Genomic DNA, 56985 nt, shown 5'->3' with positions numbered 1-56985 from the left:
GTGTTCGCGTCGTTGTCGACCATCACCGGGACGGCGAGCCGGGAGGAGATCGAGTCGCGCAGGGGTTCGTCGCGCCACGCGAGGTGCGGGGCGAAGAGGATCTTCGCGCGGTCCGCGTCCACCCAGCCGGCGGCGCCGATGCCGACGGCGTGCACGTCGTGGCGGTCGGAGAGGTCCAGCACCAGCTCGACGATGGTGTCCTCGACGACCCGGGGGCTCTTGGACTTGTCCGGCGTCTCGGTGCGGATCTTCTCCAGGATGTTGCCGTCCGGGTCGACGACCCCGGCCATCACCTTCGTACCGCCGATGTCGATCCCGACGGTGGGGACGCGGGGCGCCGAGGCGTGCGAGCGGCGCTCGCGGGTGCCGACGGTCCGCAGGACGGTGGCGCGCGCGGAGCCGCGGTGGGTGAAGTCCCGGTACGTACTCATCGGACCGGCCCCCTCACGCGGGCCTGGCGGACGGCGCTGCTACCGGAACGCGGCCTGGGTACTCGCACGTGTCGTGTCGTCCCTGCGGATCGGGGGCTCGTCGCGCCGGGTGCCCGGGGCGGCGGCGGTGGACGGTTGTCCACCGCCGCCGATTCTGCCATCCGGAAGGTGCGGAGGTCGGTCAGGGCTTGACACTGCCGCCGGACGGCCTCCCGTTCCCTTCCTCGTCCCCCTGGCGTGCGCTGTCGTCCACCGGACGGCCACCGAGGTGGGCCGGGGTGGGGGCCTTCGCCAGCTCGTGGCTCAGCTCTTCGAGCTCCGATCCGCCCGCCATCTGGCGGGTCAGCTCGTCCAGGGTGATCGATTCCTTGGTGTGGCTGCCCGCCATGACACCGCGCTTGAGCAGCACGAACCGGTTGCCGACGAGATACGCGTGGTGCGGGTTGTGGGTGATCAGCACCACGCCGAGACCCGCGTCACGCGCGGCGGCGACGTACTTCAGTACGACGCCGGACTGCTTCACGCCGAGCGCGGCCGTCGGTTCGTCCAGGACGAGGACCTTCGCGCCGAAGTGGACGGCGCGGGCGATGGCCACGCACTGGCGTTCGCCGCCGGACAGGGTCCCGATGGGCTGGTCGACGTCGCGCAGGTCGATGCCCATCCGCAGCAGTTCCTCGCGGGTGGTGCGGCGCATCTGTTCGACGTCGAGGCGCCTGAAGGGGCCCGTGCCCTTCGTCGGCTCGGAGCCGAGGAAGAAGTTACGCCAGACCGGCATGAGCGGTACGACGGCGAGGTCCTGGTAGACGGTGGCGATACCCAGGTCCAGCGCCTCGCGCGGCGAGCCGAGCGTCGCCTTCCTGCCCTCGATCAGGAATTCGCCCGAGTCGTGCTGGTGCAGCCCCGCGATGATCTTGATGAGGGTGGACTTGCCCGCGCCGTTGTCGCCGAGGACGCAGGTGATCTCACCGGCGTGCACCTCCAGCGAGACGCCTTCGAGGGCTCGGATGTTGCCGTAGTACTTACTGACGTCTTCCAGCTCGACCAGGGGCGTCGTGGTCGCCGTGCCGCTGGTGGCCGTGCCGGTCGTGGTCGTGCCGGGCGTGCTGGTCATCGGGTCGCCTCCGCGCGCTTGCGGACCCATGCGTTGAGCAGGGTGGCCAGAAGGAGCATCGCTCCGAGGAAGAACTTGAACCAGTCCGGGTTCCACTCCGCGTACACGATGCCCTTGCTGGTCATGCCGAAGATGAACGCACCGACCGCGGAGCCGATCGCGGAGCCGTAGCCGCCGGTGATCAGACACCCGCCGATGACCGCGGCGATGATGTAGATCAGCTCGTTGCCGACGCCCTCGCCGGACTGCACGACGTCGAACGAGAAGAGCAGATGCTGGCCGGAGACCCAGGCGCAGAAGCCGACGCCCAGGTAGAGGCCGATCTTCGTCAGCCGGACCGGCACGCCGACGGCGCGGGCGGCCTCGGCGTTGCCGCCGACCGCGAAGATCCAGTTGCCGAAGCGGGTACGGAGCAGGATCCAGGTCGCCAGCGCGACCAGGCCCGCCCACCAGAGGATGGTGACCTTCAACTCGACTCCGCCGACGGTCAGTTCGGAGGCGAAGATCTTACGGGCCGACTCGAAGCCCTGCATGTCGCTGATGCTCTTGGTGGAGACGGTGCGGCTGATCAGCTTGGTCAGACCGAGATTGAGACCGGTGAGCATCAGGAACGTGCCGAGGGTGATGATGAAGCTCGGCAGTTTCGTCCGCGTCAGCATGAAGCCGTTGAACACCCCGATGGCGAGGGTGACCAGCAGGGACACGAACACGCCCACCCAGATGTTGGCCGTCATCTGGTAGCTGAACATCGAGGAGATCAGCGCCGAACTGGTCACCAGCACACCGGCGGACAGATCGAACTCGCCGCCGATCATCAGCAGCGCCACCGGCACCGCCATGATCCCGATCGTCGACGCCGCGTACAGGACGGTGCCGAAGCTGGATGTCTTCAGGAACGAGTCGGCGACGACCGAGAAGAACAGGAACACCGCCAAGGCGCCGACGACCGCGCCCAGTTCGGGCCTGCCGAGCAGCTTGCGCAGCGCCGAGTTCCCCAGCAGTCGCTCGTCCCCGGCCGGGCCGGCGTCCCCGCCGTCGCCCGGCCGGTCCTTCACGGGTGGTGCGGTTGTGGTCATCGGGTCCCTCGCTCCGCGAATTTCTCCAGCTCGGCGGCGTCCTGCTTGTTGATGATCTGCGGCCCGGTGAGGACCGGACGCCCGCCGCCGAGTACATCGGCGTTGTACCGGTAGAGCCAGAGCAGATCGACGGCCTCGTACCCCTGCAAGTAGGGCTGCTGGTCGACGGCGAAGCCGAGCCGGCCCGCCTTGAGCGAGCCCGCGACCGCCTCGTTGAGGTCGAAGGTGTCGATCTCGGCCTTGCTGCCCGCCGTCTCCTTCGCCTTGACGGCGGTGTCGGCGAAGGGCGCGCCGAGCGTCACGACGGCGTCGATGCTCTTGTCGGTCTGGAGCTTCGCCTCGATGGACGCCTGCACGTCGGGCATGTTGGTGCCGTCGACGTAGAGGTTCTGCATCGTGCCGCCGAAGGTCTTCTTCGCCCCGGCGCAGCGCTGCTCGTGGCCGACGTTGCCCTGCTCGTGCAGGACGCACACGGCCTTCTTCTTGCCCCTTTTGTCCAGTTCGTCGCCGACGGCCTCACCGGCGATGGACTCGTCCTGGCCGATGTGGGTGAGCGCGCCGTACTGCTCGGACTGCTCGGAGCCCGAGTTGACGGTGATCACCGGGATGCCGGCCTTGACGGCCTTGGCGACGACGGCCTTCATCGCGTCGGGCTTGGCGAGGGTGACGATCAGCCCGTCGACGTCCTTGTCGATGTACGACTGGACGAGCTGCGCCTGCTGCTGGCCCTCGTCGCTGTGCGCGTAGAGGAAGTTGATGTTGTCCTTGACGGCGGCCTGCTTCGCGCCCTTCTGGACGATGTCCCAGAAGGTGTCGCCGTCTCCCGAGTGGGTGACCATGGCGACCGTCCACTTGGGCGTGCTCACCGCGGCCCGCCCCTGTGCCTGGGCCTCGGCGGCCGCGGCCCGTTCCTCGGCGCGCTTGCCGCCGGTGCTGCTGCATCCCGCCAGGGACGCCGCCCCGACAACCGCCGCCAGCACCGCGCCCATCGCGCGTATCCCTGTCCGAACCCCACCGACCCTAGCCACGACGCCGTGCCTCTCTCGCTGTGCTTCCCCGTACCGATACCGATACCGCCGGGCACGGTATGTCCCGGCCCGGCGGCCCAAGTATCGGTCATGGCTGTTCGGGGCCCGGTCAGCGGGTGCGGACACGTGCATGTCATCGGGAGGTGACGCCTGTCTGTCATCGGGTGCCGCGGGCGGTGAACTTCTCCAGCGCGGGGACGTCCTCCTCGGTCACGAGCGCGGGTCCGGTGAGTACGGGCTTTCCGCCGCCGATGACGTTGCCGTTGTTCTTGTTGAGCCACAGCTCGTCCACCGCGAGGTAGCCCTGGAGATAGGGCTGCTGGTCCACGGCGAAGCCGATCTCCTTGGCCTTGAGCTGCTTGACCACGTCCTCGTTGAGGTCGAAGGTGTTGATCTCGGCGCTGGAGCCGGCGCTCTCCTTGGCCTTGACGGAGGCGGCGGCGAAGGGCGCGCCGAGCGTCACGACCGTGTCGATGTCCTTGGCGCTCTGGAGCTTGGCCTCGATCGACGACGTGGACGCGGGCATGTTGGTGCCCTCGATGTTCAGATTCTCGACGGTGCCCTCGAAGGTCTTCTTGACACCGGCGCAGCGCGCTTCGAGCGAGACGTTGCCCTGCTCGTGGATGACGCAGAGCGCCTTCTTCCTGCCGCGCTCGTTCAGCTCCTCTCCGACGGCCTCACCGGCGATGGCCTCGTCCTGGCCGATGTGGCCGAGGGCCCCGAAGGGCTCGGAGAACTCGGCGCCGGAGTTGATCGTGACGACCGGGATTCCGGCGGCGGTGGCCTTGGCGAGGACGGCCTTGACCGCCTCGGGCTTGGCGAGGCTGACCACGAGCCCGTCGACGTCCTGGTCGATATAGCTCTGGATCAGCTGGGCCTGCTCCTTGCCCTCCTTGTTGGCCGCGTAGAGGAACTGGACGTTGTCCTTGCCCGCCGCGACCTTGGCGCCGCTCTGGACGATGTCCCAGAAGGTGTCGCCCTCGCCGGAGTGCGTGACCATGGCGATCTTCATGCGCGGGGTCTTGGCGGTCGTACCGCCGCCGCCGTCGTCGGCCTTGTCCTCGGAGTCCTTCCCGCCGGAGCCGCTGCATCCGGCGACGAGGGCGAGCGCGCATGCGGTGAGCAGCGCCGCCGCCGTGCGGGCCGCCGCCTTTCGGTTGGTACGCATGGTGGATCCGCCTTCTCTCCCGGCCGCCCCGTTGCGGCTGGGGGGAGTTCTAGCGGCGCACGCGCGGCCTCGTCAATACTTTGTCCGAACATTCTTACGAAGAATTGGACGTACGGGAGGCGCCCGGGGAAGCGCTACGGCCGGACGAGGAGCTGGAACTCGAAGACGTAACGCGAGGCCCGGTAGATGTGGTCGCCGAACTCGACGGCGCGGCCGGTGTCGTCGAACGTGGTGCGCTCCATCGCGAGCAGCGGCCCGCCCGTCGGCTCGCCGAGCAGCAGCGCCTCCTCGGCGTCGGCGGCGCGCGCGCCGACCGACTGGCGCGCGCTGTGCAGCGTGATGCCGACGGCGCGCATCATCCGGTAGAGGCCGGTGGATTCGAGCTGTGCGGTGTCGCAGTCGAGCAGTTCGACGGGGAGATGGTTGCGCAGCCGGGCAATCGGTTCGTCGTGGGCGTACCGGAGCCGTTCGACGAGCCGTACGTCCGCCCCTTCCGCGACCCCGAGCGCGGCGGCGATCCGCGCCGTGGCCGGTTCGACCGTGTTGCGCAGCACGCGGGTGGCGGGGCGCCGGCCGGCCGCCTCCAGGTCGTCGTAGAGGCTGCTCAGCTCCAGGGGGCGTCTGACCTTGCTGTGCAGGACCTGGGTGCCGACGCCCCGGCGGCGTACCAGCAGGCCCTTGTCGACGAGCGACTGGATGGCCTGGCGGACGGTGGGCCGGGAGAGTCCGAGGCGGCCCGCCAGCTCGATCTCGTTGCCGAGGAGGCTGCCCGGCGCGAGTCCGCCCTGCTCGATGGCGGCTTCGAGCTGCTGCGACAGCTGGAAGTAGAGCGGGACCGGGCTGGTGCGGTCGACACCGAGCTGGAGCGCGGCGGCCCGGGGGGCCGCTCCGCTCGGCTGCTCTGGTTCCGGCTGCTTGGACACGGGGGCGAGCGTAGCCCCGTGAGATGTTGACGGAAAGTCCTGTAGTTCGGTTGTCAGGACAAGCGCCACGACAGGCACCGGGACAACTACCGGACGGGCAGAGGCCGACACCGTCCGGGCAAAGATCATCAGCAGGTCTAAATGTCAGGACAAACGCTTGACATGACGACGGGGCGAGGCCACCTTAAGGGCCATGCGCATCGGACTCATCGGCACCGGCCGTATCGGCACCTTCCACGCGGAGGCGCTGAGCCGCCATCGCGAGGTCGGCTCCCTCGTCGTCGCCGACACGGACGCGGCCCGGGCCGCACACGTCGCCGACCGTACGGGCTCCACGGCGGCCCCCTCGGTCGACGAGATCTTCTCCTGGGGCGTGGACGCGGTCGTCATCGCCTCGGCCACCTCGGCCCACGCCGATCTGATCAGCCGCGCCGCGCGGGCCGGGCTGCCCGCGTTCTGTGAGAAGCCGATCGCGCTGGACCTCAAGGGGACGCTGAACGCCCTGGCGGAGGTCGACTCCGCCGGCACCGTCCTGCAGCTGGGCTTCATGCGCCGCTTCGACGCCGGTTACGCCGCGGCCCGCGATCTCGTACGGTCCGGGGCCCTGGGCAGGCTGCACACCGTACGCGCCATCACCTCCGACCCCGCGCCTCCGGTCCCGGAGTATCTGCCGCTGTCCGGCGGGCTCTACCGGGACTGTCTGGTCCACGACTTCGACATCATGCGCTGGGTCACCGGGCGCGAGGTGGTGGAGGTGTACGCGACCGGCTCGGACGCCGGGCCCCCGATGTTCCGCGACGCCGGGGACATCGACACGGCCGCAGCCGTCCTCACCCTGGACGACGGGACGCTCGCCACCGCCACCGCCACCCGCTGCAACGGCGCGGGATACGACGTACGGATGGAACTGGCGGGCGAACGGGACCAGTTCGCGGTCGGACTCGACGACCGTACGCCGATCACCTCGACCGAGCCGAAGGGTCCGCCGCGCTGCGACAACCCGTGGCCGGGGTTCCTGGAGCGGTTCGCGCCGGCGTACGAGGCGGAACTGGACGCCTTCATCCGTGTCGTGGGCGGCGAGCTGGAGAACCCGTGCGACGGGCACGAGGCGCTGCACGCGCTGCGGATCGCGGAGGCGTGCGAGCTGTCACGGCTGGAACACCGGCCGGTGCGGCTGGAGGAGATCCCGGGCGGGCTGTAGGCGGACCGTCCGGGCGACCGGTCTCCCTCAGTCGGGCTTCGGCACCGGCAGCACCGTGCCCTGTGCCACCGCGCACAGTGTCTGCGTGCCGTCCGCCGCCACCGTGAACAGGTCGCAGCGCACCGTGGCCTGCCGGCGGCCCGCGTGGACGACGGAGGCGCGGGCGACCAGCGTGCGGCCGGTGCCGGGACGCATGTACTGGATGGAGAAGCCCGCCGTCAGCACGGCGGGGCCGAGTACCGAGCCGGCGGCGAAGGTCATGCTGTTGTCGGCCGCGTAGGCCAGCACTCCCCCGTGCAGATAGCCGTTCTGCTGCTGAAGGTCCGCACGGATGTCCAGCTCCAGCTCCGCCTCGCCGTCCCCGAAGACCATGAGCCTGGTACCGAGCAGGCCGCTGAAGGGCTGGCTGTCCAGCACCTCGCGTGCCAGGACGATGTCGAACTCCCGCATGGTCGGACTCCTCCGGAACGTATCGCGCGGTACCCCGCGCCTCAGGGCCTGATCCACACGACAGGCCGTATGCCTACCACCGCACCGGCAGACCCCGCACCCCACGGATCAGCATTCCGGGCAGCCAGTCCAGCGGCCCCGTGTCCGGGTCGAGGGTCAGGTCGGGGCAGCGTTCGAGGAGGGTACGGACCGCGATCCGGGCCTCCAGGCGCGCGAGGGGCGCGCCGAGGCAGTGGTGGATTCCGTGCCCGAAGGCGAGATGTCCGTGGTTCCGGCCCTTGGCGCCGGTCGCCGTGGCCGTCGCCGTACGCCGGATGTCGAAGCGGTCCGGCTCCGGGTAGCGCGCGGGGTCGCGGCCCGCCGCGCCGAGGCCGACCAGCACCGCCTCGTACGCGGGGATGACCGTGTCGCCGACGGTCACGGGCTCGCTGGTGAAGCGGGCGGTGCCGTTCATGACCGGGCCCTCGTAGCGCAGCATCTCTTCGATCGCGCCGTCGAGCAGCCCGAAGTCGTCCCGCAGGTCGGCCAGTTGATCGGGGTGGGAGAGCAGGGCACGCATGCCGTTGGTGATGAGGTTGACCGTCGTCTCATGACCGGCGATCAACAACAGATAGGCCATGGAGCGCAGTTCGGCGGCGGAGAGCCGGTCGCCGTCCTCGGCGCGGGTGCGCAGCAGCGCGGAGAGCAGGTCGCCGGAGGGGCCGGCGCAGCGCTTGTCCTCGATCAACTCGTCGAAGTAGGAGCCGAGTTCGTGCACGGCCGTGTATTCGGAGGCGGGGCCGCTGGGTGCCACGATCTCCGTCGACCAGGCGCGGAAGACCTCGCGGTCGGCCGCGGGCACACCGAGCAGTTCGCAGATGACGGTGATGGGGAGCGGGTACGACAGCGAGTCGACCAGGTCACCGTGGCCGGCCGGGAGCATGGCGTCGATCAGCCCGTCGGTGAGCGACTGGATCCGCTCGCGCAGTCCGGCCACCCTGCGGGCGGTGAACTCGCGGGCGACGAGCTTGCGCAGCCGGGTGTGGTCCGGCGGGTCCAGGACCAGCAGATTCGGTCCGATGACCCGTTCGTCCAGCATGCTGCCGCCCACCGTGGCCGGTGACTTGGAGAGCCGGGGGTCGGCCAGCGCGGCGCGCGCCTCCCGGTGCCCGACGATCAGCCAGAACCGGTCGCCGTGCGGCACACGGACCTGGTGCACCGGTCCCGCCTCGCGCAGTTTCGCGTAGTACGGGTACGGATCGGCGGTGAAATCGGGCCCGTACGCGCCCAGATCGACGACTGTCATCGCGTCAGATTACGTCGCTCCGGCGTACGCCGCCGAACCTGGCGGCCGACGGATCCGCCGGGCAGGGCCTAGGCCTGGTCGCCGTCCGTCACCAGATCCGCGTCGTGGACCAACAGGGCGATCTGTACCCGGTTGTTGAGACCGAGCTTGGCCAGGACGCGGGACACGTGCGCCTTGACCGTGGGGACGCTCATGAACAGTTCCGCCGCGATCTCCGCGTTGGAGCTGCCGCGCCCCACGGCGAGCGCCACCTCCCGCTCGCGATCCCCGAGCCGGGTCAGCCGGTCCGTCGCCGTGTCCTTGCGTACGCCGGTCGGCGTCCCCGCGACATGGCGCATCAACTGGCGGGTGACGGCCGGGGAGAGCACGGGCTCGCCCGCCGCCACCTGCCGTACCGCCGCGACGATCTCCGCCGGGGGCGTGTCCTTCAGGACGAACCCGGCGGCGCCCGCGCGCAGCGCCCGCAGCACCTGCTCGTCGGCGTGGAACGTGGTCAGGACGAGGACTTCGGGCGCCCCGGCGCGCGCCCGCAGCAGTTCGGTGGCGGCGAGGCCGTCCATGATGGGCATCCGGATGTCCATGAGCACGACGTCGGGCGCGCGTTCGCGGACGAGCGTCTCCACCTCGGAGCCGTCGGACGCCTCCCCCACGATCTCGACACCGTCCGCACCGCCCAGCATGAAGGTCAGTCCGGCGCGCACGAGGGGGTCGTCGTCGACGATGAGGAGCCGGATGGGCGTGGTGGTCATGGGGACCACGGTAGCCAGGCCTTGACGGCGAATCCGCCGTCGAGCGTCGGGCCGTGCTCGAAGCGGCCACCGGCGAGGGTGGCGCGTTCGGTCAGCCCGATCAGCCCCTGGCCGGATCCCGGCACGTTGGGGACCGGCCCGAGCGGCGCCTCGTTGCGCACCTCGACGGTGAGTCCGTCCCCCGGGCCGCCGCTCACCAGGACGGTGGTGCCGGTGCCGGGCGCGTGCTTGCGCGCGTTGGTCAGGCCCTCCTGCGCGATGCGGTAGGCGGTACGGCCGGTGGCGGACGGTACGGCCTCCGGGTCGTCGACGCCGCTGTCGAGGGTGACCTTCATCCCGGCCTCGCGGGACTCGGCGACCAGGGCGTCGAGGGTGACGAGGGTGGGCTGCGGGCGCTCGCCGTCGTCGCCGGGCGCGCGCAGCACGCCGATGATCATGCGCAGGTCCTGGAGCGCCTCGTGGGCGCTGTCGCGGATCACACCGGCGGCTCTGGCCACCTCGGGAGGCGGCGCGTCGGGTCTGAACTCCAGCGCGCCCGCGTGGACGCTGAGCAGCGTCAGCCGGTGCGCCAGTACGTCGTGCATCTCGCGCGCGATGGCCTCGCGGGCCAGCCGCTGGGCCTGCTCGGCCCGGAGCGCGGCCTCGTTCTCGGCGCGCACCGCGCGTTCGCGCAGTGCGACGAAAAGCTGCCGCCGGGCCCGTACGAGCATGCCCCAGGCGAGCGCGAGCAGGATGAGGAGCGCGCCGAGGATGACCGCGAAGAGATGGGAGATGGTCGGGTCGGGACGCAGATACGCCTGGCCGGTCATGCCGATCAGGGCGAGGACCGCGACGTAGGCCACGGGCTTGAACGGCCGGTGGATGGCCAGGCTGAAGAGTGCCACCAGGGCGGCCCCGACCGCCGTCGGCGCGACCGTCTCCACCACAACGAGACAGATGGCCAGCCCCAACGGCCAGCGCCGGCGCACCCAGAGCCCGCCGCAGGCCGCGAGGCCGATCAGCAGGTCGGCCATGATGAGCGGCTCGCTGTTGCCCGCCCGCTCGGCCGTGTCCAGCGCGAGCATGCCGACGAAGACGGCGAAGAAGAAGACGATCAGGTCCACCACCCAGTCCCGCACGGTCCGCCGCTGCCGCGGCCCGCCCCGCTTCCCGGCGGCATCGGGGCCGGTGGGCCCCGCCATGGCCGAAGGCAGCAGCCAGGGGTACTCCGTACGCGTCATACGACCAATCTATGCAGGTGGGGCGTGGCGCGCTGCCCGGTGGAAGGCGTCGGCTACCAAAGTCGCGAGGTCATCGACTTAGGGCGCGGCGTCGGGCTCCGGCGGGAGCCGCCAGCCGGGCGCCGCCGCCGGGCGCCGCCGCCGGACGGTGCGGTACGGGAACGGTGCGGTACGGGAGCGGTGCTCCGTCCCGCGGGCGCAACGCCGCGGGGCCGCGCGGACGGGGCGGCCCGACGGCGCAGCAGTACGGGCCTGCACCCCGTGGCCGGAGCGGATGCCACACGGTGCGGTAAGGAAACGGTGCTCGTTCCGGCGGCCGCAACGCCCCGAACGCCGCGCGGTCGCGCGGTCGCGCGGACGGGCGGCCCGACGGCGCAGCGGTACGGGCCCGCACCGCGTGGCCGGAGCGGATGCCACACGGTGCGGTACGGGAGCGGTGCTCCGTCCCGCGGGCGCACGGTGCCGGACGCGACGAGGTCCAGCTACTCCCCCTGCGGGCGGACGGCGCTCGTCGCGGATACACCACGGGCCCGGACGCTGCGCGCCACCCCGCACGGGGCGGGGCGGGCGCGTACCGGCGCCGTACGGGGCCGGTCGGCGACAGCGCCGTCCACGTCCGATTCCCGCCGGTGGCACCCGCGGTCGGCGGGTTTGATCGAGGTCATCCGCAGCACCCATTCGTCGCCCGCCGTCGCGGGCGACCGATCGAAGGACGCACCACATGTCTGTATCGAAGTCCGCGCAGGCCGGCCGGACCGCGCTGGTCACCGGTGGCAGCCGGGGTATCGGGGCCGCCATCGCCCTGCGGCTCGCCCAGGAGGGCGTGGATGTCGCGATCACGTTCGTCGCGGACGAGGCCGCCGCACGGGAGGTCGTGCGAAAGATCGAGGCGGCCGGGCGGCGCGGGCTCGCGCTGCGCGCCGACTCGGCCGACCCCGCGCAGGCCGTGAGCGTGGTGGAGCGGGCCGTCGACGGTCTCGGCGGGCGGCTCGACGTGCTCGTGAACAACGTCGGAATCGGGCTGCTCGGCCCCCTGGACTCCTTCCCGGCGGCCGACGTCGGCCGACTGCTGGCCGTGAATGTCCAGGGTGTCTTCCTCACCACGCAGGCCGCGGCCACGAAGCTCGTACGCGGCGGCCGGATCGTCACCGTCGGCAGCTGTATGACCCAGCGGGTGCCCGGCCCCGGCGGCACGCTCTACGCGACGAGCAAGTCCGCGCTGATCGGCCTGACGAAGGCACTGGCACGGGAGTTGGGCGAGCGGGGGATCACCGCGAACATCGTCCACCCGGGTCCGACCGACACGGACATGAACCCGGCCGACGGCCCGTACGCGGCGGGTCAGAGCGCGATGACGGCGCTCGGCCGGTACGGGTCCGCCGACGAGGTGGCGTCGATGGTGGCGTTCCTGGCGAGTGACGAGGCGGCGTACGTCACCGGCGCCGAGTTCGCGGTGGACGGCGGGCACGCAGCGTAGCTCCGCCGGACGCGGTCAGCCGCCCAACTCGCGGTGGCGTACGGCCAGTCGGGCCGCCCCCTCCTCGGTGAGCGAACCGAAGAGGCGCAGTCGGGAGATGCCGCCGTCCGGGAAGATGTCGATCCGGACCTGACGGCCGGTCACGGGACGGTCGAGGACGAAGCGGTGGTTGGTGTCGGGCTGGAGGCGGGTACGGGGCAGGACCTCGGCCCAGTCCCCGTCGTCCGCTCCCGACGCCCCGTCGCGTACGGAAAGTGCCGCCCAGCCCGCCGAGTTGCCCTTCAGATACGCCGTGTCGATCTCGACGGCGCGGATCTCGGACCGCTCGGCCAGCTCGTAGCGGATCCAGTCGTTGCCCTTGTCGCGGCGCCGGCGCGTCTCCCAGCCGTCGTCCATCTGACGCGAGCGGCCCGGCTGGATGGTGTTGGTGGCGGGTGAGTAGAAGCGGTCGGACGCGTCCTCGACCCGGCCGCCGTTCTCCAGCGCGACGAGGTCGAACGTACCGAGCGCGGCCAGCCACTCCGGGTCGGGCATGACGTCGCCGTACACCCGCAGGCGCGCGATGCCTCCGTCGGGATGCTGGTTGACCCGCAGATGGGTGAAGCGCCGCCCGGCGCCGACGGTGAATCCGTTGGCCGCGTGACCGCCGACGGCCGTACGGGGTACGAGAGTTGTCCACGTAACCCCGTCGGCGAGCAGGTCCTCCGGGGACGGGGAGCCGGGCACGGACGTCGCCTCGACGGATACGGCCCGCGGGTAGTTGCCGCGGAAGTGGGCGGTGTCGACCACGATGCCGCGTACGACGCCGGGGGCGCCGAGCCGTACGAGGGCCCAGTCGTGGTCGTCGTCGGTGGGATGCGGGCGCGCGGCGGAGGCGCCGCGCCTGCGGCGGGTCTCCCAGCCGTCCATGATCTTGCCCTTGTGCCCGAAGCGCTCCGGGTCGAACTCGGCGGGACCCGGCTTGAGCAGATTCTCGCGCTCGGCGAAGAACTCGTCGTTGGCGGCGACGACACCGGCGCCGAGCCTGCGGTCGGCCAGGTCGACGAGATGGGTGAAGGGGAGGTCGGCGGAGCGGTGGTCGGCGTACGGGTCGCCGCCGGCGTACGGCTCGGCGTCCCCCGTGAAGCGGGGGACCTCGGGCGTCCCGGCAGCGGGCCCGGCGGTCAAGGGGCTTGTGGCCACGGTCAGTTGTTCCTTTCGAGCAGTCGGCCCGAGGGCTCGGCGATGGCTCCGTCGGCGACGATGCGCCGGCCGCGCAGCCAGGTCGACCTGACGACGCCGTACAACGTCCTGCCCGCGTACGCGGTGACGCGGTTGCGGTGCTGGAGCGTGGCGGGATCGACGGTGAACGATTCGTCGGGCGCCAGGACCGCGAAGTCGGCGTCGCGGCCCGCCTCGACGGCACCCTTCCTGTCGAGCCCGGCCAGCGCGGCGGGCCCGGTCGACATCCAGCGGGCCACGTCGTCCAGCGAGTGACCGCGCCGGCGGGCCTCGGTCCAGATGGCGGGCAGACCCAGTTGGAGGGAGGAGATGCCACCCCACGCGGTCGCGAAGTCCGAGGTCTTGAGGTCGGTGGTGGAGGGCGAGTGGTCGGAGACGACGCAGTCGATCGTCCCGTCGGCGAGCCCCTGCCACAGGGCGTCCTGGTTCGCGGCCTCGCGGATGGGCGGACAGCACTTGAACTCCGTCGCACCGTCCGGGACTTCCTCGGCCGTGAGGGTGAGGTAGTGCGGGCAGGACTCGACGGTCAGCCGCACGCCCTCCCGCTTGGCCGCGGCGATCAGTGGGAGCGCGTCGGCCGACGACAGATGCAGGATGTGGACGCGGGCGTCCAGCCGGCGGGCCGCCGCGATCAGGCCCTCGATCGCGGCGTTCTCGGCGTCGCGGGGCCGGGAGGCGAGGAAGTCGGCGTACTTCGCGCCGGCCCGCCGCGGCGCCGCGGCCAGTTCGCGCGGGTCCTCGGCGTGCACGATGAGCAGCCCGCCGAAGCCGGCGATCTCCGCGAGCGAACGGCCGAGCTGTGCGGCGTCCAGCTCGGGGAACTCCTCGACACCGGAGGGTGACAGGAACGCCTTGAAGCCGAACACCCCGGCATCGTGCAGGGACTTGAGGTCGGAGACGTTGTCGGGGAGCGCGCCGCCCCAGAATCCGACGTCGATGTGCGCCTTGGGGCCCGCGACCTCCCGTTTGATCCGGAGGTGGGCCGTCGTGGTCGTCGGCGGGAGGGAGTTGAGGGGCATGTCGACGAGGGTGGTGATGCCGCCGGACGCCGCCGCGCGGGTGGCGGTCCAGAAGCCCTCCCACTCCGTGCGGCCGGGGTCGTTCACATGCACATGGGTGTCGACGAGGCCGGGGAGGACGACGTCGTCGCCGACGTCCTCCAGACGGGCGCCGGGCGGCGGTTCGGAGCCGTATCCGCTCTCGTACGGGAGCACGGCCGCGATCGTGTCGCCGGCGACGGCGATCGACGCGGGGCGGGTGCCCTCGGGGGTCACGACGCGTGTCGAGCGCAGCACCAGGTCCACGTTCCGGTCCAGGTCGGTCACCGGCCACCCTCACTTCCGTACGTCCGTCATGCCCACGCGAACGAATCATCGAATTCAACGAACTGTTGAAGGAGTCTTCATGCCGGACCAGGGTCCGTCAAGGCCACTCCGCCCGGAACGCGCCCGCTGCACTACACTGAAATCCTTTCCACGAAGCGAAACTAGACTTTCATCAGACAGAACCCCGCACCATCACCAACCGTACGAACCGATCACGCCGGGTGACGGTCGACACCCGGAGAGACACCCCCTGACCGGCGCATACGTGGCGCGGCCGACCGGCCCGGGGACCCGGTCGCCCACCGGGCCGCCCGGTAAACTGCTGACTCGCCCAGCCTGTCCCGACGCCCCGAGAGGACCGTTGTTGTGCCGACGTCCAGCGCCGCCAGTGCCAGCGCCACCGACGCCACCAAGCCCGCATCCGCGAGCGGCGGCGTCCAGTCCCTCGAGCGTGCCTTCGATCTGTTGGAGCGGATGGCGGACGCGGGCGGCGAGGTCGGCCTGAGCGAGCTCTCGGCGAGCAGCGGACTGCCCCTGCCGACCATCCACCGGCTGATGCGTACGCTCGTCGCCTGCGGTTATGTACGACAGCAGTCGAACCGCCGGTACGCGCTCGGCCCGCGCCTCATCCGGCTCGGCGAGTCTGCGTCGCGACTGCTCGGCACCTGGGCGCGGCCGTATCTGGCTCGGCTGGTCGAGGAGACCGGCGAGACGGCGAACATGGCGCTGCTCGACGGCGACGAGATCGTGTATGTCGCGCAGGTGCCGTCCAAGCACTCGATGCGGATGTTCACCGAGGTCGGCCGGCGGGTGCTCCCCCACTCCACGGGCGTGGGCAAGGCGCTCCTCGCGCACGCGTCGGCCGACGAGGTGCGGGCGCTGCTCGGGCGTACGGGTATGCCGGCGGCCACGGAGAAGACGATCACGACGCCGGACGGCTTCCTCGCGGCGCTCGACGTGGTGCGCGCCACCGGTTACGCGGTGGACGACAACGAGCAGGAGATGGGGGTCCGCTGCCTGGCGGTGCCGGTGCCCAACTCCCCCACGCCTGCGGCGATTTCGATCTCGGGGCCGGCCGGCCGGGTCACGGAGACGGCCACCGAGAGGATCGTGCCGATCCTCCAGGAAGTGGCGCGGGAGCTGTCCGAGGCGCTGGCGAGTACGGCCGCGGCGGCCCATCAGCAGCCGTAAGTCCCGTGCGCGCCGGACCACTTGGCCCTTCGAGACGTGAGGACCGAGACGTGAGGCCCGGGGCCGACGCCCTGGGCCAACGCCCGGGACCACTACATGAGGCCCGCGACGTGAGCGCCGTACGCCCCAATCCCCTGGGGCGTACGGCGCTCTGGCACCTCGAAGCCGGTACCCGATACCTGAAAGACCGGGTGAGCGGCAACAAGCCCTGGTGCCTTCCTGCTTCAGCGCGCTAATTCTCCGAAGAGGTCGACCGCCTTCCTGACATCCATCAGGGTGGGCGCCAGCGCGCTCACCGAGCCGATCGAGCCGACGATCAGCAGCAGCGAGCGACGCATCCGCAGAATCTCCGGATCGCCTCCCGCCACCATCGCGGCCATCGCGGCCAGTTCTTCCTCCGCGATCCCTCTGTCCCTGAACTCGTTCGGATACACGGCGAGTTCCCGCCTGAGACGCGCCACGGCGTACCGCAGCCCGGTCAGTCTCGGATCCTCGCCCCGCTCTGTCACTCGCGTATGCCCCACGCTCCGCAACAAAGTTCTTCCCCCTCGCACGCCATGGTGCATGTGCCTTCGGCATGGTGCTCGCCCCTCCGGCGCCTCCCTTGAAACACGCCCGGCGCCGCGAGACGCGGGACAGTAAACGCCACACGGGCGGCCGTGCGCCACCTGATGGACAATATTCAACTTGTTCATCCGGCGTATCGCCAGGTGGGAGCCGCGCAACGATCTGACGCACCGTCCGACAGCGCCGGGCGCGGTGGCGCAAAAGGGCGCTTGAGGGCCCGGGTGAGGTATGCAGAACGCATGAACGACAACGATCACGGAGAGTCGCCGGTCGCCGGGCTGCTGCTCGCGGCGGGCGGCGGGCGGCGGCTGGGCGGGCGGCCGAAGGCGCTGCTGCCGTACCGGGGGCGCCCGCTGGTGGAGCTCGCCGCGCGGTCGCTGCGCGACGGCGGCTGCGAGCGGGTGCATGTGGTGCTCGGGGCCGCCGCCGCCGAGGTGCGGGCCCGCGCCGTACTGCCGGGCTGCGTACTGGTCGACAACCCGGAGTGGACCGGGGGCATGGGCTCGTCGCTACGGGCCGGGCTGGCCTCGCTGGCGGCGGCCTCCGCCCACTCGGCGGCGCTGGTGATGCTGGTGGACCAGCCGGGGATCGGCCCGGTGGCGGTGGCCCGGGTACGGGCCGCGTACCGCTCCCCCGGGACACTCGCCGCGGCCTCCTACGGAGGCGAGCGCGGCCATCCGGTGCTGTTCGGCGCGGACCACTGGGCGGGGATCGCGGCGGATGCGACGGGCGATCAGGGGGCACGCGGCTATCTGAGGTCCCACGCGCGCGACATCGTTCTCGTCGAGTGCGGGGATGTCGCGGAGGCGTACGACATCGACACGGAGGAGGATCTGTCGCACCTTGAGTAACGACGGTGGCACTGAGCGCCGCGTTCTGTCGTGCCAGAGAATCTCGACGTCAACAAACCATTGAACTTCCACAATGAGGAAACTATTATCCACAGGTCAGAAGCGCCCGACCCCCCGGAAGGCGCCCGCGACCACAGCACGGCGTCCCGGCACCCAGTGCCTCCCACGGTGACCCGGCGGTCGCCGAGGGCCGCCCGTCGAAGGAGTGACAGCCCATGTCCGCACCAGCGCCGTCCCCGCTGGCCGTCGTCGATGCCGACACCCTGCCCCGGCAGGACGAGGCCCTCACCGACGCGGCTCTCGCCTTCGTGGCCGAACTGCACCGCCGGTTCACCCCCCGGCGTGACGAGCTCCTGGTCCGCAGGGGCGAGCGGCGTACGGAGATCGCCCGTACGTCGAGGCTGGACTTCCTGCCCGAGACCGCGGCCGTACGCGAGGACGACTCCTGGCGCGTCGCGCCGTCCCCGGCAGCGCTGAACGACCGCCGGGTGGAGATCACCGGGCCCACCGACCGGAAGATGACGATCAACGCGCTCAACTCCGGCGCGAAGATCTGGTTGGCGGACTTCGAGGACGCTTCGGCTCCCACCTGGGAGAACGTCATCACCGGCCAGCTCAATCTGATGGACGCCTACGCGCGCGAGGTCGACTTCACCGACCCGGCGTCCGGCAAGTCGTACGCGCTCAAGGCCGCCGGCGAACTCGCGACGGTCGTCATGCGCCCGCGCGGCTGGCATCTGGACGAGCGCCACCTCCGCTCCGAGGCCGGTGCGGTCCCGGGCGCACTGGTCGACTTCGGGCTGTACTTCTTCCACAACGCCGAGCGGCTCATCGAGCTGGGCAAGGGCCCGTACTTCTACCTGCCGAAGACCGAGTCGCACCTGGAAGCGCGGCTCTGGAACGACGTGTTCGTCTTCGCCCAGGAGTACGTGGGCATCCCGCAGGGCACGGTCCGCGCGACCGTACTGATCGAGACGATCACAGCGGCGTACGAGATGGACGAGATCCTGTACGAACTCCGCGACCACGCCTCCGGGTTGAACGCCGGCCGCTGGGACTATCTCTTCTCGATCGTCAAGAACTTCCGGGACGGCGGCCCCAAGTTCGTCCTGCCTGACCGCAACGCGGTCACGATGACGGCCCCGTTCATGCGCGCGTACACCGAACTCCTCGTCCGCACCTGCCACAAGCGCGGCGCGCACGCCATCGGCGGCATGGCGGCCTTCATCCCCTCGCGACGCGACCCCGAGGTCAACAAGGTCGCCTTCGCGAAGGTCAAGGACGACAAGGACCGCGAGGCGGCGGACGGCTTCGACGGCTCCTGGGTCGCCCACCCCGATCTGGTCCCGATCGCGATGGCGTCCTTCGACGCCGTGCTGGGCGAGCGCCCCAACCAGAAGGACCGCCTGCGCGAGGACGTCTCGGTGACGGCACCCGAACTGATCGCGATCGACTCCCTCGACGCCAAGCCCACCTACCAGGGCCTGATCGGCGCGGTCCAGGTCGGCATCCGCTACATCGAGGCGTGGCTGCGCGGCCTCGGCGCGGTCGCCATCTTCAACCTGATGGAGGACGCGGCGACGGCGGAGATCTCCCGCTCCCAGATCTGGCAGTGGATCAACGCGGGAGTGGTCTTCGAGAACGGCGAGACGGCCACCGCCGACCTGGTCCGCGAGATCGCGGCGGCGGAACTGGCCGCGATCCGCACGGAGATCGGCGAGGAGTCGTTCACGGCGGGCACCTGGCAACAGGCCCACGACCTGCTGCTGACGGTGGCGCTGGACGAGACCTACGAGGACTTCCTGACGCTCCCGGCCTACGAACAACTCCGCGGCTGACAACCACGGTCGACACGCCCCACGCCCCACGCCTCCGGCCCCGGCGCATCCCCGCGCCGGGGCCGGAGCGCCATTGCGAGAGCGCTCTCAAGCGGGTCACAATCGCGGTATGGCCTTCATTCGTCCGTATCGCCCCGGCGACCGCCCCGCGGTGTTCGACATCTGTGTGCGGACCGCCGACGCCGGTGGGGACTCGCGGCATCTGTACCCGGACAGTGAGCTGGTGCCCAGTGTCTTCGCCGCGCCGTATCTGGAGTTGGAGCCGGAGCTGGCCTTCGTGCTGGACGACGGGGAGGGGCGGGCCGTCGGGTATGTCCTGGGGGTCGAGGACACTCCTCGCTTCGTGAAGGCCTTCCGGCGGGACTGGCTGCCCGTCGTGGGGGAGCGCTATCCGGCGCCGGGTGAGGGCGTGGGAACGCGTACTCCGAGCGACGTCATGGCGGGCCTGCTGCACGATCCCGAGCGGATGGTGCTGCCCGAACTCGCGGATCATCCGGCGCACTTGCACATCGATCTGCTGCCGGATCGGCAGGGGCAGGGGCACGGCAGGGCGCTGATTCTCGCGCTTCTCGACGCGCTGCGTGGCAAGGGGGTGGGCGCCGTGCATCTGTCGATGCTGACCGCGAACACCGGGGCGCGGGCCTTCTACGACCGGGTGGGGTTCTACGAGATCACCGTGCCGGGGGCGGACGCGGACGAGGTGACGTATCTGGGGCGCGGTACGACGCCCTGAGGGCTCACTCGGCGGCTGCCTCCCACTCACGGGCGGGGAACGCGCACACCGCCTTCGCGTGCTCGGCGCCGGCAGGAGGACCTGGGTGGCCGGTCTCCGTCCGGCCACCGCGCCGCCGCCGTAGGACAAGAGAGGTGCCGTGCGGCGATGAGTTTCGGTGATCGAGCGGGTCTACCTCTCATGGACACCGATACGGATACGCAACTGCCCGACCACGGACCCGCCTGTCGCAGCATCGCCGGGCTGCTCGACGGTATCGACGGCATCGACGAGAAGCAGCTCGCGGCGCCCACGCCCTGTCCCGACTACACCGTGCGGGAGCTGCTCGCGCATCTGGTCGGGCTGACCGTCGCCTTCCGGGATGCCGGGACGAAGGCGCTGGGGCCGACGACCGACACGCCGCCGACCGGGGGACTGCCGCAGTTGGAGGACGGGTGGCGGGCCGCGCTGCTGACGCAGATGGACGGGCTCGTCGAGGTCTGGCGTTCGCCCGAGGCGTGGCAGGGCTTCACCCGGGCCGGTGGCGTGGATCTGCCGGCCCAGGTGGCGGGGCTCGTGGCGCTGAACGAGCTGGTCGTGCACGGCTGGGACCTGGCACGCGGCACCGGGCAGGCGTACGAGGCCGACCCGGCGAGCCTGGAGGCGACGCTGGCGTTCCTCGAACCGGCGGCGGCGAGCGCGGAGGCGGGCGAGGCACCGGAGGGGCTGTTCGGCCCGCCGGTGCGCCAGCCGGCCGACGCGCCGCTGCTCGACCGGGTCATCGGGCTGAGCGGGCGTCGGCCGGACTGGCGGCCCGGGGAGTAACGCGCAGTCGCGCGGACGGCGCTACGTCGCGGACACGCCCCGCGCCGGGTTCTCCGATTCGCGCAGCAGCGCTCGCGCCTCCTCGCGGAAGCGGGCGTCCGCGCGGACCGGGTCCTGGGAGAAGCCGGGTATGAAGACGTGGGCGTCACGTTCCGCCAAGTCGGTCAGCCGAGTGAGCTGATGGGCCGTCAAGTTCCTTGCGCCGAAGGCCCGTAGGAAGTCCAGCGCCGATTGCGGGTCCGCGTTGGTCTCGGCGGATGTCAGGGCCGCGTCCGCCAGCCGGGTGTGGTCCTGGCCCGTGGGGTCGACGGTGAGGAGGGCGAGTGCCGCTGCCGCCGCGTGGTCGGGGTGGTCCAGTTTGCGTGCCAGGAGCGGGGCGAGCGGGCGGCCCAGCTCGCCGAGCGCGCCCGCCGCCCCGGCCGCGCGGACGTTCTGCCAGCGGGTCCAGTCCCCGTCGGCCTCCTCCAGAACTCCGGCGAGAATGGGCAGGGCTTCGTCCGCACTGCCTGTGAGCCGCCACAGCGCGCGGGCGATCTCGGTGTCGCCGTCGAGGCGGGGATTCGTACGCCCCTCCTCGGAGGAGCCCCGCGGCTTGCGAGCCGTGTCGCTCAGCGCGGCACGCAGATACGGCAGCAGGGCCGACGCCTCCGAACCGCCCAGCTCCCCCGCGAGTTTCGCCGCGTCGGCCACGTCCCGGTCGCCGGAGACCAGCGCTTCGGTGACGGCCTTCACCAGCGGTCCGGTCTCCCCCGTGAGCCGGTGCAGCGCCGATCCCACGTCGAGCGGGCTCTGCTCGGTGAGGTCCGCGGCGTGCAGCGCCGCCGCCACGCGGTCCCGTTCCTCCGGGGGACAGATGGCGGGCAGGGCGCGCAGTACGACGAAGGGGTAGCGGTCCAGCGCCGCCAGCAGGTCCGGTACGGCCGGTGCCGCGCGTTGTCCCCAGCCGGCCAGGAGCAGGCCGAGGTGGATCGACTCGTTCCACGCGATGTCGCTGTCCGCCAGCCGGGCCCGGACGGCGTCCAGCAGCTCCGGCACGCACGGGAACGGGTCAGGGTCCCCTTCGCGGGCGGCCCCGTCCCATCCCCCGGGGCGCGTCTTCGCCGCCGCGTCGAGCGCCTTCGGCCGCTGTGACAGGTCGGCGGCCAGCAGCGGGGCCGCCGTCTCCGGGACCACCCCGACCAGTGCCGCCAGCGCGCGGTCGGCCAGCTCGCCGCCCTCGGTGGCGAGGGCCGTGAGCGCGGGGACGGCGGGTGCCGCGTACGCACCGAGCTGCCTGACGACCGAGAGCGCGGGGCTCGCCGACGAAGGATCGCCCAGCAGCGCGGCCAACGGTCCGGCGAGGCGGGCCGGTGCGGCGCGGGAGACCTCGCAGGCGTGCTCGGCCGCCGAGACGGCCTCGCCGCGCGCGTCGGCGTCCGGATGGCGCAGCCCGGCGTCGGCCAGTGTGAACGCGGCCTCCCTCGCCTCGTCCGTGTCCCGGTCCAGCAGCCCCTCGACCACATATCGCAGGGGCTCGTTCTGCTCCATGTCGAACCGGCTCGCGACCAGCGGCTCAAGGGGCAGCAGGGAGATGAGCGTGTCGTGATGGGCCGCCGTCCACGGCAGGTCCGCGTCCACACAGGCCAGCAGGGCGGCCAGTCGCACCGGCGCGCCCTCCGCGCCGTCCCCGCCCCCTTCCCCGTCGTCCCCCGGTGTCCCGAGCACGGCCGTCTCGAACTCCCGCGCACCCGCCGGGTCGAGCAACACCGTCCCGGCGAGCACCTCCGCCCGTACCACCGGGTCCAACTCGCCCTCCCAGCACCGTCGCAGCACGGGAAGCACCTGCTCCGCCGCGCCGGTCCTGGCCGCCGCCCAGACCGCCGCCTGCCGTACAGAGGTGTCGGGCGACTCGATCAGCGGGAGTATCAGGGGCAGTTGGGCGGCCACGGCCGCCCGGCACGCGCCGGGTGTGTCACTCCGCTCGTCCTCGCTCTCGGCGATGCAGCCGAGCAGCAGAAGCATGTCGGCCGGCCTGATCCCGGCCGCGGCCAGCCGGGCGGGATACGGCACGGCGTGCGCCGTCGCCTCGTACACCGACCCCTGGTGGACGATGTTTCCGTAGAGCTCGTACAGCGCCTCTTCCGACTCCTCGGCGTCGTCGCTCGCCAACGCCCGGAGTTGGTCGGGGAGATCGTCGGCGCTTCCATAGGCGTGCTCCCGTTCCGCCCACGGCTGCGCGTCGAGGTCGGCGAAAATCTGTGCGAGATCCATGGAGAGAATCCTGGCACGAGCCTCTGACAACGCCGCCGGCCCGGCCGCCGCCGGTGGACCGCCTGTGCGTCCGGGGCGCCGGGGCTGTTGACTGGGGTCGTGACCCGGGCCGGGCCGGGCCGGACCCCGGGCCGTGAGGAAAGGCCGCTTCATGCCGTACGCGCTCCGCCGACCGCTGCTCGCACTGCTGCTGGCTCTCGCCACCCTGTGCGCGGGCACGGCGTGCACCGCCGCCGCGGGGAAGGACACGGCCGCGGGGAAGGGCGCCGCGACGGCGCTGGACGACCCGGCGAAGAAGGAGATCGCGATGCGGCTGGTCTCCAGCGCCGAGAACTCCTCGCTCGACTGGAAGGCCCAGTACCGCTACATCGAGGACATCGGCGACGGCCGCGGCTACACCGCCGGCATCGTCGGCTTCTGCACCGGCTGCGGCGATCTGCTTAAGGTGGTCGAGCGTTACGTGGCGGCCCGGCCGGACGGCAATGTGCTGGAGCCCTTCCTCCCGGCGCTCCGCGCGGTCAAGGGCGGTGAATCGCACGACGGGCTCGGCACCGCGTTCACCACCGCGTGGCGTGAGGCGGCCGGCGATCCGGTGTTCAGGAAGACGCAGGACGCCGAGCGTGACCGGATCTACTTCGACCCCGCCGTGGACGCGGCGAAGGGCGACGGGCTGGGCGCGCTGGGGCAGTTCATCTATTACGACGCGTACGTGATGCACGGCTTCCGCGACGCGCGCGGCTCGGTCGGCGTCCGTACGATGCGCCAACAGGCCCTGAAGAAGGCCGGGTCACCGGCGAAGGGCGGGGACGAGACCGCGTATCTGAACGCCTTCCTCGACGCCCGCGTCGACGCGATGCGCCGCGAAGCGTCGCACTCGGACACCAGCCGTGTCGAGACCGCTCAGCGCGTCTTCCTCGACGCGGGGAATCTGGATCTCGAACCGCCACTCAAGTGGAAGGTGTACGGGGACAGTTACCGCATCGACCGGGGCTGAGCCGGCGGCCGGCCGAAGCCGCCGCCTCACCCGTATCGCCCGCATCGCCCGCCCCACCCCTCTCACTCGATCAGCGTCCGCTTCGGGCGCACCACGCAGAACTCGTTCCCCTCCGGGTCCGCCAGCACCGTCCATGACTCCTCGCCGGTCTGTCCGACGTCGACGCGCCGGGCGCCGAGCGTGATCAGACGGTCGATCTCGGCCTCGCGGTCCTCCGCGACCGTCGTCAGGTCGAGGTGGAGGCGGTTCTTGACGGTCTTGCGCTCCGTCGCGGGCACCGGCATGAAGCACATGCCGACCGGTGCGGACTCGTCGGGCCCGATGACCACCTCCCGTTCGCGTTCGGACAGCACCCGCCAGCGCAGCGCAGCCGCCCAGAAGCGGGCGAGGCCGGGCAGATCGTGCGTGTCGACGACGATGTGATGCAGGCTCAGAGGCATCCCGGCAGTATGCGCCGGGCCCGTTCCCCCGCGCATCGTCGATTTCTTTGACGCGCCATGGGTGTACGTCACCGCCAACCTTCGGTAGGAAAGCTTCCTAACAGAAACCGAACCGGTCGGTTTCCAACAGCCCCCCCATGGAGGTCCGGTGCCAACCCCCCACGCCCGCACCCATGCCCGCACTCGCACATTCGGACTCGTTCCCCGCGTCCTGCTCGGTCTCGTCCTCGTCGCCGGACCCGTCACGGCCGTCGCCCACGCGTCGCCCGGAGCGGACAGGGCCGGCGCCACGGCGGCGACAGGCGCGGCAGCCGTCGCCGCCCCCGGCCTGGACGACCCGGCGAAGAAGGAGATCGCGATGCGGCTGGTCTCCAGCGCCGAGAACTCCTCACTCGACTGGAAAGGTCAGTACGGCTACATCGAGGACATCGGCGACGGCCGCGGCTACACCGCCGGCATCATCGGCTTCTGCTCCGGCACCAGCGACATGCTGGACCTGGTCGAGCTCTACACCGAGCGCGAGCCTGACAACCCCCTCGCCCCCTACCTGCCCGCGCTGCGTGCCGTCGACGGCACGGACTCGCACGAAGGACTCGACCCCGGCTACACCGACGCCTGGCAGGAGGCGGCCCGGGACCCAGCGTTCCAGACCGCGCAGAACGACGAGCGCGACCGCGTCTACTTCAACCCGGCGGTGAACCGCGGCAAGGAGGACGGCATCGGCACGCTCGGGCAGTTCGCCTACTACGACGCCATCGTCATGCACGGCGACGGGGGCTCCGACGTCAGCTTCAGCGGTATCCGCCGGCGGGCGTTGAACGAGGCGCGGCCTCCGTCGGAGGGCGGCGACGAGACCGCGTACCTGAACGCCTTCCTCGACGCCCGGGTCTGGGCGATGAAGCAGGAGGCGGCGCACGAGGACACCAGCCGGGTGGACACGGCGCAGCGGGTGTTCCTCGACGCGGGCAATCTGAGCCTGGACCCGCCGCTCGACTGGAAGGTGTACGGGCAGGACTTCCACATCGGCTGATCCGTCCCCCCGCGAGACCCTCGGCGTCGGTGCGGCACGCTGCCGCACCGACGCCGACCGACCCTCAGTGCTGTCCCGGGGGAGTCGGCGCCCTGCCGACTTCGGCAGCGACAACGGCAGCGGCCCCGGCCTCCGTCGGCTCCGTCGCCTCCGTCGGCTCCGTCGCCTCCGAAGTCCCTTTCCCACCCCAGTGGTTGAACGCCAGGTTCAGCACGATCGCCACCACACACCCCGTACTGATCCCGGAGTCGAGCACCACCAACAGGTCCTTCGGGAAGGCGTGGTAGAACTCCGGCGCCGCGATCGGTATCAGGCCGATGCCGACGGCGGCGGCCACGATCAGCGCGTTCTCGCCCTTCTCCAGGGCAGCGGTCGCCAGCGTCTGGATGCCGCTCGCCGCGACCGAGCCGAAGAGCACGATGCCGGCGCCGCCGAGGACCGGCAGCGGTACGAGTGCGATCACCGATGCCAGTACCGGGCACAGGCCCAGCAGAATGAGGATGCCGCCGCCCGCCGCGACGACGAAGCGGCTGCGGACCTTGGTCATGGCGACCAGCCCGATGTTCTGGGCGAACGCGCTGCACATGAAGCCGTTGAATAGCGGGCTGATGGCGCTGCCCAGCGTGTCGGCGCGCAGTCCGCCCTCGATGACGCGCTCGTCCGCCGGCCGGTCCACGATCTTGCCGAGCGCCAGCATGTCGGCGGTCGACTCCGTCATGCAGACGAGCATCACGACGCACATGGAGATGATCGCCGCGATCTCGAACTGCGGCGCCCCGAAGTGGAACGGCGTCGGGAAGCCGACGAGATCCGCGTCCCTGATCGCGTCGAAGTTCGTCATGTTCATCGGGATCGCCACGACGGTGCCGACGACCAGGCCGAGCAGGATGGCGATCTGCTGGAGGAAGCCGCGCAGCACCTTGCGCAGGACCAGCACGATCAGCAGGGTGAGGCCGGCCATCCCGATGTTCCTCATGGAGCCGTAGCCGTCGGCCGTGGCATCGCCGCCCTGGGACCAGTTGAAGGCCACCGGGAGCAGTGAGACACCGATCAGGGTGATGACGGTGCCGGTGACGACGGGCGGGAAGAACCGCACCAGTTTGGAGAAGTACGGCGTGAGGACGAATCCGAGCACGCCGGCGACGATGATCGCGCCGAAGATGACGGTGATGCCCTCGGCGCCGCGCTCCCGCCCGATGGCGACCATCGGCGTCACACCGGCGAACGAGACGCCGTTGACGAACGGCAGACGCGCGCCGACCGTCCAGAAGCCGAGGGTCTGGAGCAGGGTGGCTATGCCGGCGGTGAAGAGGCTGGCGCCCATGAGGAACGCGGTGTCGCGGGCGTTCAGGCCCACGGCGGGCCCGACGATCATCGGCGGCGCCACCACGCCCGCGTACATGGCGGCCACGTGCTGCAGGCCGCTGGTGAACATCTTGAAGGGCGGCAGCGTCTCGTCGACCGGATGCCTTCGCTCCCGGTCGGGTAGTGCGTCCGGTATCTCGTCCGGTATCGCGTCGGAGGCGGGTAGGTCTTTGCGAAACCTGGGCTTGGCGGCCACGGGTGTTCCTCCGGTCGGTTACGCGTCGGCGGCGACGCGGGTATCAGGGAGGTGCTGGGGATGCGGGACGTCGGGCGGTCTGGACGTCGGGACGTCGGGACGTCGGACAAGGGACGGGCGACGCGGGACTCGCACGTCGGACGTCGGACGTGCGACGGGCGACGTCGGACAAGGGACGTCCGACGCGGGGATCATGCGGGTGGTGGCATGCGGAGCGACGAGCCCGCGATACGTACACGAGTCACCGTCCCGGGTGGCGGCGCACCGTCGTGCGGTACGCCGCCACCCGGACGCGGCTGCCAGGAACCCCGCTCGGGCCCCATGGCCGCCGGTCGAGGGCCGTCCCCCTCGACCGGACTTCCCGGAAGTTCTGCGGCCGGACCGGTCAGGCCCGTGAGAGGCGTCAGCCCGCCGCCGTGATCCGCGCGAGGCGCCGCGCCTCGATCCGCGTGGAGCGGGCGATGGCGTCCTCGTCCACCGTGGTGAGGTGGTTGTCCTCGACGACGGTGTGGCCGTTGACGAGGGAGAGCGTGACGGGCGCGGCGGCCCCGAGGATCAGGGCGATGACCGGGTCGGCGATGGTGGAGTGGGCCAGGGTGTCCAGCTTCCACAGCACCAGGTCGGCGAGCTTCCCGGTCTCGATCGAGCCGATCTGGTCCGCGCGGCCGAGGACTTGGGCGCCACCGTAGGTGCCGAGCCGGAGCGCCTGACGGGCCGTCAGGGCGGACTCCCGGTGGGCACCGAGGCGGTTGATGAGCAGCGCGTTGCGCAACTCGGTGTGCAGTTCGCCCGATTCGTTGGACGCGGTGCCGTCCACGCCGAGGCCGACGGGGACGCCCGCCTTCAGCATGTCGGGTACGCGCGCGATTCCGGCCGCGAGACGGGCGTTGGAGGACGGGCAGTGCGCGACGCCCGTGCCCGTGCGGGCGAAGGCGGTGATGTCCGAGTCGTTCATATGGACGCAATGGGCCATCCATACGTCGGAGCCGAGCCAGCCCGTCGACTCGAAGTAGTCGGTCGGGCCCATCCCGAACAGCTCCTTGCAGAACTGCTCCTCCTCGACGGTCTCGCTGCCGTGGGTATGCAGCCGTACGCCCTTGCGGCGCGCCAACTCGGCTCCCTGACGCATCAGTTCGGTGGAGACCGAGAACGGCGAGCACGGTGCGACGGCGATCTGGGTCATCGCGTCGAACGAGGCGTCGTGGTACTGGTCGACGGTCGCCTCGGTGGCGGCGAGCGCGCCGTCCAGCGACTCGACGGCGAAGTCCGGCGGCAGGCCGCCGTCCGACTGGCCGCGGTCCATGGACCCGCGGGCGAGCGTGAAACGTACGCCCGTCTCCGACGCGGCCCCGATGATGGCGCCGGACAGATCGCCGGAGCCGCGCGGGTACACGTAGTGGTGGTCCATCGCGGTGGTGACCCCGCCGCGCGCCATCATCGCCAGTGAGCCCTGGGCGGCGGCGCGCGCCATGGACTCGTCGATGCGCGCCCACGTCGGGTAGAGCGCCACCAGCCAGTCGAACAGGTTGTGATCGGTGGCCAGACCGCGGGTGATCCACTGGTAGAAGTGGTGGTGGGTGTTGACCAGGCCGGGGGTGACGAGATGGCCGGTGCCGTCGACACGCCGTACGACGTTCTCCAGCCCGGCGGGGGCGCGGCCGGCGCCCACCGATTCGATGAGGTTGTCCGCGACGACGACGTGCCCGGAGGCGTACTCGGTGTCGTTCGCGTCCACTGTCGCGATGGCACAGTTCTCGATGACGATGCGCGAAGCCGCCATGGCGGGTCCTCGTTCTTCCCATTGGATGGACGGATCCGGGGGTCGAGCGGGGTGAGAGACGGATCCGCGGTTCTGCCGGTGCGCAGATGCCCCCGCTCCTCCCCCATCTCGCCCCCTTCTGAGGGGACTTGACGCCGGCGCGCACGTCGGGGGTACGGCGAGGTGGTGCTACAGGTTGGTCATGTCGAGCGGGATCCGCGGTTCGGCGCCGTCGCGCAGCACGGTTGCCTCGATGAGGCCGTACGGACGGTCGGCGGCGAAGTACACCTCGTTGTCGTTCTTCAGCTCGAACGGTTCGAGGTCGACCAGGAAGTGGTGGTTGTTGGGGAGGGAGAACCGGATCTCGTCGATCTCGCTGCGGCTGTCGATGATCCGCGAGCCCATTTGGTAGAGCGTCTGCTGGAGCGAGAGCGAGTACGTCTCGGCGAAGGCCTGGAGCAGGTGCTCGCGCGCCTGCTCGTAGGACTTCTCCCAGTCGGGCATCCGCTCCGCGTCGTCGGTCCAGTTGTAGCGCCATCTGGCGGTCACGTCGGTGGCGAGTATGCGGTCGTACGCCTCGCGCAGGGTCGTGTACTTGTCCTTGACGTAGCCCCAGAACTCGGAGTTGGTCGAGTTCAGCACCGTCAGGTCCTTGAGGCCGGAGATGATCTCCCACTTCCCGCCGTCGAAGGTGATCTGCGAGACCCGGGTCTCCTGGCCCTTGCGTACGAAGGAGTGCCTGGTCTCTTCGGCGCCGCCGGCCTCGGAGCCGGCGCCGGAGACCGCGATGCGCTCCCAGGCGTACTCCTCGATCCGGATCCGTGCCCGGTGGATCGGGCCCTGGCTGGTGACGAAGTGCCGGGCGAGATGGATACCGAACTGCTCGGCGGACTCGATGCCGTGCTCCTTGGCGAACGCGTACACCGTGTTCTTGGTGGTGTCGGTCGGCAGGACGTTGGCGTTGGAGCCGGAGTAGTGGACCTCCTCCATGTCGCCGGAGAGGGCGACGGAGACGTTCAGGTCCTTGATGTGGTGGGTGTCGCCGTCCCGGGTGATTCTGACGACGCGGTTCTCCGCTTTGCCGTACTGGTTCTGGCCGAGAATGGTCGGCATCTGCTAGCTCCCTCGGTATACGGAGTAGCCGAACGGGTTGAGCAGCAGCGGTACATGGAAGTGCTCGCCGGGAGTGACGGCGAAGGTGATCGCCACTTCCGGAAAGAACGCACCGCTGTCCCGTAGCGCGGGGGCATCCTGCTGTGCCTCGGCTTGCTTCTGGCTGTGGGTCCGGCCGTCGGTCCGGCCGTCGGTCCGGCCGTGGAAGTACGCCTCGGTCTCGAAGTCGAGCCGTACGTGGGTCGTTCCCTCCGGCAGCGCCGGCAGGTCCTTGCACCGCCCGTCGGCGTCGGTCGCCGACCGGCCCAGTACCACCCACGGCTCGCGGCCACCGCCACGGGCGGAGAGCGAGACGACGACGGACTCGGCGGGGCGGCCGACACTCGTGTCCAGGATGTGCGTGGACACCGACGCGGTGGTTTGCGTGCTCAAGGGTTCACTCCCCTACTTCAGCGGGTCTTCCTCTACGAGGCGGGTCAGCCGGATGCGGTTGATCTTGCCCAGCTCGGTGCGGACGACGGCCCGCTCCTGTTCGGGCGAGTTGCCGATCCGTATGCGGACCGCGTCCCGCATCTGCTCACCGGTCCTGCCGGTGGCGCAGATCAGGAAGACGTGTCCGAACCGGTCCTGGTAGGCCAGGTTCAGGTCGAGCAGTTCCGCCTTGAGTTCGTCGGACGCCCCGGCCATGCCCCGCTGTTCGCGGGCGGAGGCCGGGTCGCCCGGCTTCGGCCGGCCGATGGGCGGGTGCCCCGCCATCGCCTCCGCCAGATCCTCGGCGGTCAGTTCGGCCGTCGTGCTGTCACTGGCGGCGAAGAGGGCTTCGGCGGTGGCGTACGGCCGGTGGGCGAGCAGTTCGCTCCCCCAGGCCGTACTGGCGCACACCTCGTGCAGTGCGGCGAGCGCCGCGCTGGCGGGGGACGTGTTGAACCGGGTGAGGCCCGGTGGCGGGTCGGTCGTCACGGGAGCCTCCGTGGGGGCTGTGCTTGACGGGCTGCGGGACAGCTAACGCCTTCACGAACATCACGTCAACACTTTGTTGAATTCTTTCGGGCGGACGCCCCGGCGACCCGCCCCGACCGGACCGACCCGACCGGCTCGTCCGGACCGCCCCGTCCGGACCGGCCCTCCGGGTCAGCTCGTCTCCGACCGGTTCAGATAGTTGTAGACGGTGAACCGGCTGACCCCGAGCGCGCCGGCGACGGTCTCCACTCCGTGCCGTACGGAGAATGCCCCGCGCGCCTCCAGCGACCGCACCACCGACTGCTTGGCCTTGCGGTCCAGTTCCGACAGGGGCATGCCGTGCCGGCGCTCCAGCGCGACGAGGATGTGGTCGAGCGATTCGGAGAGCTGCGGGAGGCGTACGGCGACGACGTCCTCGCCCTCCCAGCTCAGGACGACGTCGTCGGGCCGGGCCTGGTCGGGCCGTACGGTCTCCGCGCCCATCGCGTCGACGAGCGGCTTCACCGCCGCGAGCAGCGGATGGTCGGGCACACCGGACGCCCCGGTCACCGCTCGTCCTCCGCGATCACGTTCACCTGGAGCGAGACGCGGGTGGCACCGGCCTCCAGGGAGCGGCGGAGCAGGGCGTCGACGGCCGAGATGACGGCGTCGGCGCCGCCCTCGGCGGTGTTGCCGAACGGTCCGACGTCCACGGCGTCCAGTTCGGCCGCCTGGATGACCTCGCGGGCCACCACGGCGTGGCCGGGCGCCTCGTCCAGGTCGAACGGTTCGGTCGTGAATTCCACTCTCAGTCGCACGCGCACAACCTACTGCGCGAAAGGCGGACCCTTGCCCGAAATCGGGGCCGCCCTCTTGACAGCCCTCCCGAATCCCAGGCAATCTTCCATTAAGCAGAAACTAACTTCCGCGATACGGAAGGAGCGCAGAACCCCTCATGGCCCCCTTCACGAACAAGCCCGGCTCCGAGCAGCGCTTCGATGTGAACCTGTCGATCCTCTACACCGAGCTCCCGCTCCTGGAGCGCCCCGCGGCAGCCGCCGCGGCGGGCTTCACCGCGGTGGAGCTGTGGTGGCCCTGGACCGAGACCCCCACTCCGCCGCGGGCCGAACTCGACGCCCTGAAGAAGGCCCTCGGCGACGCGGGCACCCAGCTCGTGGGACTGAACTTCTACGCCGGCCAACTGCCCGGCCCCGACCGCGGCGCGCTCTCGCTGCCCGGCGAGGAGTCGGAGCGCTTCCGCGCGAACATCGACGTGGCGGCCGGCTTCGCGGCCTCGGTGGGCTGCAAGGCGCTCAACGCGCTGTACGGGAACCGCGTCGAAGGCGTCGACCCGCGGGCGCAGGACGAACTCGCCCTGGAGAATCTGGTGCTCGCCGCGCGCGCGGCCGACCGGATCGGGGCGACCCTGCTGATCGAGGCGCTCAACAGGCCGGAGTCCCCGCACTATCCGCTGGTGAGCGCCGAGTCCGCGATCGATGTCGTGGACCGGGTCAACGCGGCCACGGGGCTCGGTAACGCCGCGTTCCTCCTCGACATCTACCACCTGTCGATGAACGGCCTGGACGCCGAGGCGCTGAGCGAGGTCATCGACACGTACGCCGACAAGACCGGTCATGTGCAGATCGCCGACAACCCCGGACGCGGCGCGCCCGGCACCGGCACGCTCCCGCTGACGGACCTGCTCGACCGGCTGCGCAAGGCCGGTTACGAGGGCTGGGTCGGCCTTGAGTACAAGCCCGGCGACCGCCCGAGCGCCGAGTCCTTCGCGTGGCTGCCCGGCGACGCGCGCGCCGCGCGCTGAGCCCCGACACCCGCCAGGCCGCCAGGCCGTCCGGCCTTCCGAACGGCCCGCCACGCCCCGGCCCGACCCGGCCCGCCCTGAACAGGACGCACACGTATGCGAGAGAGGCACCCCCGATGAGCACACTTCCCAAGGTGGCATGGATCGGCCTCGGCATCATGGGGTCCCCCATGGCCGAGAATCTGATCAAGGCCGGATACTCCGTGACCGGCTTCACGCTGGAGCGGGAGAAGCTGGACCGGCTGGCGGCCGGCGGCGGCTCGGTGGCGCCCTCGATCGCCGAGGCCGTCAAGGGAGCCGACGTCATCATCACGATGGTGCCCGCCTCTCCCCAGGTCGAGGCCATCGCCTACGGCGAGGACGGCATCCTGGCGAACGCCGCGAAGGGCGCCCTCCTGATCGACATGTCGTCGATCACCCCACAGACGTCGATCGATCTGGCCGAGGCCGGCCGGGAGAAGGGCGTCCGGGTACTCGATGCGCCGGTGTCCGGCGGTGAGGCGGGGGCCGTCGAGGCGGTTCTCTCGATCATGGTCGGTGGCGAGCAGGCCGACTTCGATCAGGCCAGGCCGGTCTTCGACGTGCTGGGCAGGACCATCGTCCTGTGTGGTCCGCACGGCGCCGGTCAGACGGTGAAGGCGGCCAATCAGCTGATCGTCGCCGTCAACATCCAGGCGTGCGCCGAGGCCGTGGTCTTCCTGGAGAAGTCCGGCGTGGACCTGACCGCCGCGCTCGACGTCCTGGGCGGTGGTCTGGCCGGCTCGACCGTCCTGACCCGCAAGAAGGACAACTTCATCAACCGCGACTTCGGGCCGGGCTTCCGGATCGACCTGCACCACAAGGACATGGGCATCGTCACCGACGCCGCCCGCAACGTCGGCGCCGCGCTTCCGGTCGGCGCGGTCGTCGCGCAGCTGGTGGCGTCACTGCGCGCGCAGGGTGACGGCGGTCTCGACCACTCGGCGCTGCTGCGTGGCGTCGAGCGGCTCTCCGGCGACCAGGTCTGACCGGCGAGGTCCCAGCGGACCGGCCCGACCGACCCGACCGACCCGACCGGCCCGACCGGCCCGACCGGCCTGACCGGCCTGACCGGCCCCACGATCTCCGGGTTGCGGCGGCGCTGACACCTGTCCTGTCGCGCCCAGGTGCCGCCGCAGCCCGGGAACCACTCCCCGCCGTCCGCGCGCCGCGGGAGGACTGAGCGACGACGACAGCCGCCGACGGCGGCCGACAGCCGTCCCTCCCGTCTGCCCTCGTGAGGGGTGGCCGGCGGGAGGGACATCCCCGGGACCGTGGCGGCGCGCGAGCCAGTGCGGTGGTGAGGGGAGCGACGTTCGCCTTCCTGACATGAAGGAAGGCCGGCCGGCGCTCCCCGTCGCCGTCGCCACGGTCCCACAGCCTCTCCTGAGGCTCCGTCGAACGCCGTCCGGCGGTGCGAATGTCCAGTCGCGCCGGCCTCGCACCGTCGGACGGTCTCCACCCTTCCCGCTGCCCCGCATCAGAGCCCGGCCGATTCCTCGGCCGGGCTCTGATGCGATGTCACCGGCTCCGCACACTGGAGCGATGCGTGCTGTCGCGCTCCTCGTCCCGACCGCCGTCGGCGAGTACGGCGGCTGCGGCTGCCGCTGCGGCCGGTGTCGCTCCGTACGTACGACACCGCCCAGGACAGCGCGTACGGGAGCGGCCCCCCGCACCGGATTCCCGGGCGGGGGGCCATGGGCTCAACCGCCCTGTCAGACCAGCGGCTTGATCTCCGTCGGCGCGTGACCGGGCTCGGTGGCGAGCTCCTCCCACTCGTTCACCTTGTCGATCCGCACGCCCATCGAGATGTTGGTGACCCGCTCCAGGATGGCCTCGACCACCACCGGCACGCGGTACTCCGCCGCCATCTTCTTCGCCTGCTCGAGGGCCGGCAGCAGCTGGTCGGGCTCGGTGACCCGGATCGCCTTGCAGCCCAGGCCCTCGACGACCTTGACGTGGTCGACCCCGTAGACGCCCAGCTCCGGTGAGTTGAGGTTCTCGAACTCCAGGTTGACCTGGAAGTTGATGTCGAGATTGCGCTGCGCCTGCCGGATGAGCCCCAAGTAGGCGTTGTTCACCAGCACATGGACGTAACCGATCCTGTGCTGCGCCCCGACCGCCAGCTCTTCGAGCATGAACTGGAAGTCGTAGTCGCCGGAGAGCGCGACCACCGTCGTGTCCGGGTCTGCCTTCGCGACCCCGAGCGCGGCCGGGATCGTCCAGCCGAGCGGTCCCGCCTGGCCGCAGTTGATCCAGTGGCGCGGCCTGTAGACGTGCAGCATCTGCGCGCCGGCGATCTGCGAGAGACCGATGGTGGTCACGTACCGGGTGTCGGGGCCGAAGGCGCGGTTCATCTCCTCGTACACGCGCTGCGGCTTCAGCGGCACGTTGTCGAAGTGCGTCCTGCGGTGCAGGGTGCCCTTGCGCGCCAGCACCGATTCGATCCACTCCGTGCGGTCGGGCAGCCCGCCCGCCGCCTTCAGCTCCTTCGCCACCTCCACGAAGAGTCTCAGCGCGTCCTTGGCGTCCGAGGCGATCCCGTAGTCCGGCGCGAAGATCTTGCCGATCTGGGTGGGCTCGATGTCGACGTGGACGAACGTGCGGCCCGCCGTGTAGACGTCGAGCGCGCCGGTATGGCGGTTGGCCCAGCGGTTGCCGATGCCGAGGACGAAGTCCGAGGCCAGGAACGTCTCGTTGCCGTAGCGGTGCGAGGTCTGGATGCCGACCATGCCCGCGTTGAGGTCGTGGTCGTCGGCGATGGTGCCCCAGCCCATCAGGGTCGGGACGACCGGCGTTCCCGTCAACTCGGCGAATTCCACGAGCAGTTCGGACGCGTCGGCGTTGATGACCCCGCCGCCGGCGACGATCAGCGGGCGCTCGGAGGCGGCCAGCATGGTGAGCGCCTTGGCGATCTGCGCGCGGGTCGCGGACGGCTTGTAGACCGGCAGCGGCTCGTACGTCTCGATGTCGAACTCGATCTCGGTCAGCTGCACATCGATCGGCAGGTCGATGAGGACCGGGCCGGGACGGCCGGAGCGCATCAGGTGGAAGGCCTGCTGGAAGACACCGGGGACCTGCGCGGCCTCCAGGACGGTGGTGGCCGCCTTGGTGACGGGCCTGGCGATGGACGCGATGTCGACGGCCTGGAAGTCCTCCTTGTGGATCACCGCGACCGGGGCCTGGCCGGTGATGCACAGGATCGGGATGGAGTCACCGATCGCGGAGTACAGGCCGGTGATCATGTCGGTGCCGGCCGGACCCGACGTACCGACACAGACCCCGATGTTGCCGGGGGACGTACGGGTGTAGCCCTCGGCCATGTGGGAGGCGCCCTCCACATGGCGGGCGAGCGTGTGGTCGATGCCGCCGGCCTGTTCGAGGGCCTTGTAGAAGGGGTTGATCGCCGCGCCCGGCACACCGAACGCGTCGGTGACGCCTTCGCGCTTGAGGATCTCAACTGCCGCTCGGGCAGCGGTCATACGAGGCATGGGGTGCTCCTGCTTCAGCCTGGTGGACTCGGGCTCTGTCGCGCCACCTGAGAGCTTCGATTCCGTCGATTCCTTCATTTCCACGATGCGGAATTCATGTTCTGCTATGTGGAATCAAATCTAAAGTGCCTTCCCTACGGCGTCAAGGGATGGCCGAAGACCCTCCCCAACGCCCGTCCGTTGATGGACGATGGGCGGCGGAAGGGGGCGCCGAAGGTGGGAGAGAGCGTCACTGTCCGTTGTCCCGACTGCGGACACGACCATCGGTTCACGGCGCCCGCCTACCCCTGCCCCTGCGGCTCGGCCGTCTCGGCGCCCCTGGTCGCGGGCGCGCCGGCCACCCGCGTGGTGCGCCGGTCCTGGGACGACGAGTGGGTGACCGTCGGCTGCCCCGGGTGCGGACGGCGGGACCAGTGGCCGCAGCCGGAGCTGGGCTGTCCGTGCGGGGCGGTGCTGCGGGTGCCGGTCAGGCCCGTGACGGTGGGCACGAAGCGCGACGCCGTGCACGCCGCCGCGCTCTATCTGCGCGGGATCGGCTTCCGGGACGTCGTCCGGTGCGAAGGGGAGACGGAGGCCGGTGTCGATCTGCGCGGTCCCGGGCTCGTCGCCCAGGTCGACCCGGGCGCGCGCCCCGCCGATCTGCGCGCCGTGGAGTGCCTGTGGCTCAACGCGCTGAGCGAGTCGGCGGCCAGCGCCTTCTTCTCCCTGGCCGGTTACGCGGACGAGGCGCGCGAGCGCGCCGACGACCTCGGGGTGCCGCTCTTCGTCCTGGACCCGACGGGCACCCCGCAACCGGTCAACGGCCCGGCGGACGAACTGGACCGCTCACGCGCCTGACCGAATCCCGGACCGCGCGCGTACCCGCGCGGGCATACTTTCTCCATGCGAATCCGCCCCGCGGTCCCCGCCGATCTTCCCCATCTCCAGAACATCGAGAGGGCCGCCGGTGAACCCTTCCGCGCCGTCGGCATGGCCGCGATCGCCGACGACGAACCCCCGGCCATCGATCTCCTCGACCGCTATCTCCGCGATGGCCACGCCTGGGTGACCGAGGACGACACGGGCCACCCGGTCGCGTACCTGATCTACGACGAGATCGACGGCGCCGCCCATATCGAGCAGGTCTCCGTCCACCCCACGGCGTCGGGGCACGGGGTGGGCCGCGCCCTCATCGAGCATCTGGCCGGACGGGCGGCGAACGCCGGGCTGGCGGGGCTCACCCTGACCACCTTCGCGGAGGTGCCGTGGAACGCGCCGTACTACACCCGGCTCGGCTTCCGCACCCTCGCGGAGGACGAACTCACCGACGGCCTGCGGGAGATCAGACGCGCCGAGGCCGCGTACGGCCTCGACCACTGGCCCCGGGTCTGCATGCGCCGCGCCACGGCGGTGGGTTGAGCTCCCGGGCGCGCCGCGCACCGCTCAACTCAGGTCGCCTTCCTCGTACTCCGCCTCCGAGCCCTCGGCCGTCCGCTCGCGCAGTTCGATGCGGCGGATCTTGCCGGAGACCGTCTTGGGCAGTTCGGCGAACTCGATACGGCGCACCCGCTTGTACGGGGAGAGAACCGCGCGCGAGTGGGCGAAAAGCAGCTTCGCCGTGTCCGGGCCCGGCTCCCAGCCTGCCGCCAGGACGACGTACGCCTTCGGCACGTTGAGCCTCAGCGAGTCCGGCGCCGGGACGACGGCGGCCTCGGCCACCGCTTCGTGTTCCAGCAGCGCGCTCTCCAGCTCGAACGGCGAGATCTTGTAGTCGGACGCCTTGAAGACCTCGTCGCTCCGGCCGCTGAAGGTGACGTAGCCGTCGGCGTCGCGCGAGCCGATGTCGCCGGTGCGGTAGTAGCCGTCCGCCATGGACTCCGCCGTACGCTCCGGGTCGCCGTAGTAGCCGGCCATCAGCCCGACGGGGGCGTTGGCGAGGTCCAGCGCGATCTCGCCCTCGGCGGCGCCCGGCGCGCCGGTGACCGGGTCGAGCAGCTCCACGACATAGCCGGGCGTCGGCCGCCCCATCGATCCGGCCTTGAGCAGCTGTCCCGGCGAGTTGGCGACCTGGACGGCCGTCTCGGTCTGGCCGAAGCCGTCCCTGATCGTCGCGCCCCACTCCCTGCGTACGGTCTCGATGACCTCGGGGTTGAGCGGCTCACCGGCCGCGACGACCTCGCGCGGGCGGTGGCGCAGCTGGGTGAGGTCGGCCTGGATGAGCATCCGCCAGACGGTGGGCGGGGCGCAGAAGCTGGTCACCTCGGCGCGGTCCATCTCGGCCATGAGCCGGGCGGCGTCGAAGCGGGTGTAGTTGTGGATGAAGACGGTCGCCTCGGCGTTCCAGGGTGCGAAGAGGTTGGACCAGGCGTGCTTGGCCCAGCCGGGTGAGGAGATGTTCAGATGCACGTCGCCGGGCTTGAGCCCGATCCAGTACATCGTCGCGAGATGGCCGATCGGGTACGAGACATGGGTGTGCTCGACGAGCTTGGGGTGGGCGGTGGTGCCGGAGGTGAAGTAGAGCATCAGGGTGTCGTCGGCGCGGGTGACCCCGTCGGGCTCGAACTCCGTGGACTCCCGGTGGGACGCCTCGTACGCCCGCCAGCCGTCCTCGTCAACATCGGCGCCCTCGCCGCCGACCACGATCCGGGTGTACTCCCCCGGCGCCTCGGCGAACTTCGCGGTGTCACCGGCCCGGACGATCACATGCCGCACCTGACCGCGCTCGATCCGGTCCCGCAGGTCCGGCGCGCCGAGCAGCGGTGTCGCCGGGATGACGACGGCCCGGAGTTTCATCGCGGCGAGCGCCGTCTCCCACAGCTCCGTCTGATTGCCGAGCATGACGAGAACGCGGTCCCCGGCCGCCACGCCCTGGGCCCGCAGCCAGTTGGCCACCTGGTCGGACCGGGTGGCCATGGCCGCGAAGGAGGTGACACTCCCGGTGCCGTCCTCCTCGACGATGTGGAGCGCGGGCCGGTCGTTGCCCTCGGCGATGACGTCGAACCAGTCCAGTGCCCAGTTGAACAGCGCGGGCCGGGGCCAGACGAAGCCTTCGTACGCCGCGGTGTAGTCCTCACGGTGCCTCAGCAGGAAATCCCTGGCGGCGCGGAACTGCTCGGTCGCATCGACTGCTCTCATGTGCCCTCCTCATCACTCGCCCGTTCACTAGCATCGTGTAGCCGGTGACGTACGTCTCACCACCCCCTGACGGGGGTAAGTCGACCACGTCCCGCCGGCGGAGAGACCCGAGAGAAGGAAGTCGCTGTGATTGAGGCGATCGAGGCGGTCGAGATGCGCACGGCGCTGCTCACGCTGCGCCGAGCCACCGGGCTGCCGGTCGCGTTCGGCGGGATGCTGCACGATGCGCGCCAGGTGCGCATCGCGGAGCTGAACGGCACGGCGACGGGCGCGCTGCGGGGCCTCGCGATCTGCGTCGGGAGCGGGCTGGGCGGCAAGTCGATCGCCCTCCAGCGGCCGTGCGCGGTCACCGACTACCGGCAGGCGCGGCACATCAGCCACGAGTACGACGCGGCGGTCGCCGCCGAGGGGCTGCGCTCCGTGGTCGCCGTTCCCGTGATCGTGCGGCGCAGGGTCCGCGGCGTGCTGTACGGCGCGCTGCGCGATCCGCTGCCGATAGGTGAACGTGTATTCGATGCCGCTGTCGCCGCGGCCCGCGATGTGGAGCAGGCACTGGTCGTCCGGGACGAGGTGCAGCGGCTGCTCGCCATGACCCGTGAGCCGGTGTACGGGCGGCCCGGGGCGTGGGAGGAGGTCCGCGAGGCGCACAGCGAACTGCGGGCGCTCGCGCCGCGCATCGTCGACGCCGGGCTGCGCGGCGAACTGCACGCCGTCTGCGGCCGGTTGGAGGGCGCGGGCGGCGCCGCGCACGGGCGGCGCGAGCACCGTGAGCAGCGCGCCGTGACGCTCACGCCGCGCGAGGTGGACGTGCTGGCGTGTGTGGCGGCGGGCTCGACGAACGCGGCGGCGGCCGAGCGGCTGGGGCTGCGGCCGGAGACGGTGAAGGGGTACTTGCGGGCCGCGATGCGAAAGCTGGGCGCCCGCACCCGCCTGGAGGCGGTGGTGGCGGCGCGCCGGGCCGGGCTGCTGCCGTAGGCCGTACGTACGGAGGTAGAAGGGACGCGGTTACGGGGTACGGGCCCGGCGCACGAGCGGGTCCACCGGCCGGTCCACGGCCGGTTCGGGCTGTCGATCGCGAACGGGGACGCGGAGGACGCCGTGGCCCGGATCCCGGGCCACCGGCCGCAGCTCGAACTGGCCGGTCTGCACGGCCAGTTGGGCTCGCGGATCACCTCGCCGGAGCCGTACGAGCGGGCCGTGAGGGAGCTGGTCTCCTTCTTCGTACGCATCCGGGACCGGTTCGGCGTCGTCCTGCCCGAGCCGGCGCCCGCCGGGATCGCGCTGAACCGGGTGCTCGCGGTGAAACGCCCGGGCGGCCGGGTCTTCGTCGCCGTGGACGGCGGCCCGGACAGCTCCTCGGGGTCGAACCCGTCGAGCCCGGCGGCGAGTTGGACGTGTGGCGACTTCGCGTTCCGCGCCTGGAGCCCGACCAGATGTGTCACGGCGTCCTTGGCGGACATGGCCGCGCGCCGCGGCAGGGGCTGCCGCGCCGGGGTGGCCCGGTTGAGCGCGCGGGTGGTGAGGGCGGGGTGGGTGAGCGGGTCCGTCGTCTTCGAAGCCATGCTCCGACGGTGCGCGGGCTCGCGGACAGCCTCTGTCCGCAAGCCCGCGCCGTGTCATGTCACCTCATGTCACGGCGGTGACCGTGAACAGCGCCCCGTCCGGGTCGCGCAGCGTCGCCTCGTCCACCTCGGCCGAGGCGTCCGACCGCAGGACGAGGGAGCCGCCGGCGGCCAGCGCGGTCTCGACCGCCGCCCCGACGTCCTTCACGTTGAAGTGCACGTGCCAGCGCGGCCGGATCTGCGGGTCGGGTGCCGCCTGTACGGCGCCGCCCCTGATCCGCGCGAGCGGCTCGTCGCCGTCGAGGAGCACGGACTGGTCCTCCTCGTGCGCCAGGCGCAGCTTCCCCTCCCCCTCCGGCTCCCAGCCGAGCGTGAGCGAGTAGAAGCGCCCCGCCGTGGCCGCTTCCCTGGTCCGCAGCTCCAGCGAGGCCGAGCCGCTGCCGCGCCCCATCGACCAGTCGGAGCGTACGGAGCCCTCCCAGATACCGAAGACCGCGCCGTCCGGGTCGACGGCGAGCGCGGCGCGGCCGGTGTGGAAGGCGATCGGGCCGACACCGACCGTGCCCCCGCGCTCCCTGATCCGGGCCGCCGCCTCGTCCACGTCCGTGACGTTGAAGTACGGGGTCCAGGAGACGGCGACCTGGAGCGAGGAGGCGAGTGCTCCGATGCCGGCGACGGGCATACCGTCGATGAGCGCCACCGAGAAGTCGTCACCGAGTCCCGCGGGCCGGTAGGTCCAGCCGAGGACCTCGGCGTAGAAGTCCTGGGCGCCGGGCAGTTCGCGTGCCAGCAAGCTCACCCAGCATGGCGCTCCGGCGACTCCCTGTGCTTTCGGCATCCCGCTCCGTTCCATTGAGAAATCACTGCCTTCCCGTACGACCGCACGGGAAGGCTAGTGCCCTTACGTACACGACAGACACCTTTGAATGTATTTGAAGGTAATGCAGCACGGCGGCACGAGGGTGTCCGCGATATGATCAACCACTTATTGTGGGAGCGCTCCCAGTGGTTGGATGACGGTCCCCCCGACGAGCCCCGATGGAGGTCGCACGATGGTGGCAAGGGGACGTACGAGCCGGCCCAGCCAGCCCACGCTCGAAGAAGTGGCAGCTCACGCGGGCGTGGGGCGCGGCACCGTATCCCGGGTCATCAACAACTCGCCCCGGGTGCGCGACTCCACCAGACAGCTCGTCCAGCAGGCGATCACCGAGCTGGGCTACATACCCAACCGGGCGGCCCGCGCCCTGGCCGGGAGCCGTACCGACGCGGTGGCGCTGGTGATCCCGGAGACCGAGAAGCGGTTCTTCGCCGAGCCGTACTTCTCGGACGTGCTCCACGGTGTCGGCACGGGACTCGCCGACACCGACATGCAGTTGCTGCTCACGCTCGTACGGACCGAGAAGGAGCGCGGGCGCTTCCTCCAGTACGCGCGGGCCGGCCGGGTCGACGGCGTGCTGCTGGTGTCCGTGCACGGCAGCGACCCGCTGCCGGACCTGCTCGCCGAGATGGACCTGCCGACCGTGCTGAGCGGCCGGCGCTCGGCCGACGAGCCCGTGAGTTACGTCGACTCCGACAACGTCGGCGGCGCCCGCTCCGCCGTACACCACCTCGTGGAGACCGGGCGGCGGCGGATCGCCACCATCACCGGACCGCTCGACATGTATGTGGCGCAGTGCCGGCTCGGCGGGTACCGGGAGGCCGTGGCGAGCGCCGGGGGTGACGCGGATCCGTCGTGGACGGCGCACGGGGACTTCACCGAGGAGAGCGGGCGGCGGGCGATGGCCGAGCTGCTGGCGCGCCACCCGGACCTGGACGCGGTGTTCGCCGCGTCCGACGTGATGGCGGCGGGCGCCCTGCACTCGCTGCGGGCGGCGGGGCGGCGGGTGCCCGAGGACGTGGCCGTCGTCGGCTTCGACGACTCCCCCATCGCGCGCCACACCGATCCCGGGCTCACCTCCGTACGGCAGCCGGTGGAGGAGATGGGGCGGGCGATGGCGCGGGTGCTGCTGGCGGGGATCGACGCCCCCGGAGCGCCCTCGCAACACGTCGTGCTGCCCACGGAGTTGGTGCGGCGCGCGTCGTCCTGAGCACGGGCCGCCCGTCGTATCAGCGTGAAGTCAGGTCCGGGGCGGTCGACTTGAGGAAGGTCGCGACCCAGACGAGCGGCGCGTTCCAGTTGATGGTGTTCTCCTTCGAGCTCCAGGCGCTCGGCGCCGTGCCGGGCCCCGCGTAGGACTTGGCGGCGGGGTGGCCGGTGGGGGTGACCGGGTCGTTGATGTTCGCGCTGTTCGGTCCGCCGGAGAGCCAGCCCTTGGGGTACGGGGTCCTCGGGTACTGCCCCCAGGCGAGCCGGTCGTGCAGGTCGGCCTCCCGGTGCGGGCCGTAGCCGGTCACGTACGAGAGGCGCATGGCGTTGGTGCCGAGCAGATAGTCCATGGCCCGGTGCACGGCCTTCAGATGACGAAGGTCGTGGCCGATGTCGTACGCGGTGCCGAGCAGCATCATCCGGTTGACGATGGCGGAGTTGGAGCCCCACGGGTAGGCCTCGGCGCCGGAGATCAGAGCCGGATAGCCCTCCCGCTTCTGGGTGTCGACCAGCGTGTCGGCGGCGGTGCGCAGGCTCGCGCGCATGCGGGCGAGGTCGGCGGCGGGGAGTGCGTTGGGCACGGCGAGGAGGGAGAGAGTGCCGGCGGCGGCGACCTGGGCCCAGTCGACGGGGCCGATCTCACCGTAGTGCGGGGAGCCGGTCACGGCGCTCCGGTAGCCGCTGAGGGAGGGGTCGGCGCGCTGCTCGGCGGTGAGGTAGAGCTCGGCCGCCGCCGCGTAACGGTCGTCGCTGTTCTGGGTGTCGGGGTAGTCGCCGCCGCCCTCGGCGTCGGTGCCGTCGTCGGCCTCCGGATGGTCGACGTCGGGGCGCGCCTCGGCGCGCTTGAACGCCTCCTGCGCGGACGCCCAGAGCGTGGCGGCCTTGGTGGGGTCGAACTCGCGCAGTACGCGGGCGAGTTGGGCGTTCGTACGTGCCACGGCGTACGTGGCGTTGGTGGACGGCGGCATCGCGGAGCGCGGCATGGCGTTCTCGGCGGCGATGTCCTTGACGGGGAACGCGCTCCAGGTGTGGTTGTGCACCTTGTGCGACGCCAGACCGGTCTCGGGGAGCATGCCGGACATGAAGCGCGAGCCGTACGCGACCTCGTCGAGGATGTCGGGGACACCGTTGGCCCGTTCCGGTACGGCCAGGCTGCCGTCCGGGTACGCCGTGTGCCGGCGCTCGTAGAGGTTCAGCAGCGTCCAGGCGGAGACGGCGTGGTTGACGGGGTAGACGCCGAAGTCGCCGGCGTCGGCCCAGGAGCCCGCGACGTTCAGCCGCTGCGGCTTGCCCCCGCTCTCGCCGCACCAATTCTGGTAGCAGGGCAGGGAGTTGTCACCGGGGTGCAGGGCGGCGTGCGCGTGGGCGGCGTGCTGGAGGTACTCGGCCCTGACCGGGGTGCCCATGCGGTGGAAGTAGAAGTACTGCATGGCCTCGCGTCCGAGGTCCGGGTAGAGCGGCTCACCGGTCACGGTGAACGGCACGCTGACACCGCCACCCGCGACCGTGAGCCGGCGGATCCCCTGGCCGGTGGCCCCCGAGAAGTCGGCCTGGTGGACATGGTCGCCGGACGCCTTGTCGGTGCCGACGACGCGGGTGACGCCGGAGGCGACCGTACGGTCCTTGTCGTCCTTGAGCCGCCAGGTGAGCGGCTCGGTGGCCGCCGCGACGACGGTCGCGATCTTGTCGGCGCCGGTCGCGTAGCCGATCTGGTTGACCAGCACCGCACCGGGGGCGGCGGGAGCGGGGGCGGTACGGGGAGCGGGACCGGAATCGGCGGGCACCACGGCGGCGACCAGGGCGAGCGACAGCGGGAGGAACAGGGACGTACGCATGGATCGACTCCTCCGCGCGGCACACCTTGGATCGGGTCGCGCGCACCATAGCGAAGGATTCCCGGCAAATCGGACCGACACCCCGGTGGTGTGCGCCTTTCACGGCAGTGGCCGGGGCCCGTCGTCCGGGCCGGTCAGGGGCGCGGGTCCGCCACGAGCGGATCCTGTCGCCGGCGCGGGAGTCGGCGTACGTACCGGGTGTCCACACGGTCCGGGCGGCCCGGGTACAAGGGCCGGGTGACCCTCAGGCGACGGAGCCGATACGGCGCGCGGGCCTCCCGTCGTGGTGGATCGGGGTGTGGGCGCCGGTCAGGGAGACCCCGGTGCCGCCGCGCCGGTTCGCGACGATCTCCGCCGCGATCGACAGCGCGGTCTCCTCCGGCGTACGCGCGCCGAGGTCCAGGCCGATGGGGCTGCGGAGCCTCGCCAGTTCCAGTTCGGTGACGCCGACGCCGCGCAGCCGCTCGTTGCGGTCCAGGTGGGTGCGCCGGGAGCCCATGGCGCCGACATAGGCGACGGGCAGTTTGAGGGCGAGCTCCAGCAGGGGGACGTCGAACTTGGCGTCGTGGGTGAGGACGCAGAGCACCGTACGGCCGTCGGTCTCCGTCGACGCCAGGTAGCGGTGCGGCCAGTCCACGACGATGTCGTCGGCGTCCGGGAAGCGGACGCGGGTGGCGAACACGGGGCGGGCGTCACACACCGTGACGTGATAGCCGAGGAACTTCCCCACCCTGACCAGGGCGGACGCGAAGTCGATCGCACCGAAGACGATCATGCGCGGGGCGGGCACGCTCGACTCGACGAGCAGGGTCAGCGGGCGTCCGCAGCGCGAGCCGTCCTCGCCGATCGTGACGGTGCCGGTGCGGCCCGCGTCCAGCAGGGCGCGCGCCTCGCCCGCCGCTGTGTCGTCCAGCGCCGGATGGCCGCCCAGCGTCCCCTCGTACGCTCCCCCGGGGCGTACGAGGAGGGCTCGTCCCCGCAGCTCCGGGGGGCCGTCGGTGAGCCGGGCGACCGCCGCCGCCTCCCCTCGGGCGGCGGCGGACAGCGCGGCCCGGAACACCTCCCTGCCGGGAGAGTCCGCGCGTACCGGGGTGACGAGGATGTCGATGACTCCGCCGCAGGTCAGGCCCACGGCGAAGGCGTCCTCGTCGCTGTAGCCGAAGGTCTCCAGGACGGTCCGGCCGTCGTCCAGGGACTCCCGGCACAGCTCGTAGACCGCGCCCTCCACACATCCGCCGGAGACCGAGCCGATCGCCGTGCCCTCGCTGTCGACGGCGAGGGCGGCGCCCGGCTGCCGGGGCGCGCTGCCGCCGACGGCCACGACGGTGGCCACGGCGAAGTCGCGTCCCTGCCCGACCCACCGGTTCAGTTCTTCGGCGATGTCCAGCATGTCGGCCTCCTCTGGTCTCTCAGTATCGGATGTGCGGCGGATCGCGGCGCGTCAGCTCACGCCGAGCCAGCTCTCGATCGGGTGGAGCGCGAAGAAGACGAGGAAGATCACGGTCAGTCCCCACATGAACGCGCCGATCTCCCGCACCTTGCCCTGGGCGACCTTGATGGCGACGTAGGAGATGACGCCGGCGGCGACCCCGGCGGTGATCTGGTAGGTGAACGGCATGATCACGACGGTCAGGAAGACCGGGACGGCGACGGCCCGGTCGCTCCAGTCCACATGCCTGGCGTTCTGCATCATCATCGCGCCGATAACCACCAGGGCCGCCGCCGCGACCTCGCCGGGGACGATCTGGGTGATCGGGCTGAAGAACAGGCAGGCGGCGAAGAAGAGGCCGGTGACGACGGAGGCGAAGCCCGTACGGGCGCCCTCGCCGACACCGGTCGCGGACTCCACGAACACGGTCTGGCCGGAGCCGCCCGCGACACCGCCGACGACGCCGCCCGCGCCGTCGATGAACAGCGCCTTCGACAGACCCGGCATACGGCCCTTGTCGTCGGCGAGCCCGGCCTCCGTACCGACGCCGATGATGGTGGCCATCGCGTCGAAGAAACCGGCGAGCACGAGCGTGAAGACGATCATGCCGACGGTCATCGCGCCGACCTCGCCCCAGCCGCCGAACTCGACGTCCCCGAAGAGCGAGAAGTCCGGCATGGAGACGGCGCCGCCGGTCAGCTCGGGCGGTCCGCCCGCCCAGGCCTTGGCGCCGACGACACCGGTGGCGTTCAGTACGGCGGCGACGGCCGTGCCGACGACGATGCCGATCAGGATCGCGCCGGGCACGTCACGGGCCTGGAGCATGAAGATCAGCAGGAGGGTGCCGGCGAAGATCAGGACGGGCCAGCCGGCCAGCTCGCCGGCCGGGCCCAGGGTGACGGGTCCGCCGCCCTGGGAGGCGTGTACGAAGCCCGCCTTGACCAGGCCGATCAGGGCGATGAACGTGCCGATGCCCATCGTGATCGCGTGCTTGAGCGCGAGCGGGATGGCATTCATGATCATTTCGCGCAGGCCGGTGACGACCAGCAGCATGATCACGACGCCGTACATCACACACATGCCCATGGCCTGCGGCCACGTCATGTGGGGCGCGACCTGCGTGGAGATCACGCCGGAGACGGAGAGCCCGGCGGCCAGCGCCAGCGGCACTTTGCCGACGAAGCCCATCAGCAGCGTGGTGACGGCCGCGGCGACGACGGTGGCGGTGATCAGCGCGGGCTGGCTGAGCACATTGCCCGCGACGTCCTTCCCGCCCAGGATGAGCGGGTTGAGCAGCAGGATGTACGCCATGGCCATGAAGGTCGTGACGCCGCCGCGCACTTCGCGCGCGACGGTGGATCCCCGCCGGGATATGTGGAAGTAACGGTCGAGCCGGGACCTCCCGGCCGGGGGACGCGAGCCTGGGCCGACGTCCTCGGCGGTGGTCCTGGGCTCCACGGACTGCTGGGTCATGATGCCTACTCCCAAGGTTCACAGGGGCACCCGCGTGGTGATTTCAGATGCGGGATTTGGGATGGTGCGTGGGCTGCACGACCCGGGGGACGGCCCGAGGCGAACTGGGTTTTCCTACAAGGGTGTTGCCGTGCTGTGGTGTGGTGCTGTGGCGGTGACGCGATGGCGCTGTGCCGTGGCGCGGTGGTGCGACACGGTGGCGCCGTGCGCCGGTGCGCCGAGGTGGCGCGGTGCGCCGCGAGCGGTGCGGCGGTCGGGGCTCCGGACGGCGGGCGTACGCGCCGCCGCCCGGAGCGTGCCGGTCAGGTGCCGGTGAGGTGCTCCGGCCGTACCGGTGTCCTGTTCAGCTCCAGACCCGTCGCGGCACGGATCGCCGCGAGCACGGCCGGAGTCGACGACAGGGTCGGGGCCTCGCCGACGCCACGCAGCCCGTACGGCGCGTGCTCGTCGGCCAGTTCGAGCACATCGACGGGGATGGTCGGCGTGTCGAGGATGGTGGGGATCAGATAGTCCGTGAAGGACGGGTTGCGCACCTTCGCGGTCTTCGGGTCGACGATGATCTCCTCCATGACCGCCACGCCCAGGCCCTGGGTGGTGCCACCCTGGATCTGGCCGATGACCGACAGCGGGTTGAGAGCCTTGCCGACGTCCTGCGCGACGGCCAGCTCGACCACCTTGACCAGGCCCAGCTCCGTGTCGACCTCGACCACCGCGCGGTGCGCGGCGAACGAGTACTGGACATGGCCGTCGCCCTGCCCCGTACGCAGGTCGAACGCCTGCGTGGGGCGGTGGCGCCACTCACGTTCGAGGTCGACCGACTCGCCCTCCAGGACGTCCACCAGATCGGCCAGGACCTCGCCGCCGTCGGTGACGACCTTGCCGCCTTCGAGCAGCAGCTCGGCCGTGGCCCAAGCGGGGTGGTACGTGCCGAACTTGACGCGGCCCATCTCAAGGACCCGCTCACGGACGTGCTCGCAGGTGTTCTTGACCGCGCCGCCCGTGACATACGTCTGACGGGACGCGGAGGTCGAACCGGCGGACCCCACCCGGGTGTCGGCCGGCTGGATCGTCACCTGCGCGACGCCGAGTTCGGTGCGGGCGATCTGCGCGTGGACGGTGACACCGCCCTGGCCGACCTCCGCCATCGCGGTGTGCACGGTGGCGACCGGCTCACCGCCCACCACCTCCATCCGCACGCGAGCGGTGGAGTAGTCGTCGAAGCCCTCGGAGAAACCGACGTTCTTGATGCCGACCGCGTAGCCCACGCCCCGTACGACGCCTTCGCCGTGCGTGGTGTTGGAGAGCCCGCCGGGCAGCGCCCGTACGTCGGCGGCCTCGCCCGCCGTGAGCCACTGCCGCTCCGGCGGCAGCGGACGTGCCTTGACCCGGCGCAGCAACTCGGCGACGGGGGCGGGCGAGTCGACGCGCTGGCCGGTCGGCAGGAGAGAGCCCTGCTCCATGGCGTTGAGGCGGCGGAACTCCACCGGGTCCATGTCGAGGGCGGCGGCGAGCTTGTCCATCTGCGCCTCGTAGGCGAAGCACGCCTGTACGGCTCCGAAGCCGCGCATCGCGCCGCACGGCGGGTTGTTGGTGTAGAGCGCCAGGGCCTCGATGTCGACGTCCTCGACGACATAGGGGCCCACCGAGAGCGACGAGGCGTTGCCGACGACGGCCGGGGAGGCGGAGGCGTACGCACCGCCGTCCAGCACGATCCGGCACTTCAGATGGGTGAGCTTGCCGTCCTTGGTGGCCCCGTGCTCGTACCAGAGCTTCGCGGGGTGGCGGTGGACGTGCCCGAAGAAGGACTCGAAACGGTTGTAGACGATCTTGACGGGCTTGCCGGTACGGAGCGCGAGGAGGCAGGCGTGGATCTGCATCGACAGGTCCTCACGGCCGCCGAAGGCGCCGCCGACACCGGAGAGCGTCATACGGACCTTGTCCTCGGGCAGGCCGAGGACGGGCGCGATCTGGCGGAGGTCCGAGTGCAGCCACTGGGTGGCGACGTACAGGTCGACGCCGCCGTCCTCGCCCGGCACGGCGAGACCGGACTCCGGGCCGAGGAACGCCTGGTCCTGCATGCCGAAGACGTACTCGCCGGAGACGATCACGTCGGCGCGCCTCGCGGCCCCGTCGGCGTCGCCGCGCACGATGGGCTGGCGGTGCACGATGTTCGGGTGGGAGACGTGGCCCGCGTGGTGGTCGTCGCGGTTCTCGTGGATCAGCGGCGCGCCCTCGGCCGTGGCGGACGCCTCGTCCGTGACGACCGGCAGGTCGGCGTAGTCGATACGGATCTTGGCGGCGGCGCGGCGCGCGGTCTCGGGGTGGTCGGCGGCGACGATCGCGACGGGCTCGCCGTGGTGGCGGACCTTGCCGTGGGCGAGGACGGGGGTGTCCTGGAACTCCAGGCCGTACCGCTTCACCTCGGTCGGCAGGTCGTCGTAGGTGAGGACCGCGTAGACGCCGGGGGTGGCCAGCGCCTCGGCGGTGTCGATGGACCTGATCTCGGCGTGCGCGACGGTGCTGCGCAGGGTGTGGCCCCAGAGCATGTCCTCGTGCCACATGTCCGAGGAGTACGCGAACTCGCCGGTGACCTTGAGGGTGCCGTCCGGGCGGAGTGTGGACTCGCCGACGCCGCCCTTGGTCCGGGAGCCCTGTGTGATGTCGGTGGGTGTACCCGTGGTCGCCATGGTCAGACCGCCTCGGACTGCCGGGCGGCCGCGAGGCGGACCGCGTCGAGGATCTTCTCGTAGCCGGTGCAGCGGCAGAGGTTGCCGGAGAGCGCCTCGCGGATGTCCGCGTCGGACGGCGAGGGGTTGCGCTCCAGCATCTCGTCGGCGGTGACCAGCAGTCCGGGGGTGCAGAAGCCGCACTGGACGGCGCCCGCGTCGATGAACGCCTCCTGGATGGGCGAGAGTTGGCCGCCCTCGCCGGTCTGCGAGTCGGTGCCCCCGGCCTGCCACCGCTGGGCTCCCTGGAGACTCGTACCGGGGGCTCCGGAGCCCCCGGAGGCGCAACCGCCGTGCTCCTCGCGCTGCTTGGCGAAGTCCGCCAGGCCCTCGACGGTGACCACGTCGCGGCCCTCGACCTGGCCGGCGGCGACGAGGCACGCGCAGACGGGCAGGCCGTCGAGGCGGACCGTACAGGAGCCGCACTCGCCCTGCTCGCAGGCGTTCTTCGAGCCGGGCAGGCCCATGCGCTCACGCAGGACGTAGAGGAGGGACTCCCCCTCCCAGACGTCGTCGGCCTCCTGCGGACGGCCGTTGACCGTGAAGTTCACGCGCATCGTTATGCAGCTCCTTCCAGCGTGTCGCCGTTGCCCCGGTACTGCTCCCAGGTCCAGCCGAGCGTGCGGCGGGCCATGATGCCCACCGCGTGGCGGCGGTACTTCGCGGTGCCGCGCACGTCGTCGATCGGGTTGCAGGCGCCGGACGCGAGGTCGGCGAACTGCTTGGCGATCGACGGGGTGATGACCTTGCCGTTGTCCCAGAAGCCGCCCTCCTCCAGTGCCGCGTTGAGGAAGTCCTCGGCGGCGCGGGCCCGCAGCGGGGTGGGCGCGGCGGAGCCGATGCCGGTCTTCACCGTGCGGGAGTCGGGGTGCAGGGCGATGCCGAACGCGCAGACCGCGATGACCATCGCGTTGCGCGTGCCGACCTTGGAGAACTGCTGCGGTCCGGACGCCTTCTTGATGAGGACGGACTTGATCAGCTCGTCGGGGGCCAGCGCGTTGCGCTTCACGCCCGTGTAGAACTCCTCGACGGGGATGTGGCGGATACCGCGTACCGACTCGACCTCCACCTCGGCGCCCGCGGAGAGGAGCGCCGGGTGCGAGTCCCCGGCGGGCGAGGCCGCGCCGAGGTTGCCGCCGACGGAGCCGCGGTTGCGGATCTGGGGCGAGCCGACGGTGTGCGAGGCGAGCGCGAGTCCGGGCAGCTCGGTCCGCAGGTGTTCCATGATCTGGGTGTACGGGACGGAGGCGCCCAGCCGGACATGCTCGTCGCCGACCGTCCATTCGCACAGTTCGCCGATGCGGTTCAGATCCATGAGGTACTCGGGCCGCCGGTGGTCGAAGTTGATCTCGACCATGACGTCGGTGCCCCCCGCGATGGGGACGGCGGTGGGGTGCTCGGCCTTGGCGGCGAGCGCCTCCTCCCAGCCGGCGGGGCGAAGGAAGTCCATGAGTGGCTCTCTTCATTCGTGATCGGTCGTTCACTGGAGCCCGGGGACGGCCGGAGTCTCGGCTGCTGGTCTTTCCCATGCGTTTTCTCATGCGGATGTTCACTAGTTGTTAACGCTGTGTGGCCCAAGTACACCGGACCGTGCTCCGTCCGGTGCAGTCACCGAAACCATGAAGGAGTTGGCTGGGCTGCTTCCGGGTCTTGTAGATTCGAACAAATGGCGATGCGCCGGACGCTCGCGGAACACTGCTCATCCAGGACGAGAGAAGAGATCGGCGGCGACGAGATGCGGCTGCGCGCACTGCTGGAGACCGACGCGCTGGGCCTGCGGCTGCTCGGCGGCCGGGACGAGCTGGACCGGACCGTACGCGGCGTGATGACCACCGACCTGCGGGACCCGAGCCGCTATCTGTCGGGCGGTGAGCTGGTCCTGACCGGCCTGGCCTGGCGGCGTACGCCCGAGGACTCCGAGCCTTTCGTACGGCTCCTCGCGGGCGCCGGGGTCGCGGGGCTCGCGGCCGGCGAGGCCGAGCTGGGCGCGATCCCGGACGACCTGGTCGGGGCGTGCGCCCAACACCGGCTGCCGCTCTTCGCGGTGAACGAGACCGTGGCGTTCGCGTCGGTCACCGAGTACGTGGTGCGGCAGGTGTCCGGCGAGCGCGCCGGGGACCTGGCCGCCGTCGTGGACCGGCACCGCAGGCTGATGACGTCGGGTCCGGCCGGCGGCGGGCCGGACGTCGTACTGGATCTGCTCGGTACGGACCTCGACATGCGGGCGTGGGTGCTCTCGCCGACCGGGCGGCGGATCGCCGGCGCGGGTGAGCCGCTGTCCGCCGCCGCGGGCGCGGCGCTGGCGGCGGAGCATCTGACGGCGACGCGCGCCGGGCGGCGGGCGCCGCACCGGGTGGCGCTGGGCGGGACGACGTACTCGCTGTTTCCGGTACGCGGTCCGGGCCGCGCCGCGCCGCCCGGCGGTATGGCCGGGGACGTACGGGAGAGCGTCCTGTCCGACTGGCTGCTGGCCGTGGAGGCGGACGCCGGTGAGTGGGGCGCGCCCCGGCTGGATCTGCTCCAGGGCGTCACCCAGCTGATCGCGGTCGAGCGGGACCGGCGGGACGCGGCGCGTACGGTACGGCGCCGGCTCGCCGAGGAGATCCTGGAACTCGTCCGGACAGGCGCCCCGCCCGCCGAGATCGCGGCGCGGCTGCGGGTCGCGGCACCGGTGCTGCTGCCCGGCCGGGCGACGGCCCCGCACTGGCAGATCGTGGTGGCGCGGGTCGACTGGGAGGGCGAGGGCGGCGCGGTGGGGGCGGGGGCGGTCGCCCAGTCACTGCTTGAGGAGATCCTGGTCGATCCGGCGACGGCGGGCATGGAGTCGGGCGACCGGATCGCGGTGGCGCACACGGACGGCGAGGCCATCGCGCTGGTCCCGATGCCGGTGCCCGCCGCCGCCGAGGGCGAGGACGGTACGGATCCGAAGCCGGCGGATTCGGGCCTCCGGGCGGACGTGCTGCTGGCGGCCGTACGCGAACCGCTGGCCGCCGGACTCGCCGACGACGGCCGGCTGACCCTGGGTGTCAGCGCGGCCGTGCACTCGGCGGACGGTCTGCGGGGCGCGCTGGAGGAGGCGCGCCATGCCCGTCGGGTGGCCGCGGCCCGCCCCGGCCGGGTGTGCGCGGCCGGCCACCACGAGCTGGCCTCGCACGTGCTGCTGCTGCCGTTCGTCCCGGACGACGTACGACGCGCGTTCACCGCGCGTCTGCTCGACCCGCTGCGGGACTACGACCGCCGCCACCGCGCCGAGCTGGTCCCGACCCTTGCGGCCTTCCTCGACTGCGACGGCTCCTGGACCCGCTGCGCGGCCCGCCTTCATCTGCACGTGAACACGCTGCGGTACCGGGTGGGGCGCATCGAACAGCTGACGGGCCGCGACCTGTCCCGCCTGGAGGACAAGCTGGACTTCTTCCTGGCGCTCCGGATGAGCTGACGGCGCGGGAGACACGCCGGGCGCCGACGGGACGGAGATCGCGGGTGGGGACCGGGCCGGGCGGCCGGGCCGCGGTTCCGTCACCCCGTGCCATGTTGACCGCCGTCACCCGTGGCGGTCACGACGAGATCCAACTGTTCGGCGCGGACCGGCACGTGGCCGCCCCCGCCGTGAACTCCCCACCACCCGGCGGCGGGTGACTCTCGCTGGTCAGACCGGGTGGCGGCGGTCACGACGAGCCCGTCGGACGGGTCTTGCGGAGGCCCTGACGGAGCGTCGAACGGCCCACTGTCGACCCCTTGTTGACCAAGGCATTGTGAATTTTTTCACCTGACCTATTGGCCCGGCGTGCCGATCCGTGCTGAGATGCGGGAGAACTCAACAGCACAATGGCGCGCTCGGGGAGGGCAATGTGGCGGATACCGCCATGTCTGGTTCCGGATCCACTGCCGGGGACGACCCACTCCAGACCGCGGTATGGCGGTTGCGCTCGCGCGGCTGTTGGACCGACGCCGCCGCGCTGCTCGCACCCCATCCGGGAGCCGCACCCTCCCTCCAGCGCGCGTCACTGCTGGTGGAGCGCTGTCTGTTCACCGGTGAGGGCTGGCCGGAGGCCGAGGACGCCCTCCGGGTCGCGGAGGCCACCGCGCGGTTGGACGACGAACGCGGCGGGGCCGCCAGCGAACGGGGTCACCTCGCGTACGCGGCCACGATCCTCGGCGTGCGCGACCGCGCGGACGAGGCGCGTGCCGCGCTCGGCAGGGCCGCCGCGCTGCTCACGCCGACGGCGCTCGGCCGGCCGCTGCTCGACTTCCGCCGGGGGCTGATCGCCGAACATCTCTCGGACTCCCCGCAGTCGGCCCTCGCCGCCTACCGGCGCGCCCACGCGGGCGCCACGGCGCACGGGCAGACCCTGCTGCTCTCCTTCACCTGGCGCCATCTGGCCGGACTCGCCCTGCGCGAGGGCGAGTTGGCGGAGGCGCGGCACGGCTTCGGCGAGTCGCTGCGGATCCGTGAGGAGCTGGGCTATCTGGTCGGTACGGCTCCGGCGCTCGCCGCGCTGGCCGACGCGGAACCGGAGCCGGAGGCGACGCGGCTGCGGGCGGAGGCGGGGCGGCTGTTCCGGCTGCTGGACGGCGTACCGACATGGCTGGCCGCGCAGCTCGCACCGAGCACCGCCGCCTGAGGCCCTGAGTCGAGGCCCCGAGCCGAGGCCCCGAGCCGAGGCCCCGACGCGACGAAGCCCTGAGCCGCGGTGGCTCAGGGCTTCGGGTGTCTCAGGGCCTCTCGGTGGCTCTCAGGGCCTGCTGATCGAACCGGACGTCGCGGGGCTGGGGTCCCCCACCCCCGGCGCCGCCGACCGGCGCGCCTGCGGACCCGCCTTCCGCAGCAGCCGCTCCAGCGGGTGCTCGACCCACTGGTACGCGATCCCCGCGACGGCCAGGCTGATCACGATCGCCACCAGCCAGAACCCGGCGGTGCCGGCCAGGGACTCCGGGCGGTCGAAGCGGTACAGCAGCGCGCGGATGACGATCTCGTGCACCAGGTACCAGGCGAACGACCAGTGCCCCAGCCGTACCGCCCACGCGCCGCCGAGCCCCGTACGGCCGCCCCGCAGGTCCGCGCTCGCCGCCGCGCACACCAGCAGGGCGAAGATCGGCGCGGAGAGCAACTGGGAGGCGCTGTACGGGCTGTACCAGAGGCTGTCCGGGACGGCCTCGTGCCACGGGACGAGCACCAGATGCCAGAGCGCGACCAGGCCGATCGCGCTCGGCAGCCCGATGGGTGGGCGCCAGCCGCGCTTGACGGCGAGGCCGGCGGCCACCCCGATCACGAACTGGAGCATCCGCGTCGGCGGGAAGTAGTCGAGCAGCCAGACGCGGGTGGAGCCGGTCTCGATCAGCGCGCCGGCGAACCACACAACGACGAGCGCGACGGTCATCGCCGCCGCGACCCAGAAGCGGCCCCGGCCGGACTTCAGCGCCGGCAGCAGCATCAGGAGGGGGAAGATCAGATAGAACCAGGCCTCGTCGCTGAGCGACCAGGCCGCCGGGTTCGCGCCCTTCTGGATGACCGTGTCGGGCACCCACGCGTGCACCATCAGCAGCGTCGCGAGTACGGCCTTCGCCGACACCGCCTTGCCGATGGCGATCCAGACGGCGACGGAGGCCGCCGACGTGACGACGAGCAGGGGCCAGATGCGGGCGAAGCGCCGCCACAGGAAGACCTTGGCGGGTACCCGCTGCCCGTCGTAGGTCCAGGCGAGCACGAAGCCGGACAGGACGAAGAAGAAGGTGACGCCGCTGCGCCCGTACCAGGTCGCCTCGCTGAGGCCGGGGATCTCGCCGACCTGCCGTGACAGGTGGTAGAGAACCACGATCAGCGCGGCCCAGAACCGCAGACCGGTCAGGGACGGCAGCCTGTCCCGGCCGGCGAGACCCGACCGGTCGGCAGTGGCGGTTGGCTGACGAGCACTGCTGGCGCGCATGACGTCCCGTGGTGTGGGTGACCGGAAGATGAAGAGTGAGTGACGCTACCCGTACACGCGCGCGATACCAAAGCCGGGGAGGCGTGCCCGGAGCGGCGGCGAGCGGGTCAGCCCGCGCCGCCCCTGAAGTGCTCCCGTACGAGCGAGCGCACGACCGGCAGATCTCCCGCGATCAGCGCGTCCAGCAGGGCGGAGTGCTCGGCGGCGTCCGCGACGAGCGCGGCCCTGATCGTCCTCGGCGCGCCGGCGCGCGGCCACTGCGCGCGGCGGTGCAGGTCGTCGGCGACCATGACCAGCTGCCGGTTGCCGGAGAGGCCGAGGAGGGCGCCGTGGAAGGCGCGGTCGTGGTCGGCGTAGGCGGCGAGATCGCCGCCCGCCGCCGCCGTGACGGTCGCCTCGGCCAGCGGGCGCAGTTCCGCCCAGCGCTCGGCGGTGACGGTACGGGCCAGCCCGAGCATCACCGGGACCTCGATCAGCGCGCGCACCTCGGCCAGCTCGGCGAGGTCGCGGGCGGTGCGCTCGGCGACCCGGAAACCGCGGTTGGGCACGACCTCGACGGCGCCTTCGAGTACGAGCCGCTGCATGGCCTCGCGCACGGGGGTCGCCGACACTCCGAAACGCTCGCCGAGTGCGGGGCCGGAGTAGACCTCGCCGGGCACCAGCTCGCCGCTGACGAGGGCGGCACGGAGCGCGTCGAGGATCTGACCGCGCACCGAGTGACGACGCACCGTACGGCGTGCGCCCGGCTCGGACGCTGTCTCTTATACACA

Annotated in this window: 48 protein-coding genes and 2 pseudogenes (1 of these 50 only partly in view); 17 read left to right on the top strand and 33 right to left on the bottom strand. The window is 71.4% G+C overall.

Going from position 1 to position 56985, the window contains the following annotated elements; translation table 11 throughout:
• The 6 genes and pseudogenes from P3L51_RS07810 to P3L51_RS07785 form a co-directional block, all read right to left on the bottom strand.
• Window positions 1–431, bottom strand: a pseudogene (locus P3L51_RS07810) (ROK family glucokinase); its annotated part reaches 721 nt to the left of the window's first position; the annotation flags it as partial.
• Window positions 432–612: 181 nt separating this feature from the next.
• Window positions 613–1542: an ATP-binding cassette domain-containing protein gene (locus P3L51_RS07805; RefSeq protein ID WP_354604342.1), complete on the bottom strand. Its 930-nt coding sequence runs from the start codon at window positions 1540–1542 to the stop codon at window positions 613–615.
• Window positions 1539–2618, bottom strand: a complete 1080-nt coding sequence (locus P3L51_RS07800) for an ABC transporter permease (protein WP_354604341.1) — start codon at window positions 2616–2618, stop codon at window positions 1539–1541. The genes P3L51_RS07805 and P3L51_RS07800 overlap by 4 nt, the downstream gene beginning before the upstream one ends.
• Window positions 2615–3607, bottom strand: coding sequence for a sugar ABC transporter substrate-binding protein (locus P3L51_RS07795; RefSeq protein ID WP_354604340.1), 993 nt, complete (start codon window positions 3605–3607; stop codon window positions 2615–2617). The genes P3L51_RS07800 and P3L51_RS07795 overlap by 4 nt, the downstream gene beginning before the upstream one ends.
• Before the next feature lie 196 nt (window positions 3608–3803).
• Window positions 3804–4814 (bottom strand): sugar ABC transporter substrate-binding protein, encoded by a 1011-nt coding sequence (locus P3L51_RS07790; RefSeq protein WP_354604339.1) that lies wholly within the window; start codon window positions 4812–4814, stop codon window positions 3804–3806.
• Window positions 4815–4948: 134 nt separating this feature from the next.
• Window positions 4949–5737, bottom strand: a complete 789-nt coding sequence (locus P3L51_RS07785) for a GntR family transcriptional regulator (RefSeq protein WP_435594399.1) — start codon at window positions 5735–5737, stop codon at window positions 4949–4951.
• 193 nt (window positions 5738–5930) lie between these two features.
• On the opposite strand from P3L51_RS07785, the gene P3L51_RS07780 reads away from it, so the two are divergent.
• Complete coding sequence (locus P3L51_RS07780; RefSeq protein WP_354604338.1) at window positions 5931–6938, top strand: Gfo/Idh/MocA family protein; 1008 nt, start codon at window positions 5931–5933, stop codon at window positions 6936–6938.
• A gap of 27 nt (window positions 6939–6965) precedes the next feature.
• On the opposite strand, the gene P3L51_RS07775 is transcribed toward P3L51_RS07780, so the two are convergent.
• The 4 genes from P3L51_RS07775 to P3L51_RS07760 all read right to left on the bottom strand — a co-directional run bounded on the left by P3L51_RS07775 (window position 6966) and on the right by P3L51_RS07760 (window position 10642).
• Window positions 6966–7388 carry a PaaI family thioesterase gene (locus tag P3L51_RS07775; RefSeq protein ID WP_354604337.1) on the bottom strand — a complete coding sequence of 141 codons (423 nt, stop codon included), beginning with the start codon at window positions 7386–7388 and terminating at the stop codon, window positions 6966–6968.
• A gap of 73 nt (window positions 7389–7461) precedes the next feature.
• Entirely contained in the window at window positions 7462–8673 is a 1212-nt protein-coding gene (locus P3L51_RS07770; protein ID WP_354604336.1) for a cytochrome P450 family protein, read from the bottom strand.
• A gap of 68 nt (window positions 8674–8741) precedes the next feature.
• Complete coding sequence (locus P3L51_RS07765) at window positions 8742–9422, bottom strand: response regulator (protein WP_354604335.1); 681 nt, start codon at window positions 9420–9422, stop codon at window positions 8742–8744.
• Window positions 9419–10642, bottom strand: coding sequence for a sensor histidine kinase (locus P3L51_RS07760; RefSeq protein WP_354604334.1), 1224 nt, complete (start codon window positions 10640–10642; stop codon window positions 9419–9421). Before P3L51_RS07760 ends, P3L51_RS07765 begins: the two co-directional genes overlap by 4 nt.
• Before the next feature lie 721 nt (window positions 10643–11363).
• Between P3L51_RS07760 and P3L51_RS07755 the strand changes: the two genes are divergently transcribed.
• Window positions 11364–12119, top strand: coding sequence for an SDR family NAD(P)-dependent oxidoreductase (locus P3L51_RS07755; protein WP_354604333.1), 756 nt, complete (start codon window positions 11364–11366; stop codon window positions 12117–12119).
• 15 nt (window positions 12120–12134) lie between these two features.
• Here P3L51_RS07755 and alc read toward each other — a convergent pair whose 3' ends face one another.
• Window positions 12135–13301 (bottom strand): allantoicase, encoded by a 1167-nt coding sequence (alc, locus tag P3L51_RS07750; protein ID WP_354604332.1) that lies wholly within the window; start codon window positions 13299–13301, stop codon window positions 12135–12137.
• Between the two features lie 2 nt (window positions 13302–13303).
• The gene (allB, locus tag P3L51_RS07745) at window positions 13304–14656 is read right to left on the bottom strand and encodes an allantoinase AllB (protein ID WP_435594403.1); all 1353 of its coding nucleotides are present in this window, start codon (window positions 14654–14656) and stop codon (window positions 13304–13306) included.
• Window positions 14657–15031: 375 nt separating this feature from the next.
• On the opposite strand from allB, the gene P3L51_RS07740 reads away from it, so the two are divergent.
• Entirely contained in the window at window positions 15032–15856 is an 825-nt protein-coding gene (locus tag P3L51_RS07740) for an IclR family transcriptional regulator (protein ID WP_354604330.1), read from the top strand.
• 224 nt (window positions 15857–16080) lie between these two features.
• Here the strand turns inward: P3L51_RS07740 and P3L51_RS07735 are convergent, their stop codons facing one another.
• The gene (locus P3L51_RS07735; RefSeq protein ID WP_354604329.1) at window positions 16081–16392 is read right to left on the bottom strand and encodes a DUF5955 family protein; all 312 of its coding nucleotides are present in this window, start codon (window positions 16390–16392) and stop codon (window positions 16081–16083) included.
• Between the two features lie 270 nt (window positions 16393–16662).
• Between P3L51_RS07735 and P3L51_RS07730 the strand changes: the two genes are divergently transcribed.
• The 4 genes from P3L51_RS07730 to P3L51_RS07715 all read left to right on the top strand — a co-directional run bounded on the left by P3L51_RS07730 (window position 16663) and on the right by P3L51_RS07715 (window position 20649).
• A complete protein-coding gene (locus P3L51_RS07730; RefSeq protein WP_354604328.1) occupies window positions 16663–17274 on the top strand; it encodes a nucleotidyltransferase family protein in 612 nt (203 codons plus the stop codon).
• Window positions 17275–17489: 215 nt separating this feature from the next.
• Window positions 17490–19112: a malate synthase A gene (gene aceB, locus P3L51_RS07725; RefSeq protein ID WP_354604327.1), complete on the top strand. Its 1623-nt coding sequence runs from the start codon at window positions 17490–17492 to the stop codon at window positions 19110–19112.
• Window positions 19113–19221: 109 nt separating this feature from the next.
• Window positions 19222–19845 (top strand): GNAT family N-acetyltransferase, encoded by a 624-nt coding sequence (locus tag P3L51_RS07720; RefSeq protein WP_354604326.1) that lies wholly within the window; start codon window positions 19222–19224, stop codon window positions 19843–19845.
• 180 nt (window positions 19846–20025) lie between these two features.
• Complete coding sequence (locus tag P3L51_RS07715; protein ID WP_354604325.1) at window positions 20026–20649, top strand: TIGR03086 family metal-binding protein; 624 nt, start codon at window positions 20026–20028, stop codon at window positions 20647–20649.
• Window positions 20650–20670: 21 nt separating this feature from the next.
• Here P3L51_RS07715 and P3L51_RS07710 read toward each other — a convergent pair whose 3' ends face one another.
• On the bottom strand, window positions 20671–22899 hold the full coding sequence (locus P3L51_RS07710; protein ID WP_354604324.1) for a HEAT repeat domain-containing protein: 2229 nt from the start codon (window positions 22897–22899) through the stop codon (window positions 20671–20673).
• Between the two features lie 151 nt (window positions 22900–23050).
• Here P3L51_RS07710 and P3L51_RS07705 point away from each other — a divergent pair, with 151 nt between their 5' ends.
• Window positions 23051–23893: a chitosanase gene (locus P3L51_RS07705; protein WP_354604323.1), complete on the top strand. Its 843-nt coding sequence runs from the start codon at window positions 23051–23053 to the stop codon at window positions 23891–23893.
• A gap of 62 nt (window positions 23894–23955) precedes the next feature.
• Here the strand turns inward: P3L51_RS07705 and P3L51_RS07700 are convergent, their stop codons facing one another.
• Window positions 23956–24333, bottom strand: a complete 378-nt coding sequence (locus P3L51_RS07700; protein WP_354604322.1) for a VOC family protein — start codon at window positions 24331–24333, stop codon at window positions 23956–23958.
• 148 nt (window positions 24334–24481) lie between these two features.
• Here P3L51_RS07700 and P3L51_RS07695 point away from each other — a divergent pair, with 148 nt between their 5' ends.
• Window positions 24482–25363 (top strand): chitosanase, encoded by an 882-nt coding sequence (locus P3L51_RS07695; RefSeq protein WP_354604321.1) that lies wholly within the window; start codon window positions 24482–24484, stop codon window positions 25361–25363.
• Between the two features lie 64 nt (window positions 25364–25427).
• Here the strand turns inward: P3L51_RS07695 and P3L51_RS07690 are convergent, their stop codons facing one another.
• The 7 genes from P3L51_RS07690 to P3L51_RS07660 form a co-directional block, all read right to left on the bottom strand.
• Window positions 25428–26876, bottom strand: coding sequence for a nucleobase:cation symporter-2 family protein (locus P3L51_RS07690; RefSeq protein WP_435594402.1), 1449 nt, complete (start codon window positions 26874–26876; stop codon window positions 25428–25430).
• 451 nt (window positions 26877–27327) lie between these two features.
• Window positions 27328–28704 carry an 8-oxoguanine deaminase gene (locus tag P3L51_RS07685; RefSeq protein WP_354604320.1) on the bottom strand — a complete coding sequence of 459 codons (1377 nt, stop codon included), beginning with the start codon at window positions 28702–28704 and terminating at the stop codon, window positions 27328–27330.
• Window positions 28705–28872: 168 nt separating this feature from the next.
• Window positions 28873–29796 carry a factor-independent urate hydroxylase gene (gene pucL, locus P3L51_RS07680; RefSeq protein ID WP_354604319.1) on the bottom strand — a complete coding sequence of 308 codons (924 nt, stop codon included), beginning with the start codon at window positions 29794–29796 and terminating at the stop codon, window positions 28873–28875.
• Window positions 29797–29799: 3 nt separating this feature from the next.
• Complete coding sequence (gene uraH / locus P3L51_RS07675; RefSeq protein WP_354604318.1) at window positions 29800–30228, bottom strand: hydroxyisourate hydrolase; 429 nt, start codon at window positions 30226–30228, stop codon at window positions 29800–29802.
• A gap of 12 nt (window positions 30229–30240) precedes the next feature.
• Window positions 30241–30756, bottom strand: coding sequence for a 2-oxo-4-hydroxy-4-carboxy-5-ureidoimidazoline decarboxylase (uraD, locus tag P3L51_RS07670; protein ID WP_354604317.1), 516 nt, complete (start codon window positions 30754–30756; stop codon window positions 30241–30243).
• Between the two features lie 171 nt (window positions 30757–30927).
• Window positions 30928–31239 carry a helix-turn-helix domain-containing protein gene (locus tag P3L51_RS07665; protein ID WP_354604352.1) on the bottom strand — a complete coding sequence of 104 codons (312 nt, stop codon included), beginning with the start codon at window positions 31237–31239 and terminating at the stop codon, window positions 30928–30930.
• A 62-nt stretch (window positions 31240–31301) separates the two neighbouring features.
• Complete coding sequence (locus tag P3L51_RS07660; RefSeq protein WP_164253454.1) at window positions 31302–31553, bottom strand: YkoF family thiamine-binding protein; 252 nt, start codon at window positions 31551–31553, stop codon at window positions 31302–31304.
• A gap of 137 nt (window positions 31554–31690) precedes the next feature.
• Here P3L51_RS07660 and P3L51_RS07655 point away from each other — a divergent pair, with 137 nt between their 5' ends.
• Window positions 31691–32557, top strand: a complete 867-nt coding sequence (locus P3L51_RS07655; RefSeq protein ID WP_354604316.1) for a TIM barrel protein — start codon at window positions 31691–31693, stop codon at window positions 32555–32557.
• A 116-nt stretch (window positions 32558–32673) separates the two neighbouring features.
• Complete coding sequence (locus P3L51_RS07650; RefSeq protein ID WP_354604315.1) at window positions 32674–33564, top strand: 2-hydroxy-3-oxopropionate reductase; 891 nt, start codon at window positions 32674–32676, stop codon at window positions 33562–33564.
• Between the two features lie 726 nt (window positions 33565–34290).
• Here P3L51_RS07650 and gcl read toward each other — a convergent pair.
• Window positions 34291–36066: a glyoxylate carboligase gene (gcl, locus tag P3L51_RS07645; protein ID WP_354604314.1), complete on the bottom strand. Its 1776-nt coding sequence runs from the start codon at window positions 36064–36066 to the stop codon at window positions 34291–34293.
• A 183-nt stretch (window positions 36067–36249) separates the two neighbouring features.
• Here gcl and P3L51_RS07640 point away from each other — a divergent pair, with 183 nt between their 5' ends.
• Together P3L51_RS07640 and P3L51_RS07635 are read left to right on the top strand one after the other, a co-directional pair.
• Window positions 36250–36903 carry a hypothetical protein gene (locus P3L51_RS07640; RefSeq protein WP_354604351.1) on the top strand — a complete coding sequence of 218 codons (654 nt, stop codon included), beginning with the start codon at window positions 36250–36252 and terminating at the stop codon, window positions 36901–36903.
• A 45-nt stretch (window positions 36904–36948) separates the two neighbouring features.
• Window positions 36949–37464, top strand: coding sequence for a GNAT family N-acetyltransferase (locus tag P3L51_RS07635; RefSeq protein ID WP_354604313.1), 516 nt, complete (start codon window positions 36949–36951; stop codon window positions 37462–37464).
• 24 nt (window positions 37465–37488) lie between these two features.
• On the opposite strand, the gene P3L51_RS07630 is transcribed toward P3L51_RS07635, so the two are convergent.
• Complete coding sequence (locus P3L51_RS07630) at window positions 37489–39180, bottom strand: AMP-binding protein (RefSeq protein WP_354604312.1); 1692 nt, start codon at window positions 39178–39180, stop codon at window positions 37489–37491.
• Window positions 39181–39333: 153 nt separating this feature from the next.
• On the opposite strand from P3L51_RS07630, the gene P3L51_RS07625 reads away from it, so the two are divergent.
• The gene (locus P3L51_RS07625) at window positions 39334–40155 is read left to right on the top strand and encodes a response regulator transcription factor (protein ID WP_435594401.1); all 822 of its coding nucleotides are present in this window, start codon (window positions 39334–39336) and stop codon (window positions 40153–40155) included.
• 651 nt (window positions 40156–40806) lie between these two features.
• Here P3L51_RS07625 and P3L51_RS07615 read toward each other — a convergent pair.
• The gene (locus P3L51_RS07615) at window positions 40807–41532 is read right to left on the bottom strand and encodes a VOC family protein (RefSeq protein WP_354604350.1); all 726 of its coding nucleotides are present in this window, start codon (window positions 41530–41532) and stop codon (window positions 40807–40809) included.
• 262 nt (window positions 41533–41794) lie between these two features.
• Here P3L51_RS07615 and P3L51_RS07610 point away from each other — a divergent pair, with 262 nt between their 5' ends.
• Window positions 41795–42829: a LacI family DNA-binding transcriptional regulator gene (locus tag P3L51_RS07610; RefSeq protein ID WP_354604310.1), complete on the top strand. Its 1035-nt coding sequence runs from the start codon at window positions 41795–41797 to the stop codon at window positions 42827–42829.
• 19 nt (window positions 42830–42848) lie between these two features.
• On the opposite strand, the gene P3L51_RS07605 is transcribed toward P3L51_RS07610, so the two are convergent.
• From P3L51_RS07605 to P3L51_RS07580, 6 genes are all read right to left on the bottom strand, one after another.
• On the bottom strand, window positions 42849–44663 hold the full coding sequence (locus P3L51_RS07605; RefSeq protein WP_354604309.1) for a glycoside hydrolase family 9 protein: 1815 nt from the start codon (window positions 44661–44663) through the stop codon (window positions 42849–42851).
• 244 nt (window positions 44664–44907) lie between these two features.
• Window positions 44908–46053, bottom strand: coding sequence for an XdhC family protein (locus P3L51_RS07600; protein WP_354604308.1), 1146 nt, complete (start codon window positions 46051–46053; stop codon window positions 44908–44910).
• A 51-nt stretch (window positions 46054–46104) separates the two neighbouring features.
• Window positions 46105–47565, bottom strand: coding sequence for an NCS2 family permease (locus P3L51_RS07595; RefSeq protein ID WP_354604307.1), 1461 nt, complete (start codon window positions 47563–47565; stop codon window positions 46105–46107).
• Window positions 47566–47867: 302 nt separating this feature from the next.
• Window positions 47868–50252 (bottom strand): xanthine dehydrogenase family protein molybdopterin-binding subunit, encoded by a 2385-nt coding sequence (locus P3L51_RS07590; RefSeq protein WP_354604306.1) that lies wholly within the window; start codon window positions 50250–50252, stop codon window positions 47868–47870.
• Window positions 50253–50254: 2 nt separating this feature from the next.
• Window positions 50255–50848 carry a (2Fe-2S)-binding protein gene (locus P3L51_RS07585; RefSeq protein WP_354604305.1) on the bottom strand — a complete coding sequence of 198 codons (594 nt, stop codon included), beginning with the start codon at window positions 50846–50848 and terminating at the stop codon, window positions 50255–50257.
• Window positions 50849–50850: 2 nt separating this feature from the next.
• A complete protein-coding gene (locus P3L51_RS07580; RefSeq protein WP_354604304.1) occupies window positions 50851–51741 on the bottom strand; it encodes an FAD binding domain-containing protein in 891 nt (296 codons plus the stop codon).
• 285 nt (window positions 51742–52026) lie between these two features.
• Between P3L51_RS07580 and P3L51_RS07575 the strand changes: the two genes are divergently transcribed.
• Together P3L51_RS07575 and P3L51_RS07570 are read left to right on the top strand one after the other, a co-directional pair.
• On the top strand, window positions 52027–53727 hold the full coding sequence (locus P3L51_RS07575; RefSeq protein WP_354604349.1) for a PucR family transcriptional regulator: 1701 nt from the start codon (window positions 52027–52029) through the stop codon (window positions 53725–53727).
• Window positions 53728–54154: 427 nt separating this feature from the next.
• Window positions 54155–54913, top strand: coding sequence for a hypothetical protein (locus P3L51_RS07570; protein WP_354604303.1), 759 nt, complete (start codon window positions 54155–54157; stop codon window positions 54911–54913).
• Between the two features lie 111 nt (window positions 54914–55024).
• Here P3L51_RS07570 and P3L51_RS07565 read toward each other — a convergent pair whose 3' ends face one another.
• Window positions 55025–56215 (bottom strand): acyltransferase family protein, encoded by a 1191-nt coding sequence (locus tag P3L51_RS07565; protein WP_354604302.1) that lies wholly within the window; start codon window positions 56213–56215, stop codon window positions 55025–55027.
• A 107-nt stretch (window positions 56216–56322) separates the two neighbouring features.
• Window positions 56323–56973, bottom strand: a pseudogene (locus P3L51_RS07560) (GntR family transcriptional regulator); the annotation flags it as partial.
• Between the last annotated feature and the right edge of the window lie 12 nt (window positions 56974–56985).

It is taken from the genome of Streptomyces panacea (genome assembly GCF_040560175.1).
In the GTDB taxonomy this organism is placed as follows: domain Bacteria; phylum Actinomycetota; class Actinomycetes; order Streptomycetales; family Streptomycetaceae; genus Streptomyces; species Streptomyces panacea.
The sequence above is the reverse complement of the archived record's forward strand: the minus strand, read 5'-3'. Positions and strand labels throughout refer to the sequence as shown.

Coding starts and splice junctions, on each gene's coding strand:
- P3L51_RS07805 (WP_354604342.1), bottom strand. CDS start 1,542: ATGACCAGCACGCCCGGCACGACCACGACCGGCACGGCCACCAGCGGC.
- P3L51_RS07800 (WP_354604341.1), bottom strand. CDS start 2,618: ATGACCACAACCGCACCACCCGTGAAGGACCGGCCGGGCGACGGCGGG.
- P3L51_RS07795 (WP_354604340.1), bottom strand. CDS start 3,607: ATGGGCGCGGTGCTGGCGGCGGTTGTCGGGGCGGCGTCCCTGGCGGGA.
- P3L51_RS07790 (WP_354604339.1), bottom strand. CDS start 4,814: ATGCGTACCAACCGAAAGGCGGCGGCCCGCACGGCGGCGGCGCTGCTC.
- P3L51_RS07780 (WP_354604338.1), top strand. CDS start 5,931: ATGCGCATCGGACTCATCGGCACCGGCCGTATCGGCACCTTCCACGCG.
- P3L51_RS07775 (WP_354604337.1), bottom strand. CDS start 7,388: ATGCGGGAGTTCGACATCGTCCTGGCACGCGAGGTGCTGGACAGCCAG.
- P3L51_RS07770 (WP_354604336.1), bottom strand. CDS start 8,673: ATGACAGTCGTCGATCTGGGCGCGTACGGGCCCGATTTCACCGCCGAT.
- P3L51_RS07765 (WP_354604335.1), bottom strand. CDS start 9,422: ATGACCACCACGCCCATCCGGCTCCTCATCGTCGACGACGACCCCCTC.
- P3L51_RS07760 (WP_354604334.1), bottom strand. CDS start 10,642: ATGACGCGTACGGAGTACCCCTGGCTGCTGCCTTCGGCCATGGCGGGG.
- P3L51_RS07755 (WP_354604333.1), top strand. CDS start 11,364: ATGTCTGTATCGAAGTCCGCGCAGGCCGGCCGGACCGCGCTGGTCACC.
- P3L51_RS07730 (WP_354604328.1), top strand. CDS start 16,663: ATGAACGACAACGATCACGGAGAGTCGCCGGTCGCCGGGCTGCTGCTC.
- aceB (WP_354604327.1), top strand. CDS start 17,490: ATGTCCGCACCAGCGCCGTCCCCGCTGGCCGTCGTCGATGCCGACACC.
- P3L51_RS07720 (WP_354604326.1), top strand. CDS start 19,222: ATGGCCTTCATTCGTCCGTATCGCCCCGGCGACCGCCCCGCGGTGTTC.
- P3L51_RS07715 (WP_354604325.1), top strand. CDS start 20,026: ATGGACACCGATACGGATACGCAACTGCCCGACCACGGACCCGCCTGT.
- P3L51_RS07710 (WP_354604324.1), bottom strand. CDS start 22,899: ATGGATCTCGCACAGATTTTCGCCGACCTCGACGCGCAGCCGTGGGCG.
- P3L51_RS07705 (WP_354604323.1), top strand. CDS start 23,051: ATGCCGTACGCGCTCCGCCGACCGCTGCTCGCACTGCTGCTGGCTCTC.
- P3L51_RS07700 (WP_354604322.1), bottom strand. CDS start 24,333: ATGCCTCTGAGCCTGCATCACATCGTCGTCGACACGCACGATCTGCCC.
- P3L51_RS07685 (WP_354604320.1), bottom strand. CDS start 28,704: ATGGCGGCTTCGCGCATCGTCATCGAGAACTGTGCCATCGCGACAGTG.
- pucL (WP_354604319.1), bottom strand. CDS start 29,796: ATGCCGACCATTCTCGGCCAGAACCAGTACGGCAAAGCGGAGAACCGC.
- P3L51_RS07665 (WP_354604352.1), bottom strand. CDS start 31,239: ATGGGCGCGGAGACCGTACGGCCCGACCAGGCCCGGCCCGACGACGTC.
- P3L51_RS07655 (WP_354604316.1), top strand. CDS start 31,691: ATGGCCCCCTTCACGAACAAGCCCGGCTCCGAGCAGCGCTTCGATGTG.
- P3L51_RS07650 (WP_354604315.1), top strand. CDS start 32,674: ATGAGCACACTTCCCAAGGTGGCATGGATCGGCCTCGGCATCATGGGG.
- gcl (WP_354604314.1), bottom strand. CDS start 36,066: ATGCCTCGTATGACCGCTGCCCGAGCGGCAGTTGAGATCCTCAAGCGC.
- P3L51_RS07640 (WP_354604351.1), top strand. CDS start 36,250: ATGGACGATGGGCGGCGGAAGGGGGCGCCGAAGGTGGGAGAGAGCGTC.
- P3L51_RS07635 (WP_354604313.1), top strand. CDS start 36,949: ATGCGAATCCGCCCCGCGGTCCCCGCCGATCTTCCCCATCTCCAGAAC.
- P3L51_RS07630 (WP_354604312.1), bottom strand. CDS start 39,180: ATGAGAGCAGTCGATGCGACCGAGCAGTTCCGCGCCGCCAGGGATTTC.
- P3L51_RS07625 (WP_435594401.1), top strand. CDS start 39,334: ATGCGCACGGCGCTGCTCACGCTGCGCCGAGCCACCGGGCTGCCGGTC.
- P3L51_RS07610 (WP_354604310.1), top strand. CDS start 41,795: ATGGTGGCAAGGGGACGTACGAGCCGGCCCAGCCAGCCCACGCTCGAA.
- P3L51_RS07605 (WP_354604309.1), bottom strand. CDS start 44,663: ATGCGTACGTCCCTGTTCCTCCCGCTGTCGCTCGCCCTGGTCGCCGCC.
- P3L51_RS07600 (WP_354604308.1), bottom strand. CDS start 46,053: ATGCTGGACATCGCCGAAGAACTGAACCGGTGGGTCGGGCAGGGACGC.
- P3L51_RS07595 (WP_354604307.1), bottom strand. CDS start 47,565: ATGACCCAGCAGTCCGTGGAGCCCAGGACCACCGCCGAGGACGTCGGC.
- P3L51_RS07590 (WP_354604306.1), bottom strand. CDS start 50,252: ATGGCGACCACGGGTACACCCACCGACATCACACAGGGCTCCCGGACC.
- P3L51_RS07585 (WP_354604305.1), bottom strand. CDS start 50,848: ATGCGCGTGAACTTCACGGTCAACGGCCGTCCGCAGGAGGCCGACGAC.
- P3L51_RS07580 (WP_354604304.1), bottom strand. CDS start 51,741: ATGGACTTCCTTCGCCCCGCCGGCTGGGAGGAGGCGCTCGCCGCCAAG.
- P3L51_RS07575 (WP_354604349.1), top strand. CDS start 52,027: ATGCGGCTGCGCGCACTGCTGGAGACCGACGCGCTGGGCCTGCGGCTG.
- P3L51_RS07570 (WP_354604303.1), top strand. CDS start 54,155: ATGTCTGGTTCCGGATCCACTGCCGGGGACGACCCACTCCAGACCGCG.
- P3L51_RS07565 (WP_354604302.1), bottom strand. CDS start 56,215: ATGCGCGCCAGCAGTGCTCGTCAGCCAACCGCCACTGCCGACCGGTCG.